Source organism: Pseudomonas congelans (genome assembly GCF_900103225.1).
In the GTDB taxonomy this organism is placed as follows: Bacteria; Pseudomonadota; Gammaproteobacteria; order Pseudomonadales; family Pseudomonadaceae; genus Aquipseudomonas; species Aquipseudomonas congelans.
The window spans coordinates 1-48,964 of the sequence record NZ_FNJH01000012.1 but is presented as its reverse complement, the minus strand read 5'-3'; the positions used below and the strand labels follow the sequence as shown (position 1 = coordinate 48,964).

Here is a 48,964-nt window from a genome sequence, read left to right as displayed (position 1 = left end):
TGCCTTCGTGAGCAAGCTCACTCCCACAGGGAGTACACATTGCCCCCCGTGGGAGCGAGCTTGCTCGCGAAGGCAGACTGACTGCTTAGTAAATAATATTCAGCTGCTGCACCTACCTCTTCGTGAGCAAGCATACACACACGCCTGTTTCAAGACCGGACGCAGAGCGTCCAGAACGGCGCTACCACGCGGAGCGTGGGAACGATAACCATACCCAGGCCTTACGGCTGGACACATCAGGCGCATCTTTTTTCACTTCGTTCAGGCGGCTTCCATCGGTCGCCGCTAGAGCATCCTGCCGGGCTCCGGTAACATGCGCGCCTGATTCAGTCGCTCGCAAGGGCGTTCCAATTGAGGAGTCGCAATGCTGCCTTACCCGCAGATTGACCCGGTAGCCGTCGCTATCGGCCCGCTGCAAATTCACTGGTACGGTTTGATGTACCTGGTCGGTATCGGTGGTGCCTGGCTGCTTGCGTCGCGTCGCCTGAACAAGTTCGACCCGACCTGGACCAAGGAAAAACTCTCCGACCTGATTTTCTGGCTGGCCATGGGCGTGATTGTCGGTGGGCGACTGGGCTACGTGCTGTTCTACGACCTGTCGGCCTACATCGCCAATCCGTTGCTGATCTTCGAGGTCTGGAAGGGTGGCATGGCGTTCCACGGCGGCTTTGTCGGCGTGATGATCGCGGCCTGGTGGTTTGGCAAGCGCAACGGCAAAAGCTTCTTCCAGCTGATGGACTTCGTTGCCCCGCTGGTGCCGATCGGCCTGGGTGCCGGGCGTATCGGCAACTTCATCAATGCCGAGCTGTGGGGCAAGCCGACCGATGTGCCGTGGGCCATGGTCTTCCCGCCGTTCAGCGACCCTGCGCAACTGGCGCGCCACCCTTCGCAGCTGTATCAGTTCGCGCTGGAAGGCGTTGCGCTGTTCATCATCCTCAATCTGTACGCCCGCAAGCCGCGTCCGACCATGGCCGTTTCCGGCATGTTTGCGCTGTTCTACGGGATCTTCCGCTTTGTGGTCGAGTTCGTCCGCGTCCCTGACGCCCAGTTGGGTTATCTGGCGTGGGGCTGGGTGACCATGGGTCAGATCCTCAGCCTGCCGATGATCATCGCCGGCCTGTTCCTGATCTGGCTGGCCTACAAGCGCGACCCGTCCGCCAGTAAAGCAGCGGCTTAATACCGAAACGCCGGGTGACAGCGCCCGGCGCGTTCAACAATGCAGGTGATTTATGAAGCAATATCTGGAACTGGTCGCTCATGTGATCAAGCACGGGACCTTGCAAGCCAACCGTACCGGCGTGAACACCATCAGCTTTCCGGGTGCGATGCTGCGTTATGACTTGCAGGAAGGTTTTCCGGCTATCACCACACGGCGCATGGCCTTCAAATCGGCTATCGGCGAGATGGTCGGCTTTCTGCGTGGCGTAAACAACGCCGCCGAATTCCGCGAACTGGGCTGCAAGGTCTGGGACCAGAACGCCAATGAAAACGCTCAGTGGCTGAACAACCCGTTCCGCAAGGGCGAGGACGACCTGGGCGAAATCTACGGCGTGCAATGGCGCAAGTGGCCTGCCTACAAGCGTATCGATGCCGGCAATGTCGCGGCCATCGAGCTGGCGCTGGGCCAGGGGTATCGTCAGATTGCCGAATCCGAAGAAGACGGCCAGTCTTTCGTAGTCCTGTACAAGGCCATCGACCAGATTCGCCAGTGCGTCGACACCATCATCAACGACCCGGGCAGCCGCCGGATCCTGTTCCACGGCTGGAACTGCGCACAGCTCGATGAAATGGCCCTGCCGCCGTGCCACCTGCTGTACCAGCTGCACCCGAACCCGCAGACCCGCGAAATCTCGCTGACGCTGTACATCCGCTCCAACGATCTGGGCCTCGGCACGCCGTTCAACCTGACCGAAGGCGCCGCGCTGCTGAGCCTCATCGGCCGCCTGACCGGCTACACGCCGCGCTGGTTCACCTACTTCATCGGCGATGCCCACGTGTACGAAAACCACCTGGGCATGCTCAACGAACAGATGACCCGCGAGCCGTACCCGATGCCGAAACTGGTGATCTCCGACCGCGTGCCGGAATTCGCCAAGACCGGTGTGTACCAGCCTGAATGGCTGGAGCTGATCGAGCCTTCGGACTTCTCACTGGAAGGCTATCAGCACCATCCGGCGATGACGGCACCGATGGCGGTTTGAGTCCGTAAGAGAGCGAATTGAGCGTTGTGCTATAGTTTTGGCGTAAGCCCCCTGACTCTGTTCAATGGAATCGACTATGTTTTTCAATCGGATTGGACATCGTAGCGATACGAAGAAGGCTGAAGATGAAGCCTTCATGCAGGCAATCAAGAGCATCGACACTCTTGTGGTGAGGGGTGGTCGCATGTCCATGGACGCCAAAGAAATCGAAGGCTTGGTTCGCTCCTCCCGCGATAAGGCTAAAAAACTGGTCACTCCGCAAGCCGAATCCTGATAAATGGCTTTTTTACTTCTGCTGCCACTACTCGTCAGTGGCTTTTTGGTGTGCCTGAAAGATCCCACCATTTACTGCAGGTTGCATCGCTATGAAGGCCAGATGCTGTACTTGCAGGTGGGGCGGTATGGTATCTACTGCTTTCTAGCGGCCATGTTTGTCACCGCAGCCCTTGCAGGTCTGTTCTCGCATGACTGGGGTGTGTTTTGCCCCAAGTGGGCCCAAACCAATGACGCGGCCTCGCCAGTCTGTTTTGCCGTGAACACCGATTTCGTGGGCGCTTTAGGTCAAATGGGGCAGGATTTCGACATCTCTGGCAAAAATTTCAGTCAGGTGGGCGTGTTCCTTGCCCTTTCGGGATTACTGACATTGGCGATGCCAGGCTTGGGCGCTTTTTTTACTGTCAAGATTCTCAAGTGGCAACTGAAGGCCACTAAAGAAGAAGAAATTGCGGCCTATCTGTTGGGCGAGTCTGTAGAGCATAGTCCTATCTGCTCGACGCTTTTCGATGCATTTGTCGACAAGGAAGAAGTGATGATCACGATGGTGGATCGAAAGGTCTACGTCGGTTACATCATGGACGTCGGAGCCCCCACCGAAGTGACGGGTGTCAATCAGGAAATTTTGCTCATCCCGACCGTCAGTGGCTATCGGGACAAGGACACCCTTAAAGTGGTCTATACGACCGATTACCCGAGTGATACACCGCTCAGGCCTATTGGTTTTCGGCAGGAAAATATCGTCTCGATCAGCATCTTCAGTGATGAGGTGCGTGAAGCATTCAAGCGCGCTGATTATGAGCGGGCGGGTGAAGAGACAGCGAAAGAGAAAGCCGCCAAAGATCAGCTAGTCAAGGCGATCACTGAGCTTGTGGCGGTGGTGCAGGCTGCGCAGCGCTGAACCGGGAATTTCAAACCCGTCTCAATGCCCATGACTCCTCCCCACATGTGAAGGCTCGCCCTCGGGCGCTGCCACAGCCCCCGTCACTTCCAGCCTTTCCAGTATCGCGCAATGTTCTGTGGTGCCATCGCTGCAGCGGCGGCGCAGGTCGAGCAGTTGTTCCTGGAGCGCCTGCAGGCTCGCGACGCGGGCATTGACGTGTTCGATGTGCTCGTCGATCAGGGCGTTGACGTTTTCGCACTGGTCCTGGGGGCTGTCGCGCAGATTCAGCAGGTTGCGGATTTCCTCGAGGGTCATGTCCAGGCTGCGGCAATTGCGGATGAACGACAGGCGCTCCATGTGCGCCTGGGTATACAGCCGGTAATTGCCGTCACTGCGCGCGGGGGCGGGCAGCAGGCCTTCGCGTTCGTAATAGCGGATGGTTTCGACCTGGGTGTCGGTCAGCTTTGCCAGTTCGCCGATTTTCATTTGGACTCATCTCGTTTGAGTGCTTGACCCTATAGTGGCTACAGGGTGTTCACTTGGCAACAAGCAGAATCCTGGAGCCACAACGAATGGGCACGACGATCAAGAATTCCCCCGCACATGACCGCGATCATGACCATGATCACGGCGAGCACGCACACGAGCAAAAGCCCGTGGAGCATGCGCATTCGTGCTGCTCCAGCGATGCGCAGCCTGCTGTAGTGACCTTCAGCGAAGCGCCTGCAGCAGGTGGTCGTCTGAGCAGCTTCCGTATCGAAGCGATGGATTGCCCCACCGAGCAGACGCTGATCCAGAACAAGCTGGGCAAGCTGGCCGGTGTGCAGAAGCTGGAATTCAACCTGATCAACCGCATGCTGGGCGTCTGGCACGACCTGCCGTCCACCGACCCGATTCGTGATGCCATCAGTTCGTTGGGCATGCAGGCCGAGCCGGTCGAGGAAGGTGCAGCGTCTGCCGAGCCTGCGCCGGTGGTGAAGAAACACTGGTGGCCGCTGGCGTTGTCCGGCGTTGCGGCGCTTGGCGCAGAGGTGGTCCATTTTGCCTCGCTCGGCCCGACCTGGGTGGTTGCCTTGCTGGCACTGGTGTCGATCTTCAGTTGCGGGCTGACGACCTACAAGAAGGGCTGGATTGCACTCAAGAACTTCAACCTGAACATCAATGCGCTGATGAGCATCGCGGTGACCGGCGCGATTCTGATCGGTCAGTGGCCGGAAGCGGCGATGGTGATGTTCCTGTTTACCATTGCCGAGTTGATCGAAGCCAAGTCCCTGGATCGCGCGCGCAATGCGATCAGTGGCCTGATGCAACTGACGCCAGAGCTTGCCACCGTCAAACAGGAGGATGGCAGCTGGCAGGAAGTCGAAGCCAAAAACGTCGAACTGGAGGCTATCGTCCGGATCAAGCCCGGCGAGCGTGTCGGGCTTGATGGTGAAGTGGTGTCCGGCAGCTCAACGATTGATCAGGCATCGATCACCGGTGAAAGCCTGCCGGTGGAGAAGACTGTCGGCGACAAGGTTTTCGCGGGCACCATCAACCAGGCCGGTTCGCTGGAGTATCGAGTCACCGCCGCCGCGAACAACTCGACGCTGGCGCGCATCATTCATGCGGTGGAAGCGGCTCAGGGTTCGCGTGCGCCGACCCAGCGCTTTGTCGACAGCTTTTCCCGTATCTACACGCCGGTGGTGTTCGTCGTTGCGTTGGCACTGGCGTTGGTCGCGCCGCTGTTCTTCGGTGGCGAATGGTATGACTGGATCTACCGGGCGCTGGTGCTGCTGGTGGTGGCCTGCCCATGTGCGCTGGTAATTTCCACGCCGGTGACTATTGTCAGCGGTCTGGCTGCGGCGGCGCGTAAAGGTATTTTGATCAAGGGTGGCGTTTATCTGGAAATGGGCGAAAAGCTCGATTACCTGGCGCTGGATAAAACCGGCACGCTGACCCATGGCAAGCCGGTGCAGACTGATTATGTGCCTTTGAACCCTGCTGTCTCCGATAGCGCGTCGGCGATTGCCGCGAGTCTCGCCGGGCGTTCAGATCACCCGGTTTCCCAGGCGATTGCCAAGGCCGCCGATGGCAGCCTGACGCTGCATGAAGTCAGTGCGTTCGAGGCGTTGGGTGGGCGCGGAGTGAAGGGCGAGATCAACGGCCAGATGTATCACCTGGGCAACCATCGTCTGGTGGAAGAACTGGGCCTGTGTTCGCCAGAGCTGGAAGCCAGGCTTGATGCGCTGGAGATGCAGGGCAAGACCGTGGTGCTGTTGCTTGATGCGTCTGGCCCGATTGCGCTGTTTGCCGTCGCCGATACAGTGAAGGAGACCAGCCGCGAAGCCATTGCTCAGTTGCATGAGCTGGGCATCAAAACGGTCATGCTGACCGGTGATAACCCGCACACGGCCAAGGCGATTGCCGATCAGGTCGGCATCGACGAAGCGCAGGGTAATCTGCTGCCTGCTGACAAACTCAGTGCTATCGAGGCGCTTTACAGCCGCAATCACCGGGTGGGCATGGTGGGCGACGGTATCAACGATGCCCCGGCGCTGGCCCGTGCGGAGATCGGTTTCGCGATGGCCGCTGCAGGCACCGATACTGCCATCGAGACAGCAGATGTCGCCCTGATGGACGATGATCTACGCAAGATACCAACGTTCATTGCGCTTTCACGCCGGACATCTGCAGTGTTGAAACAGAACATCGTGTTGGCCATCGTGACCAAGGTGCTGTTCATCGGCATCACCTTCGCAGGCCTGGCGACCATGTGGATGGCAGTGTTTGCCGACATGGGCGTGAGCTTGCTGGTGGTGTTCAACGGCTTGCGGTTGCTCAAGAAGTGATCAGGCGGGAACCTTGAAGGGCGGACGCGGAGCGTCCGGAACGGCATTCCCACGCTCCGCGTGGTAGCGCCTTTCTGGACGCTCTGCGTCCGCCTTCATCAGCCAAAGCGCTCCTGCCCCCAGGCAATGAAGGTTTCCAGCAGTGGCTTGAGCACGGCGCGGGTCGGCTCGGCCAGGTTCGGGCGGTAGTGGAAGGGCACGAACTCATCCATGTAGGTGCTTTGCGCCAGCTCTAGCTGTACGGCATGGATGTTGTTGGCGGGGTTGCCATAATGGCGGGTGATGTGGCCGCCTTTGAAGCGCCCGTTCAATACATGGCTGTAGTCTTTCGCCGCTGCGCAGACCTGCTCCATTCGGCTGGCCAGCTCCGGGTCGCAGCTCGCGCCATTGAAGGTGCCCAGGTTGAAGTCCGGCAGGCGACCGTCGAACAGGTGCGGGATGTGACCGCGAATCGAGTGGGCGTCGAACAGCAGCGCATAGCCGAACTCGTCACGCATGCGCTGCAGTTCTTGCTCCAGTGTCTGGTGGTAGGGCGTCCAGATCTGCTCCAGATACCGCGCTCGTTCCTCGGCACTCGGCGTCTGGCCGTCCTTGAACAGTGGCACGCCATCGAACAGGATCGACGGAAACAGCCCGGTGGTTGCGCCGACGTACATCGGCTTATCGTCGGAGGGTCGATTGAGGTCGATGACAAAACGCGAGTACTCGGCGGCCAGGGTGCTGGCGCCCAATTCAGCGGCGAAGTCATACAGACGCGGAATATGCCAGTCGGTGTCCGGCAGGCTCAACGCTTCGTCCACCAGCGCGGCTTCGACCACCGGCGTCAGTTTCAGACCGGCATGCGGCATGCTGATCAGCAGCGGAATGCGGCCACGTTTGAATGTCAGAACGTTATCCACAGGGCTCTCCTTCAGATCGATGATTCGACGCCGTGGCGCACGATACGTTTGTCCAGATCGCCGCCCAGCCAGTACGCCAGATCAGCCGGTCGTTCGATGTTCCAGGCGACGAAATCCGCGACCTTGCCGGCCTCCAGCGAGCCGTGGGTCGCGCTCATGCCCAGTGCCCTGGCGGCATTGAACGTTACCCCCGCCAGTGCTTCTTCGGGCGTCATGCGAAACAGCGTGCAGGCCATATTCAGCATCAGGCGCAATGACAGGCCCGGCGAGGTGCCAGGGTTGAGGTCGGTGGAAATCGCAATCGGCACGCCGTGCTTGCGCAGCGCGTCCATCGGCGGCAATTGTGTTTCACGCAGGAAGTAAAATGCGCCCGGCAGCAGCACCGCGACGGTTCCGGCAGCCGCCATGGCGATGGCGTCGTCTTCGGTCATGAATTCCAGATGATCCGCAGACAGCGCCTTGTAGCGCGCTGCCAGGCTCGATCCGCCCAATGACGACAGCTGCTCGGCATGCAGTTTGACCGGCAATGCCAACTGCCCTGCGGTGATGAACACCTGCTCGACCTGCGCGGGCGAAAACGCCAGGTATTCACAGAAAGCATCCACCGCATCGACCAGCCCTTCGGCTGCCAGCGCCGGGAGCATGTCGTTGCAGATATGGTTGATGTAATCGTCGGCGCGATCGGTGTATTCCGGTGGCAGTGCATGGGCGGCCAGGCAGGTGGCACGCACGGTGACTGGCTGGGTGTTGCCAAGGCGACGAATCACCCGCAGGATCTTGCGCTCGTTTTCCAGGTCCAGCCCGTAGCCCGACTTCATCTCGACGGTCGTGACGCCGTCCTTGAGCAAGTGCCGCAAGCGACGCTCGGCACTGGCGTACAGCTCATCCTCACTGGCGGCGCGAGTCGCACGCACCGTGCTGGCAATACCACCGCCCGCTGCGGCGATCTCGGCGTAGCTCACACCCTGCAAACGCTGTTCGAACTCGCCGCTGCGGTTGCCGCCGAACACGGTATGGGTGTGACAGTCGATAAGGCCGGGCGTGACCCAGGCACCGTTCAGATCGATGCAGTTGTCATGTTCCGGCTCGGCCAGCTCGGCCTGAGGCCCGATCCACTCGATGAGCGCTCCGGAGGTCACGATGGCGGCATCCTCGATGATCGAGTATTTGCCGTGTGCCATGCTTGCGATGTGACAGTTTTTCCAGAGCGTTTTCATTCCAGACCTCGTTGATCAGTGAGTGTGGTTGAGCGCCTTTGGCTTGACCCACACACCGTAGGCGATGAGCAGCAGCACGATCCAGATTGCGCCGACGATCAAGGCTGCACGGTTGTCCGGGAAGTAGCCCAGCACGCCGAAGATGAACAGCATGAAGGCGATGGCGGCCGCAGGCCCGTAAGGCCAGAACGGCACGGCGAATTTCAGCTGTGCCGCTTCCTCGCGGTTCATCGAGCGGCGCATGGCGACCTGCGTCAGCAGAATCATCAGCCAGACCCACACGGTGGCGAAGGTGGCCAGCGAAGCGATCAGCAGAAACACATCCTTGGGGATCAGGTAGTTGAGCAGCACGCCGCCCAGCAGCGCGATGCCCATGACCAGCACGGTCATCCACGGCACGCCATGGCGTGACACGCGGGCAAAACTGGCGGGCGCCTGACCTTCACGGGCCAGGCCATACATCATGCGGCCTGCGCCGAAGATGTCGCTGTTGATCGCCGACACCGCCGCCGAGATCACCACGATGTTGAGGATGGTCGCCGCCGAAGCGATACCCAGGTTGTCGAAAATCTGCACGAACGGGCTGCCCTGTGTGCCGATCTGCGGCCAGGGGTAAATGCACATCAGCACAAACAGTGTCAGCACGTAGAACAGCAGAATGCGCAGCGGTACGGCATTGATCGCCTGCGGCAGGCTGCGTTGCGGGTCCTTCGCTTCGCCTGCGGTAATGCCGATGATTTCGATGCCGCCGAAGGCAAACATCACTACCGCGAACGAGGCGATCAGGCCGGTGACGCCGTTGGGCATGAAGCCGCCATGCGCCCACAGGTTGCTGATGCCGATTTCGGTGCCGCTGGTCGCGCTGCCGATACCAAAGATCATGATGCCAAAGCCTGCGACGATCATCGCCACGATGGCGCTGACCTTGAGGATCGACAGCCAGAACTCGGTTTCACCAAAGACTTTCACATTGCACAGGTTGAGCGCGCCGATCAGAAAGACGATGCCCAGCACCCAGATCCAGCGTGGCACTTCCGGAAACCAGAAGCCCATGTAGATGCCGAATGCAGTCACGTCGGCCAGGCAGACGATGATCATCTCGAACGCGTAGGTCCAGCCGAGCACGAAGCCGGCCAGCGGGCCCATGTAACGCGTGGCGTAATGGCTGAACGAACCGGACACCGGGTCGTGAACGGCCATCTCGCCAAGTGCGCGCATCACCATGTACACCGCCGCGCCGCCGATCAGGTACGCCAGCAGTACGGCGGGACCGGCCTGTTGAATCGCCGAGGCCGAGCCGTAGAACAACCCTGTGCCGATGGCAGAGCCCAGGGCCATGAAGCGGATGTGGCGGGCGGATAACCCGCGTTTCAAACCATCTTGTGACGTCATTTCAGGTCCATTTCATTACAGGTATGGCAATAGCTGCGAGAACGCCTGCATCCGGCTTCCCGCAGCAATGACCAAAGCGAGCCCTGCCAGGCTCGCGGTGCATCACAGACTGGGTAGCAGACGTGCAGGAACCAGCGGGTTCAGGCAAGTGGAGGACAACAGCTGACTGGCAGCTTCGATGTCCGGTGCAAAAAAGCGGTCCTTTTCATAGAACGGGACCTTGCTGCGCAACAGGCTGCGGGCTTGCTCCAGCTTCGGAGAGGTTTTCAGACCCTCACGCAAGTCCAGACCCTGGCAGGCAGCCAACCATTCTACGGCAAGAATCCCGCGAACGTTTTCTGCCATTTCCCATAAGCGCTTGCCGGCGGCCGGGGCCATCGACACATGGTCTTCCTGATTGGCCGACGTCGGCAGGCTGTCGACACTGTGCGGATGGGCCAATGCCTTGTTTTCACTGGCCAGTGCGGCGGCAGTCACCTGCGCGATCATGAACCCGGAATTGACGCCGCCGTTGGCCACCAGGAAGGGCGGCAACTGCGACATGTGCTTGTCCATCATCAGCGAAATGCGCCGTTCGCTGAGCGAGCCGATCTCGGCGATGGCCAGCGCGAGGTTGTCCGCTGCCATGGCGACCGGCTCGGCGTGAAAATTGCCACCGGATATGACGTCGTTCTCGGCGGCGAACACCAGCGGGTTGTCGGACACCGCGTTGGCTTCGATTTCCAGCACCTCGGCGGCCTGGCGCAACTGGGTCAGGCATGCGCCCATGACCTGTGGCTGGCAGCGCAACGAGTAGGGGTCCTGAACCTTGTCGCAGTTGCGGTGCGACTCGGACACGCCGCTGCTTTCGCCCAGCAGGTCACGGTAGCAGGCTGCGGCGTCGATTTGCCCGCGCTGACCGCGTGCAGCATGAATGCGCGCGTCGAAGGGCGAGCGCGAGCCGAGTACCGCCTCAACCGTCAGCGAGCCGCAGGTCAGGGCCGCGGCGAACAGGTCTTCGCCCTCGAACAGGCCGCGCAATGCGTACGCGGTAGACACTTGCGTGCCGTTGAGCAGTGCCAGCCCTTCCTTGGCCGCCAGGGTCAGCGGTTGCAGCCCCGCAGCCGCCAGCGCATCGACGCCGTTGAGCCATTCGCCCTTGTAGCGCGCCTTGCCTTCGCCCAGCAGCACCAGCGACATGTGCGCCAGCGGCGCCAGGTCGCCGGAAGCGCCGACCGAGCCCTTGAGCGGAATATGCGGGTAGACCTCAGCGTTGATCAGCGCAATCAGGGCGTCGATGACCACTCGCCGAATGCCCGAGAAGCCACGGCTCAGACTGTTGACCTTGAGCACCATGATCAGACGCACCAGATCATCACTGATCGGCTGACCGACACCGGCCGCATGCGACAGCACCAGCGAACGCTGCAGGTTTTCCAGGTCTTCGCTGGCAATCCGCGTCGAAGCGAGCAGGCCGAAGCCGGTGTTGATGCCGTAGGCGGTGCGGTTCTCGGCCAGAATGCGTTCGACACAGGCGACGCTGTCGTCGATCTGACGGTCTGCGCTGCTGTCCAGCGTCAGGCTGACCGGTTGCAGATAAATGCCGCGCAGTTGCGCCAGGGTCAGTTGGCCGGGGATCAGGTTCAGCGTCTTGGCAGATAAGGTGGTCACGATGCTGCTACTCCTTGATGGATGTCAGCGACGGCTTGTGGCCGTGCACTGTTTTTATAAGTCTGCCGAGTTGTCACGGCAGTGCTGGAAAACCCTTTCCAGCGACGTTTCGTCTTTGATCAGGGCCGCGCTGCTGGCGATGTCCGGGGCCAGCCAGCGATCTTCGTCATAGGCCGGAATGCGCTCACGCAGCAGTCGCCACGCGGCACCGGTGCCCACGCCAAAACCCTGTGTCTTGAGAAATTCGAATGCCTGGGCCGCAAGCAAATACTCGATGGCCAGAATCTGCGTGGTATTGCCCAGCACCTTGTGCAGCTTGAGCGCAGCGCTGGTGCCCAGGCTCAGGTGATCTTCCTGCAGACCGGAGGTCACGTAATTGTCGACCACGGCCGGTTGCGCCATCTGGCGGTTTTCCGCGCACAGCGAAGCGGCGACGTACTGGACGATCATCATTCCCGAGTTGACGCCCGGCTGGGTGACCAGAAACGCCGGCAGGCCGCTGACCATCGGGTTGATCAGGCGATCCAGGCGTCGTTCGGCAATCGAGCCCAGCTCGGCCATCGCCATGCACAGCAGGTCTGCCGCCATGGCCACCGACTGGCCGTGTGGATTGGCTTGGGACACCACTCGGAAAGCCTCGGGCGTACCGAGCAGCAGCGGATTATCGGTGACTGAATTGAGTTCGATCTCGACCTGGCGAGTGGCGTGAGCCAGTTGGTCGCGGGTGGCGCCATGCACCTGGGGAATCGAGCGAATACTCAGCGCATCCTGGGTACGAATGCCTTCGCTGCTGGCGAGCACGTCGCTGCCCGCCAACAACATGCGCAGGTTCTTGCCCACCTGCTGCATGCCCGGATGTGGCTTGAGGGCGAGAATGCTTGCATCGAACGCGTCCAGTTGGCCGCGCAGGGCTTCGAAGCTCATCGCGCCGATCACGTCGGCCCATTGGCTCAGGCGCTCGGCATCGGCAATGGCCAGACAGCTCAGGCCGGTCATGCACGGTGTACCGTTGACCAGACACAAACCGTCCTTGGCACCGAGGACTACCGGAACCAGACCTTCTTCGTTCAAGGCCTGCTCAGCCGGGACGATCTGCCCGCGATAGCTGACCTGGCCGATACCCAGCAACGCAATACCGACGTGCGCCATGTGCGTCAGGTAACCCACCGAGCCCTGCGCCGGTACTTGCGGTGTGATGCCCCGGTTGAGCAGGGCCAGCAGCGCTTCGACCACTTGCCGGTGAATGCCCGACTTGCCCTGGCTGTAGTTGAGAATCGCGGCACAGATGATTGCCCGGGTCTGCTCGTCGGCCAGTGGCGCACCGACGCCGCAGGCATGGCTGAGCAGGGTATTGCGCGACAGGCGACTGAGCTGCTCGCCTTGCAGTGACACATTGCACAGCGCGCCGAGCCCGGTGTTCACGCCATAGGCGCGCTCGCCGCTGACGACGATGCGCTGCACGATGGCTTGAGCGTTGTCGATCCGTGCCCAGGCGGCGTCCGACAGGGCCAGGCTTGCGCCATGTCGGGCCACGGCGACCACGTCCTGCCAGCCCGCAGGTGCTTCACCGATGACGATCTGTTCTGCTCGCGACATCTGCAACGGTCCTTAAAGGGTGGCTACGCGGCGCTGAACGAAACGATCCACGTAATCGTCGGCGGGCGAGTGGAGGATTTCTTTCGGCGTGCCGACCTGAATCAATTGCCCGTCCTTGAGGATCGCGATGCGATTGCCGATGCGCACGGCCTCGTCCAGATCGTGGGTAATGAACACGATGGTCTTGTGCAGGCTGGCCTGCAGCTCCAGCAACTGGTCCTGCATCTCGGCGCGGATCAGCGGGTCGAGGGCGCTGAATGCTTCGTCCATGAGAATGATGTCGGTGTCGGCCGCCAGTGCGCGGGCCAGACCTACACGCTGACGCATGCCGCCGGAAAGCTGGTGCGGGTATTTGTTTTCGTAGCCCTTGAGGCCTACGGTGGTGATCCAGTGCTGCGCGCGTTCCTGACACAGCGCCTTGCTCTCGCCACGCACGGTCAGGCCGTAGGCCACGTTGGCGAGCACGGTCTTGTGCGGCAGCAGGCCGAAACTCTGGAATACCATGCTGATCTTGTGCCGGCGGAATTGGCGCAAGGCTTCCATGTCATAACGCAGGATGTCTTCGCCATCGACCAGGATCTCGCCGCTGGTGGGGTCGATCAGCCGGTTGAAGTGACGCACCAGCGTCGATTTTCCCGAGCCGGACAGACCCATGATGACGAAGATTTCGCCGCTGCCGATCGACAGCGACAAGTCGTTGACCCCGACCACGCAGCCGGTCTGGGCCAGCACCTGATCCTTGCTCTGGTTTTGCCTGATCAGCTGCAGTGCTTCCTTCGAGCGGTTGCCGAAGATCTTGAATACGTTTTTGACGACGATTTTGTTCGGTTCCACGCTGCTCATTTGTGCGCCTCATGCCGTGGGCGGCCATAGGCCTGCGTGATACGGTCGATGACGACCGCCAGAATGACAATGGCCAGGCCCGCTTCCAGCCCGCGTCCGACGTTGAGGGTCTGAATGCCCACCAGTACGTCTTCGCCAAGCCCGCGTGCGCCGATCATCGAGGCAATCACCACCATCGACAGCGCCATCATGGTGGTCTGGTTGATCCCGGCCATGATGCTCGGCATCGCCAGCGGCAGTTGCACGCCGAACAGTTGCTGCCAGCGGTTGGCGCCGAACGCGTTGATGGCTTCCATCACCTCACCATCCACCTGACGGATGCCCAGATCGGTCAGACGAATCAGCGGCGGCGCGGCGTAAATCACCGTGGCGAAGATCGCCGGAACCTTGCCCAGACCGAACAGCATCAGCACCGGGATCAGGTACACGAAGCTGGGCATGGTCTGCATGATGTCGAGCAGCGGCATCAGCACCGAGCGCAGACGATTGCTGCGTGCCGAGAGGATGCCCAGCGGAATGCCGATCAGCACCGCAATGATCGTTGCGACCAGCATCAGCGCCAGGGTCTGCATCAGCTTGTCCCACAACCCGACCGCACCGACCAGAAACAGCAGGCCGACGATGACCAGCGTCGTGACGATCTTGCGTGTCGCGTGCCAGGCAATACCGCCGACGATCATCAGCATCAGCCACCACGGCGCCATGCGCAGCAGGCCTTCGAGATTGACGATGGCCCATAGCAGGGTGTCGGAGATGTGCCGGAACACATCGCCGTACTGCGTGACCAGTGAGTCGACGCCATCGTTGACCCAGTTGGCGATCGAGAAAGTGAAGCTTTCAGGAAACATAAGCGGCTCTCAAATGAGGTGTGTCGGGTCAACGACAGGGCTGTCGAACCGTTCAGTCCGACAGCCCGGTCGTTTACAACGAAGCGTCCACCTTCTTCGCGGCGTCTTCGCTGACCCATTTGTGCCAGACTTCGGGGTGCTCTTTCAGGAAAATCTTCGCCAGCTTCGGCGATTCGATGCGTTCCTTGGCCATGCGCCCCAGGTTCTGGTTGAGCAGGTCGATCGGCAGGTTGACCTTTTCCAGGATGGCGACCAGTTCAGGGGCCTCATCGTGGAACACTTTGGACACGCCGACCTTGATATCGATCGTCTTGTTGACCCCGGCTTTCTCTTCCAGACGCACCAGGTCTACCTGACCCATGAGCGGCGTGGGTGACCAATAGTAGGTCAGGATCGGCTCGCCACGTTTGTAGCTGGAGAGAATCGCCGCATCCAGCGCCGGGCCGGTGCCCGGGCGGAAGTTGGTGTATTTGCTTTCCAGGCCGTAGCTCTTGAGCATTTCGCTGTTTTCCAGCTCACAGGTCCAGCCGGCCGGGCAGTTGTAGAAACGGCCCTTGCCAGGCTCTTCCTGATCCTTGAACACGGCTGAATACTGGGCCAGATCGCTGATGGATTTCAGGTTGGGTGCCTTGGCTTCCAGCTTGCGTTTGGGATCGCCTTCGATCACGTAGCGGGGCACGTACCAGCCTTCCACAGCGCCGACGATCGGTGCGCCGACACCGACCACCTTGCCGGCAGCGGCCGCCTTGTTCCAGACCTCGCTGCGACCGACCCATTCTTCGGCAAAGATCTGGATATCGTTGGTGCCCAAGGCGTTTTCCATGGCGATGGAATTGCCGGGCAGGGCGTCAACGGTGCAGCCGTAACCCTTGTCCAGAACCACCTGCAGGATGTCGGTCAGCAGCATCGCGCTTTCCCAGTTAAGACCGGCGAATTTCACCGGCTTGCCTGATTCGCACCAGCCGGCAGCCTGACTTGCGCCTGCGCTGGCGAGCAGGCCAGCGGATACCAGAGTGGTCAACAGGGCCTTTTTCATATTCATTGTCGATGCTCCTAAGCCTTAGAGGGATGACGGCAGCTTCAAGTAGGCATCCGGCCCGTGGGCATGCTCATGCCCGTCCCCGACGTGTGCCGGCCTGATGGCCGACAACGTTGTTAACGTCCGATCATTGGCAGGTTCAAGCCCTGCTCTCTGGCACAGTCGATAGCGATCTCGTAACCGGCATCGGCATGACGCATCACCCCGGTGGCCGGGTCATTGTGCAGCACGCGGGCGATACGCTCGGCGGCCTCATCGGTACCGTCGCAGACGATCACCATGCCGGAATGCTGCGAGAAGCCCATGCCGACGCCGCCACCGTGGTGCAGCGAGACCCAGGTCGCACCGCTGGCGGTATTGAGCAGGGCATTGAGCAGCGGCCAGTCGGAGACGGCATCGGAGCCGTCGCGCATGGATTCGGTTTCGCGGTTGGGGCTGGCGACCGAGCCGGAGTCCAGGTGGTCGCGACCGATCACAACCGGTGCCGACAACTCGCCACTGCGGACCATTTCATTGAAGGCCAGACCCAGTTTGGCGCGTTGACCCAGCCCGACCCAGCAGATACGAGCCGGCAGGCCCTGGAAGCTGATGCGCTCGCGGGCCATGTCCAGCCAGTTGTGCAGGTGCTCGTCGTCCGGAATCAGCTCTTTGACCTTGGCGTCGGTCTTGTAGATGTCCTGCGGATCACCCGACAGCGCGGCCCAGCGGAACGGCCCGATGCCACGGCAGAACAGCGGACGGATGTAGGCGGGCACGAAACCCGGAAAATCGAAGGCATTGGTGACGCCGACTTCCTTGGCCATCTGGCGAATATTGTTACCGTAGTCGAAGGTCGGAATGCCGGCTTGCTGGAAGGCGAGCATGGCTTCGACGTGCTCGGCCATCGACTGCTTGGCCGCCTTGACCACACTGGCCGGCTCGCTCACCGAACGGGCACGGTACTCGTCCCAGGTCCAGCCTTTGGGCAGGTAGCCATTGAGCGGGTCGTGGGCGCTGGTCTGGTCGGTGACCATGTCCGGGCGCACACCGCGACGGACCATTTCCGGCAGGATTTCCGCTGCGTTGCCACACAGGGCGATGGAGATGGCTTTGCCTTCGGCCGTGTATTTGGCGATACGCGCCAGTGCGTCATCGAGATCAGCAGCCTGTTCGTCGACGTAGCGAGTCTTGATGCGGAAATCGATGCGGCTCTGCTGGCATTCGATGTTCAGCGAGCAGGCCCCGGCCAATGTCGCAGCCAGCGGCTGTGCGCCACCCATGCCACCCAGGCCTGCGGTCAGCACCCAGCGGCCCTTGAGGTTGCCGTCATAGTGCTGGCGACCGGCTTCGACGAAGGTTTCGTAGGTGCCTTGCACAATGCCCTGGCTGCCGATGTAGATCCAGCTGCCTGCAGTCATCTGGCCATACATGGCCAGGCCCTTGGCATCCAGTTCGTTGAAGTGCTCCCAACTGGCCCAGTGCGGCACCAGGTTGGAGTTGGCGATCAGGACGCGCGGGGCATTGCTGTGGGTCTTGAACACGCCGACCGGCTTGCCGGACTGCACCAGCAGGGTTTCATCATCGTTGAGCTGAGTCAGGCTCTCGACGATCTTGTCGTAGCACTCCCAGTTGCGCGCGGCACGGCCGATGCCACCGTAAACCACCAGCTCATTGGGGTTTTCGGCGACTTCAGGGTCGAGGTTGTTCATCAACATGCGTAGCGGCGCTTCGGTCAGCCAGCTCTTGGCGGTCAATTGAGTACCGCGTGCAGCCCGAACGACACCTTCGCGATGGCGGGTCCAGTCCTGCTTCAGGTCTTGATTATTCTCGGTCACAAAAAAATCCTCGGCGATCAATTCGAACCAGCCCGGTGAAGGGCGAGCAAAGCCTGGCGAAGCAGGCCGATTCAGTTGGGTAGAAGGCAGAGTGTTCAGCCTGTATCTACTTGTACATACAAGCATATGCAATCAGAAGACCAACTTTGCGCCTTTGCTGTTTTTTGATCATCGAATTGGCCTGCAGGGCTTTATTTACGCGGCCTGACGGTTTTTATCAGCAAGCAGGCATTTTCCCGATAAGGGCAGGACATTGTTACCGGAATGACTTTTTGCGCAGTTTTGGGGCGGCCGGTAACAGGTTGGTGCGGGAAATGTGTACGCAACGTCCGGAGTGGATTGAAGCCTCGTGAGTGTTCGCAAAGAGCGCATTTTGGCGGGCTGCAAATGGCCTCTTTGGCGTGGGAACGAACCCGCTCAAGCACGCGTCATACCCAGGCCTGAGCCAGCATTCACCGGCCTGCGATTAGGTCTCGCGGGTGTTTTCATGTTTAAATTGAACGCTCGTTCAAGTTAAACCGGTGGTTCGCTGCCCGCTCATAACAGGAGGCTTACCCTTGCCGTATCCGCTTTTTGCAGTTGGTTTTATCAGTCCGGAGGCACTCAACCGATGAGTTCTGCGAGTTCCTCTTCAAGCGGCATGGTTCGCATGAATGCTCCAGTGTTCTATTTCGCTGCGAGTTTTATTCTGATTTTCGGCATCGTCGTGATCGCCTTCCCGCAAGCCAGCGGCGAATGGCTGCTGGCGGCGCAAAACTGGGCGGCCAACACGGTCGGCTGGTACTACATGATGGTCATGACCCTGTACCTGGTCTTCGTGGTGGTCACCGCCTTGTCGGGCTTCGGCAAGATCAAGCTCGGTGCCGACCACGACGAACCCGAGTTCAGTTACCTGTCATGGGCCGGGATGCTGTTCGCCGCCGGCATCAGCATCACGCTGTTCTTTTTCTGCGTGTCAGAGCCCCTGACACACCTGCTGCAACCGCCGCAGGGCGAGGGCGGCACCGCTGAAGCAGCACGCCAGGGCATGCAGTTGCTGTTTCTGCACTGGGGTCTGCATGGCTGGGGCGTGTTCGCGTTCGTCGGTATGGCGCTGGCCTATTTCGCTTATCGCCATAACCTGCCACTGGCCCTGCGCTCGGCGCTGTATCCGCTGATCGGCAAACGCATCAATGGCCCTATCGGCTATGCCGTCGATGGCTTCGGTATTATTGCGACCATCTTCGGTCTCGGTGCAGACATGGGCTTCGGGGTGCTGCACCTCAATTCCGGTCTGGATTACCTGTTCGGTGTAGCGCACACCCACTGGATTCAGGTCGGTCTGATCACCCTGATGATGGGCGCGGCGATTCTGGTGGCGATCGCCGGTGTCGACAAGGGCGTGCGCGTCATGTCCGACATCAACATGCTGCTGGCCTGTGCGCTGCTGCTGTTCGTACTGTTTGCCGGCCCGACTCAGCATTTGCTCAATACGCTGGTGCAGAACATCGGTGACTACCTGGGCGCACTGCCGAGCAAGAGTTTCGACGTGTATGCCTACAACGAGCCGAGTGACTGGCTGGGTGGCTGGACGGTGTTCTATTGGGCCTGGTGGATTGCCTGGGCGCCGTTCGTAGGCCTGTTCATTGCACGCATCTCCCGTGGCCGGACCATCCGCGAGTTCGTCTTCGGTGTGTTGCTGATCCCGCTGGGTTTCACTCTGGCCTGGATGTCGATCTTCGGTAACAGCGCCATCGATCAAGTGCTCAACCACGGCATGACTGCGCTGGGCCAGTCGGCTATCGACGATCCGTCGATGACCCTGTACCTGCTGCTGGAAACCTATCCGTGGAGCAAGACGGTCATTGCGGTCACGGTGTTCATCAGCTTTGTGTTCTTCGTCACCTCGGCCGATTCGGGCACTGTGGTGCTGTCGACACTGTCAGCCAAAGGCGGCAACCCTGACGAAGACGGTCCGAAATGGCTGCGGGTGTTCTGGGGGGTAGCCACGGCGCTGATCACCAGTGGCCTGCTGTTCTCGGGCAGTATCGATGCGCTGAAATCGGCTGTAGTGCTGACGTCGCTGCCGTTCTCGCTGATTCTGCTGCTGATGATGTGGGGGCTGCACAAGGCGTTCGTCATGGAGTCGCAGCGCAAGATCGCGCAGCTGTACTCGCTGGCGCCAGTGTCCGGTTCACGACGCGGCGGCTGGCGTCAGCGTCTGAGCCAGGCGGTGCATTACCCGTCGCGAGACGAGGTGTACCGTTTCCTCGATCAGACCGTGCGTCCGGCGATTGAAGAAGTGACGGCAGTGTTCGTCGAGAAGGGCTTGAGCGTGGTCAACGTCCCCGACCCGTCCAACGACTCGGTGACCCTGGAAATCGGCCATGGTGAAGAACGTCCGTTCATTTACCAGGTGCAGATGAAAGGTTTTTTCACCCCTTCGTTCGCCCGTGGCGGCATGGGCTCCAAGCAATTGAACAACCGCCGCTACTACCGCGCAGAGGTTCACTTGAGCGAGGGCAGTCAGGACTACGACCTGGTGGGTTACACCAAGGAACAAGTCATCAACGACGTGCTCGATCAGTACGAACGGCATATGCAGTTCCTGCACCTGGTGCGTTGATCGGAGCTTTGGGGGGGGGCGGTAACCACTATCGTTCCTCACGCTCCAGCGGGGCACGAGATTGCGTCGGGCTCAAGTACTTTCCCGCTCCACCAGGCTGCACTCCAGCAGATTCAGCCGCTGTATTTCTCCCTCTACCGGTAACACGCCGAGGCTTTCAAGCACCCGTGTGGCGGCCATCACGCCGATCTGCAGGGCGGGCGGTTTGATGGTGGTCAGGCTGGGCAGCATCATTTCTGCGAAGGCGTAATCGCCAAAGCCCATGATGGCACAATCCTGTGGAATGCTCAGGCCTGCGCGCTGGCTGGCGAGCAGGGCGCCGGCTGCCAGGTTGTCATTGGCGAAGAAGATCGCGTCAGGGCGCGGGTTGTGGTCCATCAGGGTTTCCATCGCCTGTTTGCCGGCCTCGAATGGCGCTCGATCCGCGTTCGGAACGAAGACCCACGGCCTGATACCGAGCTCTTCCGCGGTTGCGGCATAGCCGTCGCGACGCTCCAGTGCGCTGAAGTCGGCCGCGATGCTGTTCTGCACGAAGGCAATGCGCCGGTAACCTTTGTCATGCAGATAACGGGCTGCCATCACGCCGACGTCATAGTGCGAAAAGCCGATCTGGATCGGGCTGCGTTCGGGTTGGTAGTCCCAGGTTTCGATCACCGGGACATCGGTCTGCTCGATCATTTTCTCGGTAGCTGAGCTGTGAAAGCGACTGGTCAGCACCAGTGCCGCCGGCGACCAGCCCAGGAACGCCCGTACCGCGCTTTCCTCCTGCTCGGCGGAAAAGTAGCTGGAGGCCAGCAGCAACTGGAAACCGTGCTGGCTCAGTGTGTCGCTGAAGCCCTGAATGGTATTGGCAAAGATCGGCCCGGAGATGTTGGGAATCACCATCGCCACCACCCGGCTGCGCGCTGATGCCAGGCCGCCAGCAACCAGATTGGGTACGTAGCCCAGCGCATTGACTGTGTTCGCAATTCGCTCGCGCAGTTCGGGCGAAACCTGTTCCGGCTGATTGAAATAGCGCGACACGGTAATGGCCGACACCCCCGCCTGACGCGCCACGGCGGTGATCGTCACCCGGCCTGCGCCTCGGCGTTTGCGTATCAGGGGCTTCTCGTCGGCCATGCTCGATCACTTCGCATAAAAGTAAAAAGAATATAAAGCTAATTTTTCAGTATTGGACGATCTATAGGTCGCTTCCTGATACTGGCGATGTTAGCGCTAACAAAGATGGTTGTCTGCTACTCGCCACCGCGAATGCCCGGACCCGGTTTATTCAGCACGCATAGGCGCCAGTGCGCATCGCACTGTCGGATCAGGGCATATTTCAGGTAGGCACGCAGATGCACACAACAGGTGGGGATGGCGTCGGACACACGCTTCTGGCGCAGGCGATCGATCAGGCTCATGCGGCGCGGGGGCGTCGTTGTGGGTGGTTGCTGATGGGGCTGACGGCATTGCCGTGTGTTCCGGCCATGGCAGAGACAGCGGCAGGGCAGAACACAGAAACGGTAGAGCTGGAATCGGTGACCGTGACCGCCACACGCCGCGAAGAATCACTGCAAAAAGTACCGGTCGCCGTTTCCGTGATCGAGGGCGAACAACTGGAGCGCGATAACCGTAATGGTGTGGCCAGCATCGTGCAGCAGGTGCCGTCGTTGAATTTCCGCACCGGGGCTTCCAACAAGGACACATCGCTGTTCGTTCGCGGTGTCGGCACCATTTCCACTTCGCCAGGCGTCGAACCGACCGTGGCGACCGTGATCGATGGCGTGGTGTATGCCCGTCCGGGTCAGGCCACGCTGGACTTGCTCGACCTGGAACGCATCGAAGTGCTGCGCGGCCCGCAAGGCACGCTGTTCGGCAAGAACGCCTCGGCGGGTGTGCTCAACGTCACCACCAAGGCGCCGACCGAAGAGACTCACGGTTACATCGATCAGTCGTATTACAGCGGCAATGAAAGCCGCACCCGTTTCGGCATTGGCGGCAGCCTGATTCCGCAGACCCTCAAAGGCTCGATCACGACGTTGTTCGGCAGCTATGACGGCAATGTCGACAACAGGCTCAATGGTCAGGAAGTCAACGGTTACAACCGCAAGGGCGCACGCGGCAAGCTGGAATTCACGCCCAGTGACGACATCACCTTCACCCTCGCAGCGGACTACATGCAGTCCCATGACGATGCGCCCAACGGTGTGGTAACCAAGGCGCTGACCCCGTCCTTCGCCAGTGCCCTGGCGCCGGTACGTGCCGACAGCGATAACCGCAATGTAGTCAGCGATTACCGCAGCCATGTCGAGGACGTCAACAAGGGCCTGTCCGGCCAGCTCGACTGGCAACTGGGTGACTACACCCTGACGTCCATCACCGCCTGGCGCGGCTGGGACAACACCCAGTATCAGGATGGCGACCGGCTTGGCACCATCACCGCCGCGTTCCCCGGCACCGAAGACCAGGGCGATCTTGAGTTCAACCAGTATTCCCAAGAGCTGCGTCTGGCGTCGCCGAAGGGCCATTTTGTCGAATACGTGGGCGGTCTGTTTTACATGCACGGCAAGAGCGACGAGACCTATCAGCGCACGCTGATCACGCCGACGACTCAGGATCGCGGCGTCGCCGACTACAGCACCACCGCCGACAGCTATTCGGTGTTCGGCGAAACCACGTTCAACTTCACACCGGACTTGCGGGCGATTGTCGGGGCACGCTGGACCCATGACGATCTGGAATACGATCATCGCCGCGTGTCGACATCGGCTACGACCGTCAGCGGCATTCAGCCAGCGACCAGCAGTTCCGGCTCGGTGGATGAAGACGGCAAGTCCGGGCGTCTCGGTTTGCAGTACGACCTGAGCGACAGTGTGATGACCTACATTACCTACTCGCGCGGTTACAAAGGCCCGGCCTACAACGTGTTCTTCAACATGCAGCCGCGTGACACCGAGGCCCTCAAGCCGGAAACCTCGAACACCTGGGAAGTCGGCCTCAAGGCCACCACCTGGAATAATCGCCTGACCACCAATCTGGCGGTATTCCACAGCGAGTACGACAACTATCAGGCGAACTTCTTCGACAGCGTGGCCGGACAGGTCGTGACGCGCCTGATCAACGCAGGCAGTGTCAGTACCGAAGGTGTCGAGCTGGATTACGCCCTGCAAGCCACCCGAAACCTGAAACTCTCTGGTGCGCTGTCCTACACCAGAGCACGCATCGACAGCTTTGCCTGCCCGGCCGGCGCGGCGGCGTCCTGCAACGTCGACGGCAAGACCCTGCCGTACAGCCCGGACTGGAAAAGCTACGTTCGTGCCGATTACACCATCCCGCTGGACAACGGTCTGGATATCGAACTGGGCACCGATTACAGCTGGCAGAGCGAAGTGCAGTACGACATCAGTCAGAACCCGGACACCAAGCAGGGCGCTTATGGCATCTGGAACGCCAGCGTGGCACTGGCGGATTACAACAGCGGCTGGCGCGTTGCACTGCTGGGCAAGAACCTGGCCGACAAGTCCTATTCGCCAATGCTAGCCACCGGCGGGAATTACGTTTACCGATCCGTACCGCGTGATGACGAACGCTATTTCGGCGTGCAGTTACGCAAGGATTTTTGAGCCGAGACCCCAGGCAACACCTAAGGAGTGAGGTATGAGCACGACTGCTCGACAGATGAAACTGGGCGCTTTCCTGATGGCCACCGGGCACCATGTCGCTGCCTGGCGGCACCCGGATGTGCCGGCCGATGCAGGGCTGGATTTCAAGCATTACCGGCACCTGGCGAGGGTCGCGGAGGCGGCAAAATTCGATGCCTTGTTCGTTGCAGACAGCGTGGCTGCCGCGACCGGTGATATCGCCAGCCGCATGGCGCGCTCCGATCATTTCGAGCCGCTGACCCTGCTCTCGGCACTCAGCGCGGTGACCGAACACATCGGTCTGATCGCGACGGCAACCACCACCTACAACGAGCCGTATCACGTAGCCCGAAAGTTCGCCTCGCTGGATCATCTCTCAGGTGGGCGAGCGGGCTGGAATCTGGTGACCTCGGATGCCGCCGCCGAAGCGCAGAACTTCGGTCGCGCCGAGCATGTGGGGCACGCCGAGCGCTATAGCCGCGCACGAGAGTTTCATCAGGTGGTGACGGGTCTTTGGGACAGTTGGGCTGACGATGCTTTCACCCGCGACAAGGCCAGTGGCGAGTACTACGACCCGGCCAGACTGCATGTGCTCGATCATCAGGGCGAGCATTTCCGCGTCAAGGGTCCGCTGAACGTGGCGCGTTCGCCGCAGGGTCAGCCGGTGGTGGTGCAGGCCGGCTCCTCGGAAGTCGGGCGTGATCTGGCGGCGCAGACGGCGGAAGTGGTGTTCACCGCGCAGACCTCGCTGGCCAGTGCGCAGGCTTTTTATGCCGACCTCAAGGGCCGTCTGAGTGCTTACGGGCGGGCCGTCGACTCACTGAAAATCATGCCAGGCGTGTTCATCGTCGTGGCCGAAACCGAAGCATTGGCGAAAACTAAATTCGAGTCGTTTCAGGAGCTGGTCGAGCCTCGGGTCGGGGTCGCTCTGCTGGGCCGCATGCTGGGCAATTTCGACCTGTCGGGCTACCCGCTGGACGGCCCGTTGCCGGAACTGCCATTGACCGACAGCGGCCAGCGCAGCCGACAGAAACTGCTCACCGAACTGGCCGATCAGGAAAGCCTGACCCTGGCGCAACTGGGGCGGCGGATTGCCGGTGGGCGAGGGCACTACAGCCTGATCGGCACGCCAGAGCAGATCGCCGATGAGTTGCAACGCTGGTTCGAGCAGGGCGCGGCGGATGGCTTCAATGTGCTGGTGCCGCACCTGCCGGGCGGTCTGGAAGATGTCGCGCAGTTGCTGGTGCCGGAGTTGCAGCGGCGCGGGCTGTTTCGCACCGAGTATGAAGGCACGACCTTGCGCGAGAACCTGGGCTTGCAGCGGCCTGCTTACAGATTTTGATATTTCCCGTACCGGATACCGAGCCTGGCTGCAGAGAGGTGACGCGGAGCGTCACGGGATGCATGCCAACGCGGAGCATTGGCACGAGAGTCGACCGAGAAAGGATTACCCATGAAACCATTCACGTTTATCGCCGCCATTCTGGCTTTCAGTGGCCTGTTCGGTACGGTTGCTGCCGACGAGCCTGACACCCTTCGCATCGGCTATCAGAAGGGCTCGATCACGCTGGTGCTGGCCAAGGAACATGGCCTGCTGGAAAAGCGTTTTCCCGAGAAAAAAATCAAATGGATCGAGTTTCCGGCCGGGCCGCAGATGCTGGAGGCGCTGAACATTGGCAGCCTGGACATCGCCTCCACCGGCGACATCCCGCCGATCTTCGCCCAGGTCGCAGGTGCCGACCTGGTCTACATCGGTGCCGAGCCGCCCAAGCCGCAAGTGGAAACCCTGTTGGTGCGCAACGAAAGCCCGGTGCACAGCGTCGCTGACTTGAAAGGCCGCAAGGTCGCGCTGCAGAAAGGCTCCAGCTCGCATAACGTGGTGCTGCGTGTGCTGAACAAGGCCGGCCTGACCTTCAAGGATATTCAGCCGATTTACCTGACCCCCGCCGATGCCCGCGCTGCCTTTGAAAACGGCAGTGTGGATGCCTGGGCGATCTGGGACCCTTACTATTCCATCGCCATGAGCGAAGGCCATAGTCGCCTGCTGGCCAACGGCGAGGGGCTTGGATTGTCCGGGCCGTTCTATACCGCACGGCGTGCGTTTGCCGAGGAAAACGCGGTGCTCGTGCAGCAGGTGCTCGACGAACTGACGGTTGCCGACGGGTTGTCGCGCTCGCAGCGTGTCGAGAGTATTCAGATACTGGCGCGCAGCATGGGCTTGTCCGAAGCGGTCATGACTCAGTATCTTGACCATCGGCCTGTATCACCCAGCTTGCCGATCACGCCGGAGATCGTAAGCGCGCAGCAGGCGACCGCTGATCTGTTTTACGACAACCACTTGATACCCAAGCGGGTCGACATTCAGCAGGTTGTCTGGCAAAAGCCATGATTCCGGCGTTGCGAACAGGCCTCGCCTGTTGGCAAACGCAATCAAGACGCCTCGAATATCCCCCAGACAAGAGAGGATTCAATGACCTACATCGCTGCCGAAAATCGTTACGAAGACATGCCTTATCGCCGTACCGGCCGCAGCGGGCTGGTGCTTCCGGCACTGTCTTTGGGCTTGTGGCACAACTTCGGTGATAGCACGCCGATCGACACCCAGCGCGCCATGCTGCGCACGGCGTTCGATCTGGGCATCAATCATTTCGACCTGGCCAACAACTATGGCCCGCCGTACGGCAGCGCCGAGATCAACTTCGGCCGGCTGCTGCGCGAAGACTTCAAGCACTACCGTGATGAACTGATCATTTCCAGCAAGGCTGGCTGGGACATGTGGCCAGGGCCGTACGGACAGGGCGGTGGTTCACGCAAATACGTGCTCGCCAGCCTTGATCAGAGCCTGCAACGCATGGGCCTCGATTACGTCGACATTTTCTATTCCCACCGTTTCGACCCGGACACTCCGCTGGAAGAAACCGCCAGCGCGCTGGCCACCGCGGTTCAGCAAGGCAAGGCCTTGTATATCGGTATCTCGTCGTATTCCGGGGCCAAGACCCGCGAAATCGCCGCGCTGCTCAAAGAGTGGAAAGTACCGCTGCTGATTCACCAGCCGGCCTACAACCTGCTTAACCGCTGGGTCGAGAAAGACTTGCTCGACGCTACCGAAGAGCTGGGTGCTGGCGTGATCGCGTTTACTGCACTTGCCCAGGGGCTGCTGTCGGACAAGTACCTGAACGGCGTGCCCAAGGATGCACGGGTCAATCGTCCGGGTGGCGGCTCGCTGCAGGCTTCGCACCTGTCCGAGCAGAACATCGCCCACGTGCGTGCGCTCAATGAAATCGCCCAGCGTCGCGGTCAGAGCCTGGCACAAATGGCCCTGGCCTGGACGTTGCGCGATCCGCGCGTGACCTCAGCGTTGATCGGTGCGAGCCGTCCCGAGCAGATCGTCGAAAACGTCGGCGCGCTGAAGAACCTGGCGTTCAGCAGCGAAGAACTGACCGAGATCGACAGCTTTGCGGTGGAAGGCGGTATCAACCTGTGGGAAAAACCTTCTCTGGCAGAGTAAGCACAGCCGTTTCCGGGTAATAAGTCAGGCCCTGGGTGGGCCGCCATCGCACGTTGAAAAATGCGTCTGGCGGCTCACTCGCCTGCGCCGGCAGCAATGCCGGGTTGTTCAGAGGCTTCCACTGGATAACAAAGAAGGAGGTCGGGCTCATGATTTTTTCCGCCTGCCTTCGGCAATGACCAGCGGATCCGCTGAGTACTGCCAAGGAATCTCGTCCAGTGTCCAGAGATGAAACGCCAGAGGTGAGGCGAAGTCCGGGTCTGGCGGGGCCTTGGTGTGATACTCGGGATAATGGGTCTGAAAGTCGATGGCGGCCTGCACCAGCAAAGGCTCGCTGAAGCGCCTTCCCCAAAAGGCCGCAGTAATGGGCAATTGCTGTGGAATGCCGGTCGCGCCATAGCCGATGGGCAGTGTCAGCATGGGCCATGCCAGCGCGTTGGGCATATCGAAATACTTACGTTGTACCGGAAGCGTCTTCGTCAGTGTGCCTGCCCGCTCGCCGACGTGAGCACCGAGCGGCAGCACCATCATGAAGTCAATCTGATAGTCATTCAGGGCCTTTTCAAAAAGCCCCTGCTGTTGACGGCGTCTGTTCTCTGCTTCGAGTCTGATCCCCACTGGAATGAGTGAGGCAACCTGATCGAAGAACTCCGGATATCTTCTTAGCAAATAGTCTCTGTCATCTTGATTCTCCAACACGTCTGCGAAGTCACGCACGGCTGACCAGTGCCGGGTTTCCAGTTGGTTGGCGTAACTGGTAACGGCCTGGGCGTTGACTCTCATCAGAATGCTGCCATCACTGTTCAGCACGTCGTGAATGGGTTCGGGCGCGGTGTAAGGGCTGTTTTCAGGGGTTCCGGCATCCAGCCAAGGGAAGTCGACGACCTTTGCGCCCAGCGCTGCAAGCTGATCCTTGAACCTGACGAAGGCTGCGCTGTAGTCCTCGTCGTAAGACTGCGCGGGAGGGTGACCGGGCGAAGACATCCAGTCTGTCTGCGGAATCCCTATGGTCAGCCCCTCCAGAGGAAGAGAGCCGGGGGTCGGGGTAATGCAAAGCTGCTCGCCTATCGACGGGGCCGACAGGCTTTGTGGGTCGTTTTCTCCATCAGGGCCGGCAATTATCGACAGTATCAGCGACGCATCGCGAATCGAACGGGCCATGGGGCCGACCACGTCCCAGCCGCTTCGCAGGGGCATCACGCCGGCACCGGACACCAGCCCCAATGACGGTTTTATTGCGCTGGCGCCATTGGCTGCCGCCGGGATGATAATCGAGCCCGCAGTTTCTTCGCCCAGCGCTGCGGCGCACAGACGCGCCACCGGAGCGACCCCCGAGCCCTGACTGGACCCGCCCGGCGTGCGCGTCGGGTCCCACGCATTCCCGGCAAACTGGCCGACGGTGTGGGTCGAGAGTTCGGAGCAGATGGTATGACCGATAATCAGTGCGCCCTGAGCCCTCAGCCGGGCGACGCATGTCGCATCACGTAATGCCAGGTTGCCGGAAAAGGCCTGAGTGCCGTTTTTGCTTTCAAGGCCCTGGATGGCGAAAGAGTCTTTTATGCCGAAGGGAATTCCGCACAACGGAGGGGCCGGGCCGCGTTGATCGTCTGGAGTCGTCAGCCATTGATCGGCGAGTCTTGCCTGCTCTAACAGTGTCGAGAAATCTTCCAGCCGCACAAAAGCGTTGTATTTACCGTTATCGCCGTAGGTTTCTTGCGGGCCGTTGAACCGCGTGATGCGGCTCCAGTACTCGACGAACACCTGTTCGGCGGTCAGTCTTTGCGGGTTATCTTCGCGCAGCAGTGCGGCGAGTTCGACAATATCGTAGTCAACAATCCGCTCGCGTCTTTCAATGCTGGCACCACGCGGCAGTGCCGCAAGCAAACGTAAATTATTGGCGTGCTGTCGGGCGTCAGATTCATCGAGTAGTGCACTTTCCATAATGATTAGCTCCTTATGCCCCTTGAGTGGGGGCAGAAGAAGCTAATCATTAAAGGACGTGGCGAGTAACTGTCAGAAATGCCAGTGTTCGGTCTTGAAGACGGCTCAGCCTTCGTCAGCCTCGTCGTCATCCCCGCCATCGATCTTCATGCCCAGTTCCTTGATCTTGCGGGTCAGGGTGTTACGACCCCAGCCCAGCAGCACGGCGGCATCGCGGCGGCGGCCGGCGGTGTGCTTGAGGGCGGTTTCGATCATGATCCGCTCGAAGGTCGGCACGGCGCTGTCCAGCAGGCTGGACTGACCGCGGGACAAGGCCTGATCGGCCCACTGGCGCAGCGCCTGTTCCCAGTTGGTGACCGGGGCGGCGTCCTGTGGCAGGCTCAGCAGCTCCGGCGGCAGGTCGCTGATGTGCACTTCACGACCCGAAGCCATCACCGTGATCCAGCGGCAGGTGTTTTCCAGCTGGCGCACGTTGCCTGGCCACGGCAGATGCTTGAGGTATTCCTCGGTCTCGGCCTTGAGCAGCTTGGGTTCGACCGCCAGCTCCTGAGCCGCGCGGCTGAGGAAGTGCTTGGCCAGGGTCGGGATGTCTTCGCGACGGTCCGACATGCGCGGGATGTGGATACGGATCACGTTCAGGCGGTGGAACAAGTCCTCGCGGAACTTGCCGGCCTGCACCAGGGTTTCCAGATTCTGGTGGGTGGCGGCAATGATGCGCACATCGACCTTGACCGGCGTGTGACCGCCGACCCGGTAGAACTCGCCGTCCGCCAGTACACGCAACAGGCGGGTCTGGGTGTCGGCGGGCATGTCACCGATTTCATCGAGAAACAGCGTGCCGCCGTCGGCCTGTTCGAAGCGCCCGCGGCGCAGGTTGGCCGCACCGGTGAACGCACCTTTTTCATGTCCGAACAGCTCGGACTCCATCAGGTCCTTGGGGATCGCCGCCATGTTCAGTGCAATGAACGGCGAGGCCGAACGCGGGCTGTGGCGATGCAATGCGTGAGCGACCAATTCCTTGCCGGTACCCGACTCACCGTTGATCAACACCGTGATGTTGGAGTGACTCAGACGGCCGATGGCGCGAAACACTTCCTGCATCGCTGGCGCTTCGCCAATGATTTCAGGGGTGCGGGTCAGCGTCGGTGCAACGTCCAGGCCCTGTTGTTCCTGAGCGTGCTGATTGGCGCGCTTGACCAGCGAGACGGCTTCATCGACGTCGAACGGCTTGGGCAGGTACTCGAACGCGCCGCCCTGATAAGACGCCACGGCGCTGTCCAGGTCCGAGTGGGCGGTCATGATGATCACCGGCAGACGTGGATGCTGCTCGCGAATCCGCGCCAGTAGGTCCAGGCCACTGGCACCCGGCATGCGGATGTCGGAAATGATCACGTCCGGTTGCTGACGGGCCAGACGGCTCATCACCCCGTCGGCGCTGTCGAAGCTCTGCGTGGTCATGCCTTCCTGTTGCAAGGCCTTTTCCAGTACCCAGCGGATAGAACGATCGTCGTCTACGATCCAGACAGTTTCACTACGGCTCATGTCGAAGCTGCTCCTTGTTCCAGCGGCAGGAAGATCGAGAATGTGGTGTGGCCGGGATGGCTGTCACACTCGATCAGGCCCTGGTGCTGGCTGATGATGTTCTGGGTAATGGCAAGACCTAATCCCGTACCGTCCGGGCGGCCACTGACCATGGGGTAGAAAATGGTTTCCTGAAGTTCGGCCGGAATACCGGGGCCGTTGTCGATGATTTCGATCTTGCTCACAAGTCGATGGCGAACGTGGCCGATGGTGAACTGGCGCATGGCGCGGGTACGCAGGGTGATCCGGCCAAGGCGCAATTCGTTCTGCCCGCTGATGGCCTGCATGGCGTTGCGCACGATATTGAGCACGGCCTGGATCATTTGCTCGCGGTCGATCAACACGTCGGGAATGCTTGGGTCGTAGTCGCGCACCAAGGTGATGCAGCCCTGGCTTTCGGCCTCGACCAGGCTGCACACGCGCTCCAGTACTTCGTGCACATTGGTCATCGCCAGCGATGGCAGCTTGTTGGAGCCGAGCATGCGGTCGACCAGATTACGCAGGCGGTCGGCCTCTTCGATAATGACGTTGGTGTAGTCCTTGAGGCTTTCTTCAGGCAGCTCGCGGGCCAGCAGCTGTGCGGCCCCGCGAATGCCGCCCAGTGGGTTCTTGATTTCGTGAGCCAGACCACGCACCAGCATCTTGGTGGTTTCCTGCTTGGACAGCTGGGCCTCTTCCTTGGTGATGCGCAACAGCCGGTCACGCGGGTGTACTTCAAGCAGCAGCAGGGTATCTCCCTTGCTGAGGATAGGCGTCACCGCATAGTCGACAGTCAGGGTCTGACCGGTCAGTGCAGTGAGCATCGCTTCGCGCTTGGTGAAAGGATGAGCCTGTTCGACTGCCTGACGCAGCGAACTCAATGCTTCGGCCGACTCGGTGAACAGCTCGCTGATGAATTGCCCATGGCTGCGCTGCCCGCTGATGGCCAGCAGCATCTCCGCCGCCGGGTTCATGTACTCAAGTCGCAGGTCAGCGTTGAGCAGAATGGTGGCAGTGGTCAGGTTATCCAGTAACAGTCTGTGCAGCGCGTCGCTGATAGTCATGAATCGTGTTGACCTCTTTTGGCACATTGCAGTTGCGCAATGCTGGTGCTGGTTGGTCTGCACCAGCAGGAGCAAGGCCACCAATACGGTGCTGTGTCAGTGAAGTTGCAAAAAACAAACCAAGGCTCCGAAAAGAAGCGCTTTATCTGCAAAATCGGGCCATTTTTGGAAACAGTGCCCGCATACGGCGCTACCCGGCCAGGCTTCCTGAACCAGATTGGGCTGTATTGTTGCGCAGGCAGAGATTGAGTGCACCAAAAAGGTGCTGGTGCTTTGGCGAGATCAGAAGAAGGGCAGAATGCTGCTTTTTGGCTCAGGCTTGTCCTTGAGCGGACACTCCGGACGCACGCCATAGTCATCATCCTTGCACGGATGAGTCGCGCGCTTTTGCGCCAGGGAAATACGCTGGACGTGCAGCGGCTGGTTCGGTGTTTTTTCCAGAACACGGCCGAGCTCGTCGAAAATCTCTACCGACAGTTGATGCGTGCCGCGATCCACGTTGCTCAGCGGGAACACCGGGCTGCGGCCGGCCTGGCCGACGGCAACACCGTCCAGCAGCAACCGGTAGCTGTGCCCCGCCTGTAATACCGGTTCGCTGGTGACGGTAACGATCAGGTCGCCACTGGGATTGACCAGGGTAGCGTCCGGTTCCGGCACCAGGATTCTCAGCAACTGGTAATGAAACATCGGTTGTACTGCTGGTTTGGCAGGGTGGGCCTTCAAGGTCCGGGTCGGTGGTGTGCCGGTCATGTTGTTGCTGGGCGCAATGTCGACGCGGGTGGCGTTCTTGCGCGGCTGGTCGGTAAACACCCGATTACCCTGCGCGTCGATATAGGTGTAGACGTCGGCCGCTGCGGGCAGCGTCAAGAGCAGCAACAGGCAGGTCAGCAGGCGGCGCATCGTGTGTCTGCTCATGGCTTGCCAAGGTGTACGCGCTGAACGGTCAGGGTGATGGTTTCACTCTGCTGAATGATCCGCTCGCCGTCTTTCACGACTACCGCAAAACTGTGCTCGCCGCGATCTATGTTGACCACCTGAAAGCGTGGCAGGTTGGAGGGCTGTCCGTACAGGTTGCCGTCCAGCAGCAGTTGCAGGCTGTGATTGGGTTGCAGGCGTGGCTGGATCTTCACACCGATGATGAACGTGCCATTGTTGGCGCGTAACGCTTCGTCAGCGGGCAAGTCGGTGAGTGCCAGCACGTCATAGGCCGTCTGCGGCTGCGAGGGTGGTGCGACGGGGGCCGTTTGTTGCGGCTCGCGGTTGAGGGCTGGCCTGGAAGGCGTCTGCGTTTCGATGCTGTTGAGTGGCGGCAACTCGACCACTTCGGTCTTGGCCCCGTTGGGCGGCTGGTTGCTGAACGCGGTGTTCCCGTTCGCATCGGTGTACTTATAGATCTGCGCCAGCGCAGGCAGGCTGATCAACAGCAGCAGGCAAATCAGACTTTGACGCATGAGACTCTCGACAGCAGGGGCAAGATTGGCCGTCAGCATAGAACACATCGCCCTATGCTGCGCTATCCGCCTGATGTGTCAGAGTTTCGCAGGGCAAAGGTCGGCAGTGGCCAGTATCAGCGCCTGATCGTGAATCGGGTCGGTCTGATAACGCTTCAGCGCCGCATCCAGTTGCATCCGGCAGGTTTCCGCCTTGCGCAGTGGCTGGAAGTCCGCGTATGCCTGAAGCAATTGGGTTTGCAGGCGATCCAGCTTCGGGCGGATGTCATCGACCAGGCTGAGCCTGACCGTGTCGGGCGCCTTGCCTGCTGCGTGCCATTGGGCGAGCAGGGCGTTCTGCACCTGTTTATTGGCTTCGATCTGGGCGCGGAACAGGCGTTGAACGTCATCGGGGTTGAGCTTGAACTCGGCAGCACGGGCCTGGGCTGCGCTGATCACTTGCAGCTCGCGCGGCGGGTCCTCGACGGCCTTGCCGCTGTCCCACTTGCTCAGGGCAACCTGATCGGCGATGGTCAGGCGCTCGCTGATCGCTTGCAGCAGGGGTTCAAGTGCAGAAGGCTTTTGCTCGGCAGTGAAAGCGAAACAGGAAGACATGAACGTCATTGTCAGCAGGGAAGTGGCCAGAATAAGGCGCATGGCAGTTCCATCTCGGTTCGGTTGGGAGATGCAGATTTAACTCCAGGCGACCGGACAGAGCCAGTGTTGCGGGGTGAACAAAAGTTCACGCGGTAAAATCCGGGCAAAAAAAAGACCTCCCGAAGGAGGTCTCCTGTTACGCCATCAACGCTGGCGCAGCTGGATCAGCAGCTGTAGTACAGCTCGTATTCCAGTGGGTGTACGAAGGTGCGAACCTTGATTTCTTCTTCGCTTTTCAGCTCGATGTAGGCATCGATGAAGTCGTCGCTGAAGACGCCGCCCTTGGTCAGGAACGCGCGGCCCTTGTCCAGTTCTTCCAGGGCTTCTTTCAGGCTGCCGCAAACTTGTGGGATCTCTTTGGCCTCTTCAGGCGGCAGGTCATACAGGTTTTTGTCAGCTGCGTCGCCAGGGTGGATCTTGTTCTGGATGCCGTCCAGGCCAGCCATCAACAGGGCAGCGAATGCCAGGTACGGGTTGGCCGCTGGATCCGGGAAGCGTGCTTCGATACGACGGCCGCGCGGGCTGTTGACGTACGGAATACGGATCGACGCGGAGCGGTTACGCGCCGAGTAGGCCAGCATCACCGGTGCTTCGAAACCTGGGACCAGACGCTTGTAGGAGTTGGTCGACGGGTTGGTGAAGCCGTTCAGGGCCTTGCCATGCTTGATGATGCCGCCGATGAAGTACAGGGCGGTATCGGACAGACCGGCATAGCCTTCGCCTGCGAAGGTGTTCTTGCCATCCTTGGAGATGGACATGTGTACGTGCATACCCGAGCCGTTGTCACCGTACAGTGGCTTGGGCATGAAAGTAGCGGTACGGCCGTAAGCGTCGGCAACGTTGTGTACGCAGTACTTGAGGGTCTGAACTTCGTCAGCCTTCTTGACCAGCGTGTTGAATTTCACGCCGATTTCGTTCTGGCCGGCAGTCGCCACCTCGTGGTGGTGAACTTCCACGACCTGGCCCATTTCTTCCAGGGCGTTGCACATTGCGGTACGGATTTCGTGGTCGTGGTCGACTGGTGGCAGAGGGAAGTAGCCGCCTTTGACGCCCGGACGGTGGCCCTTGTTGCCGCCATCAACGTCGCCGTCGGTCATCCAGGAAGCCTGTTCGGAGAAGATCTTGAACATGGAACCGGAGATGTCGGACTTGAACTTCACTTCGTCGAAGATGAAGAACTCTGGCTCCGGACCTACGAATACGGTGTCGCCGATACCGGTCGACTTCAGGTATTCCTCGGCACGGTGGGCAATGGCGCGCGGGTCGCGGTCGTAGCCTTGCATGGTCGAAGGTTCGATGACGTCGCACACCAGAACCAGGGTCGGCTCTTCGGTGAACGGGTCGAGCAGAGCGGTTTCGTCATCCGGCAGGAGAATCATGTCGGACGCTTCGATGCCTTTCCAGCCAGCGATGGAGGAACCGTCGAACATTTTGCCGACTTCGAAGAAATCGTCTTCCAGTGCATCGCGCGCAGGCATGGTGACGTGCTGCTGCTTGCCCTTGGTGTCTGTGAAGCGCAGATCAATCCATTTAACGTCATGATCTTTGATGAGTTGAACCGACTTCGACATGGTGTCCTCCGGGTGGCTAGAGACCGACTTGATAGAGTTGTGGTCCCTTGAATTTGGGTGATGCCGGCGCAAATACTCTGCCAAGGCAACCTGCCTCACAAGGGAGCAATTTGCATGCCAGTGCCCCGTGTTGGGTTTTTTGCCTCAAACGCAGGTTTTCAGGGGGTGAAAACGCACCACACGTGAAAAACACGCACCTTTATGGCGCTGCAATTTGGTGCGCCGACTCTTTTTGGTGCGCCGATGATTGCGTGTACGATAACTGGTTAAACCTTGAGCAATTTCCGCTATAATCCGCGCCCCCCTTTTTTGGTCGGCACCTCACGCTCCGTTTCCATGAAACTAATCGTTAAAGTTTTCCCAGAAATCACCATCAAAAGCCCGCCGGTGCGCAAGAAGTTCATCCGGCAACTGGGCAAGAACATTCGTACCGTGCTCCGTGAACTGGACGCGGACATTGTCGTGGGTGGCGTATGGGACAACCTTGAGGTCGAAACCCGCCTGACCGACCCCAAAGTGCTGCAGGGCATCAGGGAACGGCTCAGTTGCATGCCGGGCATCGCCAACTTTCTGCAGGTCGCCGAGTACCCGCTGGGCGATCTCGACGACGTGGTTGCCAAGTGCAAACTGCACTACGCCGATCTGTTGCCTGGCAAGATGTTTTCAGTGCGTTGCAAGCGCGCCGGCCGACACGACTTCAGCTCCATGGACGTCGAGAAATACGTCGGCAGCAAGCTGCGCGTGCAGTGCGGCGCCGCCGGAATCGAGCTGAAAAAGCCCGATCTGGTCGTGCGCATGGAAATTCGCGACCAACGGTTGTTTGTGGTTCATGACCAACATCAGGGCATGGGTGGTTACCCGCTGGGCGCGCTGGAGCAGACCCTGGTATTGATGTCCGGCGGGTTCGATTCGACCGTTGCGGCCTACCAGATCATGCGCCGCGGCCTGATGGCGCACTTCTGCTTCTTCAATCTGGGCGGACGAGCCCATGAGCTGGGCGTGATGGAAGTCGCGCACTTCATCTGGAAGAAGTACGGCAGTTCACAGCGCGTGCTGTTCGTCAGCGTACCGTTCGAGGAAGTTCTCGGAGAAATTCTGCAGAAAGTCGATAACAGTCATATGGGTGTAGTTTTGAAGCGTATGATGTTACGCGCTGCATCTGCGGTGGCTGATCGTCTTGAAATCGATGTGCTGGTCACCGGCGAAGCGATTTCACAGGTTGCCAGCCAGACGCTGCCCAACCTGTCGCTGATTGACGCGGCGACCGACAAGCTGGTCCTGCGGCCGCTGGTTGCCACCCACAAGCAGGACATCGTGGACCTGGCGACTGAAATCGGCACCGCTGATTTTGCCCGGCACATGCCTGAGTATTGCGGGGTGATTTCGGTCAACCCGAAGACCAACGCCAAGCGAAATCGCGTTGAGTACGAAGAAAAACAGTTCGACATGGCGATTCTCGAGCAGGCGCTCGAACGCGCGAAGCTGGTTTCGATCGATCGGGTCATCGACGATCTGAGCCGCAATGTCGATATAGAAGAAGTCAGCCAGGCGCTGGCCGGTCAGGTGATCCTCGACATCCGTCACCCGGATGCCCAGGAAGACCAGCCGCTGCAAGTCCCTGGCGTGGAGATACAGACGTTGCCGTTCTACGCATTGAACAGCCGTTTCAAGGCACTGGATGACACGCGCCAGTACCTGCTGTATTGCGACAAAGGCGTCATGAGTCGCCTGCATGCCCACCATTTGCTCAGTGAGGGACATGCCAATGTGCGCGTATATCGACCGAGCTAAGTGCCCGGGGCTGTTTGCCTGTGGCTTGCGTCACCGGCCCCCCGACACCTGTCGTCATGCCGTTACGGCTTTTGCCGACTCAAAATAGTAATCGCTGTCCTTAACCAGTCAGCAGACCGAATCCTCTGATCGAGATACACAAGTGATCGAAAATCTACGTAACATCGCCATCATTGCTCACGTTGACCATGGTAAGACCACCCTGGTAGACAAACTCCTGCGTCAATCCGGCACTCTGGAGCGCGGCGAGCTCAACGATGAGCGCGTGATGGACTCCAACGACCAGGAAAAAGAGCGCGGTATTACCATTCTCGCGAAGAACACCGCGATCAACTGGAATGGCTACCACATCAACATCGTGGACACCCCGGGCCACGCCGACTTCGGTGGTGAAGTAGAGCGCGTGATGTCGATGGTCGACTCCGTACTGCTGCTGGTCGATGCCCAGGACGGCCCTATGCCGCAAACCCGTTTCGTGACCAAGAAGGCTTTCGAAGCCGGCCTGCGTCCAATCGTGGTCATCAACAAGGTTGACCGTCCAGGCGCGCGTCCGGACTGGGTTCTGGACCAGATCTTCGACCTGTTCGACAACCTGGGTGCCACCGAAGAACAGCTGGACTTCAAAGTCGTCTACGCCTCGGCCCTGAACGGCATTGCCGGTCTGGAACACACCGCCATGGCTGAAGACATGACCCCGCTGTACCAGGCGATTGTCGATCACGTCCCTGCGCCAAAGGTTGACCGTGACGGTCCGTTCCAGATGCAGATTTCCGCACTGGACTACAACAGCTTCCTGGGCGTCATCGGTGTTGGCCGTATCGCTCGTGGTCGCGTCAAGCCGAACACTCCGGTTGTTGCCATCGACGTCAACGGCAAGAAGCGTAACGGCCGTATCCTGAAGCTGATGGGTCACCACGGTCTGCACCGTATCGACGTTGAAGAAGCAGCTGCCGGCGACATCGTCTGCATCAGCGGCTTCGACCAGCTGTTCATCTCCGACACCCTGTGCGACCCACTGAATGTCGAAGCGATGAAGCCGCTGACCGTTGACGAACCTACCGTTTCGATGACCTTCCAGGTTAACGATTCGCCGTTCTGCGGTAAGGAAGGCAAGTTCGTCACCAGCCGTAACATCAAGGAACGTCTGGACAAGGAACTGCTGTACAACGTTGCCCTGCGCGTTGAAGAAGGCGACACCGCCGACAAGTTCAAGGTCTCCGGCCGTGGTGAGCTGCACCTCTCGGTACTGATCGAAACCATGCGTCGCGAAGGCTTCGAAATGGGTGTTGGTCGTCCTGAAGTGATCATCCGCATGGTTGACGGCGTCAAGCACGAACCGTACGAAAACGTCACCATCGACCTGCCTGAAGAAGCGCAGGGCGCGATCATGGAGCAAATGGGTAACCGTAAAGGCGACCTGACCAACATGGTTCCGGATGGCAAGGGCCGTGTGCGCCTTGAGTACAACATCCCGGCACGTGGCCTGATCGGTTTCCGTAACGAGTTCCTGACCCTGACTTCCGGCGCAGGCATCCTGACCAGCATCTTCGACCGTTACGACGTGATGAAGTCCGGCGACATGTCCGGCCGTCAGAACGGCGTTCTGGTTTCGGTTGCTACCGGCAAGGCGCTGACCTACTCCCTGGAAACACTGCAAGCCCGTGGCAAGCTGTTCCTGGGTCATGGCGAAGACGTGTACGAAGGTCAGATCGTCGGCATCAACAGCCGCGACAACGACCTGGGTGTAAACCCAACCAAAGGCAAGAAGCTCGACAACATGCGTGCTTCCGGTAAAGACGAAACCATCGCTCTGGTTCCGCCTATCCGTTTCACTCTGGAACAAGCGCTGGAATTCGTACAAGAAGACGAACTCTGCGAAGTGACTCCAAAGTCGATCCGCCTGCGTAAGAAAATCCTTGGCGAAAGCGAGCGTACTCGTGCTGCCAAGAAGTCGGGCAACTGAGTAATCAGTTAGTCGGCTAGACACAGAAAACCCGGTCGCGAGACCGGGTTTTTTTATGCCCGCCATTTATGGCCTATGGCACAGCTCGCTCGGCGGCAAGCTACTTTGAACGGCCGCCCACTGGCGCCAGCAGCAACTCGATACGCTGCTTGCGGATCCCGTCGGCAGCCGCTTCGGCCAGGGCTGCGTCGGTGATGATGGTGTCGAACTGCTCGAGCCCGGCAACCTTGTACATACCGAAGGTGCCATATTTGGAGCTGGTAGCGATCAGCACGGTTTGCGAGGCCGACTGCATGGCGGCCTGCTTGACCTCGACCTTCAGCGCTGACGGTGTGGTGGTGCCACGTTGCAGGTCCCACGAGCTGGTGGACATGAAGGCCACATCGGTCGCCAGCTGGCGTAGGGTTGCCGCTGCCAGGCCGCCGACGCTGGAGCGGTTCGGATGATCGAGCAGCCCGCCGGTGTGAATCACATCCACATGCGCAGCATCGGCCAGTGCGTTGACCACGCCGAAATCATTGGTGACCACGGTCATGCCCGACAGCGCGATGATGTGCGGGACGATTTCGAGTGTGCTGGTGCCTGCGTCCAGATAGATCGTCATGTCCGGGTGCAGCAAACCCGCTGCGAGCCGCGCCATGCCCTGCTTGTGCGGCAACTCCACCACCGCCTTGGACTGGTGGCTGGGTTCGCTGTGGACCTGGCTGGCGATACGCACGCCCCCGGTGACCGAGTAGGCGCGACCTTCCTGTTCCAGCTGGGCGATGTCGCGGCGGATGGTCATGTGCGAGCAATCGAACATCTCCATCAACTGATGCACGCTGAGCACCTGATGCTTGCGCAACTGACGCAGCATCAGCTCCCGGCGCTGATCAGGGATCATAGGTGTACCGCCGGAAATGGCGATCTCCTCTTCAGTGGACATTCGTACTCCTGTACATCAATGAGCCGCCTCAGGCAGCAGACGGTCCGCGCATCTTAGCCAATCGCTTCGGCAATGGAAGCGGTTGCAGGCTTTTTTGCGCGGTTCGGCTCATCTTACCTCTGTCGCACTTCAACTCATCCAGTTGCCACCGTCGACGTTATAGGTCTGGGCGACCACGTACTCGCTGTCCGCCGAAGCCAGGAAAATGGCCATGCCGGTCAAATCGTCCGCCGTGCCCATGCGCCCGAAAGGCACTTGTTCGCCCACCAGCCTTTTCTTCTCGCCCAATGGCCGGTTTTCGTGGCGGGCGAACAATGCATCGACGCCGTCCCAGTGTTCGCCATCGACCACACCCGGCGCGATGGCGTTGACATTGATGCCATGCCGGATGAGGTCCAGCCCGGCCGATTGGGTTAGGCTGATCACTGCAGCCTTGGTCGCGCAATACACAGCCACCAGCGCTTCGCCACGGCGACCCGCCTGGCTGGCCATGTTGATGATCCTGCCGCCTTGCCCCTGGGCAATCATTTGCTTCGCCGCGGCCTGCAAGGTGAACAGCGTGCCACCGACATTGATCGAAAACAGCCGCTCGTAGCTTTCGCGGGTGATGTCGACGATCGGTGCCAGGTCGAACAGTGCGGCATTGTTGATCAGGATATCCAGCTTGCCGGTTTGGGCGACCACTGCGGCGATGGCCTGATCGATGGACGACTGATCCGTGACGTCCATCCGCACCGCATAAGCGTGGGGTCCCAGTTCGGTCGCTGTCGCCTGTGCGCGTTGCAGATCGATATCGGCAATCGCCACGCGCGCGCCTTCGTTAATGTACGCCTGCGCAAACGCCCGCCCGATACCTCGCGCCGATCCGGTGATCAGCGCGCTTTTACCTTCAAGTCTTTTCATGAGTTCATCATCCGTTCAATACAGTTGAGGGCTGGCGCTCTACTTCGGGTAGCCGGCACGTTTCATCTCGCGCTCGGTCACCGCCTGCGCGGCTGTGAGCGCCTGTTCAGTGGTGGTTTGCCCGGTCACGGCGGCAGAGAACAGCTTGCCGACCGAGGTGCCGATGGCCTGAAACTCGGGGATGGTCACGTACTGGATACCCACGTAGGGCACGGGCTGGGCCGACGGGTGCGCCGGGTCGGCGTGTTGCATCATCTGCAGCGTGACTTTGGCGAACGGCGCAGCTTTCAGATAAGCCTCGCTGTAGGTGGAGGTGCGGGTGCCAGGCGGCACGTTGCTGATGCCGTCTGTCTCGGCGACAAGCTGGATATACGCCTTGGACGTCGCCCAGGTTATGAACGCCTTGGCCGCATCCTTGTGTTTCGACGTGGTCGGTATCGCCAGCGACCAGGCGTAAAGCCATGACGAGCCCTTGTCGGTCACTTCAACCGGCGCAGGTGCGAAGCCGACGCTGTCGACGACCTTGCTCTGCGCCTTGTCGGTGGTGAACGAGCCGGCCACGCTGGCATCCACCCACAACGCGCATTTGCCGCTGTTGAACAGCGCGAGGGTTTCGTTGAAACCGTTGCTCGACACGCCCGGCGGGCCATAGTTTTTCAGGGTGTTGACGTAGAAATTCGCGGCCTTGCTCCATTCCGGGCTGGTCAATTGCGGTTTCCATTGCTCATCGAACCAGCGCGCGCCGAATGCGTTGGCCATGGTGCTGAGCAGGGCGATGTTCTCACCCCAACCGGCCTTGCCGCGCAGGCACATGCCGTAAACGCCCTTGTCGGGCTGATGCAGCTTTGCAGCGAATTCGCCCAGCTGCGTCCAGGTCGGGTGTTCGGGCATGCTCAAGCCTGCTTGCTTGAACAAGTCGGTACGGTAATAAGTGATGGTGCTTTCGCCGTAAAAGGGCAGGGCATAGAGCGTGTCCTTGACTGACAAGCCTTGGCGCACCGAGGGAAAGATATCCTCCAGATCGTAGTCCGGCGCAAGATCGGTGATTGGCTCCAGCCATTGTTTGGCGCCCCATAGCGGGGTCTCGTAGGTGCCGATGGTCAACACGTCGAACTGGCCACCCTGCGTGGCGATGTCGGTGGTCAGGCGCTGGCGCAGGACGTTTTCTTCGAGCACTACCCAGTTGAGCTTGATGTCGGGATGCTGCTGCTCAAAGGTTTTCGACAGGCGCTGCATGCGGATCATGTCGCCGTTGTTGACGGTGGCAATGGTCACGGTTTCGGCGGCCTGAGCCGTCAGGTTGAGCAGGGCGGCGGACACGCCTGCGGACAGGAAAAGCGTTTTCCGAATGTTCATCGTAGTGCTCTCCACCCCGCGCCTGGTCTGGCGGGAGTCATTGTTTTTGTTGTTGGCCACGGTTGAGTCACCCTGGTGGACGGCTCGATTACAGCAGCCCTCAGGGGGCTGAACAAACGCAGCGCGGATCATCGACTGATACTTTTTTAACCGAGTGCGCTCCGGCTGTCCGAAAGCAAAAAAGTATCAGTGCCGGTTTGAACGCGAGCTAGCGCTGGCTGGACGCGAGGGGGTATGTTCAAGCGTCTACAGCGCATTCATAACGATAAAAAGGGGCATCCCGTGCCTGACAGCCGTGCCGCCTTGCTCGAGCAGCGCCCTGCCGAGCTTGAGGTTATTCTCCCGCAGCCCGACCACTGCTTTCGCTGGTACGAGCATGACTATCCCTATGCGCTGGCGCGCTGGAACCATCATCCGGAATTCGAAATTCACCTGATCCGCCAGGGCAGCGGCAAGCTGGTGGCCGGTGATTACATCGGTGAGTTCGCGGCAGGGCATGTGGCCCTGATCGGTCCGGATCTGCCGCATGACTGGATCGGTGATCTGGCCCCCGGTGAGCATCTGCCCGGGCGCGACGTGGTGTTGCAGTTCGATGGTGCAGCGTTGCTCGCCTTGCGCGGCACGCTGCCGGAAATGGGTGACTTGCAGCGTCTGTTCGAGCAGGCGCGACGCGGCTTGGAGTTCACCGGTGCGACAGCGGTGCAGGCTGCACGCCTGCTTGAAGAGATCGGCCCGGCTCAGGGGCTGGAGCGGCTGATTCTGTTCCTGCAACTGGTCAACACGCTGATGAAAGCGCCTGCACAGGAGGTTCGCCTGCTGGCCAGCACCTGGTATGCACCGACCCTGGATGCGCGCAGCTCCGAACGGATCAACAAGGCGTTCGATTATCTGCTGACCGAATTGACCAGCGATATTCGCCTGTCCGTCATCGCGCAGCGGCTGGACATGAGCGATCCGGGTTTTTCACGCTTCTTCAAGCGCACCACAGGCCATTGTTTTATCGATCTGATGCGCAAGCTACGCGTCCAGCGGGCTTGCCGGTTGCTGCTGCACAGCGAGATGTCGGTGTCCGACATCTGCTTTGAAGTCGGCTATGCCAACCTGTCCAACTTCAACCGGCACTTCCGCGTGGAGATGCAGCAGACGCCCAGTGAATACCGGCGCGCCGCTGCGTCTGTCTGATCAATGTTCTGCCGGCTCTTTCGCCTGCGGGGCACGGGTAACGGCATTCACCAGCTTGCCGATGGTCAGGCCCTGCAGAAGGATCGACAGCAGCACCACGATGTAGGTGATGCTCAGCAGCAGATCGCGTTCCGGCCCGGTCGGCAGCGCCAGCGCCAAGGCAACCGAGACACCGCCGCGCAGACCACCCCAGGTGAGGATGCGGATCGTGCCGTGCGGCACCTTGCGCCAGCGACGCAGCAACAGAATGGCCGGGGCCACGGTGACAAAGCGCGACAGCAGAATCGCTGCCGCCAGCAGGCTGGCCGCAATCAAGTGCTGCCACGAGAAGGGCAGTAGCAACAGCTCCATACCTATCAGCGCGAACAGCAGCGCGTTGAGCATGTCATCCAGCAATTCCCAGAAACCGTCCATGTAACGACGGGTCATGTCGTTCATCGCCAGATTGCGTCCCAGGTTGCCGATGATCAGGCCGGCCACGACCATCGCGATAGGACCGGACACATGCAGTTCAGACGCCATCGCCGAGCCGCCGATCACCAGCGCGAGCGTGAGCATGACCTCGATCTGATACTGCTCGATGCTCTTGATCATCAGGTACACGGCGTAACCGATCAGGCCGCCGAACAGCACGCCGCCTACCGCTTCGTGGACGAACAGCAGAGCGGTTTCGCCTACTGTCGGTGTCTCGCCCAACTGCGCGATACCCAGCAGAACGGTGAACACCACCACCGCGGTGCCGTCGTTGAACAGGCTTTCGCCGACGATTGTGGTCTTCAGCGGTTTAGAGGCGTTGGCCGTACGCAACACACCGAGTACCGCAATCGGGTCGGTGGGCGAGATCAGCGCACCGAACAGCAGGCAGTACAACGGGCTGACGTGCCAGCCGAACAGGGCAAAGATCCAGTAGGCCAGTGCACCGATCACGGTGGTGGCAATCAGCACCCCGAAAGTCGCCAGCAGGCCGATGGGCCAGCGGTAACTCCTCAAATCGCCAAGGTTGACGTGCAGCGCCCCGGCGAACAGCAGGAAGGACAGCATCCAGTTCATCAGCAGGTCGCCGAAGTCGATCTGGCCGATCAATTGTTGAACGCGATCTTCCAGACCGGGATAGCCCAGAAAGCTCAGGCCCTGCAGCAGCAACGAGAACATCAGCGCGGTGACCATCACACCAATGGTGGGGGGCAGACCGATGAAACGGTAATTCACGTAGGTCAGCAGCGCAGTGAGGCAGATAAAACCAGCAGCAAGTTCAAGCATCCGTCATTCCAGAATCCGTAAGTGCAGTGTCTCGATCACCGTAACCGAGCCTGTGTTTGATGGACCGGATCTACGTCCAGACACATCTCGACACGCCACAGTGGGGTTTGCGTTGACCACGCACATGCAGTGATGTTGCAAAAAATGCCGGAATCACCCAGCGAAGCTGGATTCGAGACGGGAGGGGAAGGGGATTGCAGACGCAAAAAAGTCAGCCCGAATGACGGTTCGGGCTGACGGGGGTGTAACGCTGAGTGGCCTTCCTGGCAGGTTCAGAATCATTGGCTGTTTCTGCACCCGCCGAGGACCTGGTACTGAACCGTGTTCAGCTTGCCCTTGGAGTCTTCGTAAGTCATCAGTTTGGGCATCACGCTACAGGTTTGCAGATCCGGGGACTTGCGGACCAGCTTGGCAACGTCCAGCTTCATTCCGTAGGTGTACTCCTTGATCTCCGGCATCGGCTTGTTATGGATGGCAGCATACTTCTGCACGCTGGCCTGGTGTTCCTTGATCACTGTGGTGGCCTTGACCTCATCAGAGGTGTAGGCGAAAGCACTGACTGGCGAAAGGATGACCAGAGCGAGTAACAACGATTTGGCTGTGCGCATTTTCTTTTGTCTCCGTTTGAATGTGGCTTAACCCTAACCAGTGCGCACTAACCGGAAGGTTGCTGAAACATTACAAATCGGTCATCTCGAAGATGTCAGCTTCCTAACAGTATTGTCATTGTTCGCTCACCTTCCTGTTAGCTCCCCCTCCGTAAGCTTGTTTCATCCCTGACGAGCGCCAAGCGCTGCGCAGGTCCGACATTCAACCGATAAAGGTAATGATGATGAAACTGGTCAAATCGATGGTCTTCGCCGTAGCTGCCTTGTCCGCCACTGCAGCCTTTGCCGACGACGGTAACGAGTACGCAAGCCCTGCTGCCGACAAGATGCGCCAGGCGCAAGAGATGCGTTTCAAGGAACAGAACAGCAGCAAAGCCGAGCGGTACGTCAATGCCGACGAGAAAGCCGAGGCTGAACGGTCGACCAAGTCCGAAGGCTGATGCCTTTGCTGCCCGACCCGCTGCACCCCTATTCGCCCTTTGTAGCAGCTCCCTGCTCCTTTGGTCGGGGCGAATCTTTAAGCGTCCTTCGGGGCGCTTTTTTTATTCCTGTATCTACACAAATCGTTATCACGCCCATGCTCCAGCGCCCAGCGTTATAAATGAGTCCCGTGGGAGCGAGCTTGCTCGCGAAGAGGCCGGTACAGCCGCCAGAAGTAGTGTGCTTGAGCCAGGGAATGCAGTTCTGGATGCTCTGCGTTCTATCCTGAGTGTCTGATTGCATCGGTCAAAGCGTGTTTATTTGTATTGAGCAAAGACGACGCTTCAGTGCACTTCCTTTCATATTTGTAATCCCGCCGTCACCCCGCCGTTATCTTCGCCACTTCAAGATTGTGCCCCACTGGCAGCTCTCGAAATTATAAAAAAGCCAGATCGACGCTTACATCCATCTGCCGATCAATCGGAGCACACATGACCCAACTCAGAACCCTTTCACTGGCCCTGTGTTCGACCTTCGCAGGTATGACGCCTGTTGCGACATTCGCCGAAGAACAGAAAGAAGGCTTCATCGAAGGCAGCACGCTGACGGTGCTCAACCGTAACTTCTACATGAACCGCGACCACCGCAACGGCGAGTCCAGCCCGACCGGCAATGGCTATTCCGAAGCATGGGCGCAGGGCATCATCGGGCGATTCCAGTCAGGTTTCACTCAAGGCACATTCGGTGTCGGCGTCGATGCATTTGCCATGATCGGCATCAAGCTCGACACGGGGGATGGCAGAAACGGTGGGCGCAGCGCTTTCGATGTACTGCCGGTCGATGAGCAAGGCAACGCCCGTGACGAGTACACCAAAGTTGGCGGCTCGCTGAAGGCCAGGGCTTTCGACACCGTCGTGAATGTCGGCGATGTCTTCCCGTCGACGCCGGTGGTTGCCTTCGGCGACTCCCGCCTGCTGCCGGAGAGCTTCCGCGGCGTTACCGCCGTCAACAACAGCATCAGCGGCTTGACCGTGCAGGGCGGTCGCCTGCATTCCATGAGCCAGCCCGTCTCCAGCAACCTGCGCGACGGTTTCGTCACCTTCTACGGCGGCGCGGTCGACGCTCCGTGGGTCGCCTACTTCGGCGGCGACTACCAGGCCACCGATGCGCTGAGCCTTGGCCTTTACACCAGCCGACTCAAAGATGTCTGGGATCAGAAATACGCCTCGGCGTCTTATGTGCTGCCACTTTCCGATGACCTCGCACTGACCGGCAGCCTTAACTACTACAACGCCACCGATGAAGGCAAAAAGCTGCTCGGCGAATTCGACAACGACATCTGGAGCGCAAAAGTCGCCCTGCAATACGGCGCACATACCCTGTCGCTTTCGCAACAGCGCAACGAAGGTGATGACGATTTCGACTACCTCAGGCAGTCCGACTCCATCTACCTGGCCAACTCCATCCAGTACAGCGACTTCAACTCACCCAAGGAGCGCTCCTGGATGGTCACCTACAACCTCGACATGTCCACCTTCGGCGTGCGCGGCCTGTCGTTCATGACCCGCTACGGCAAAGGCACCGACGCCGACTACTCCAACGCCAACAGCACCTACATGCGCCGCGACGCACAAGGCAACCCGCTGACCGATCAAAAACGCTGGGAGCGCGATATCGAAGCGAAATACATTGTGCAGACCGGATCACTCAAAGACCTGTCGCTGCGCGTGCGCCAGGCGACGACCCGGGCCACGGCGTTCGAATCGGATCTGGATGAGGTGAGGGTGATTGTGGAGTATCCGTTGAGTGTGCTTTGAGGGGGATGATTGAGTGAGGCGTCCTTTGGGGCGCTTTATTCTGATAGTTCCGGTCTTATACGCCATATAGGAAGGGCATGTGTTGCGGAATTACGTCGTCCATCCTTGGCTAATGTTTTTGCACATGATAATGCGCACGTTTGAAAAGTTTGATTTTTTGGTTGTTGTAGGTATTCTGATTTTCAGGTTCTGTTATAAGGACTGGTTGTGTCGAGGTCAGGTTCATTATATTAATGACATGCAGCCATCAATTTCGAAGCTCTCAGAGTTTATTATAAAAATTACGAGATGATTTTCTACTTCCAAGGGGACCCAGCTTCGGAACGCCTCATCCGTTGAACCTTCAAGCGATGCTGCGCATAGTTCTGCGCCATTAAGCTGGCGCCCTTGAGCTGCCAGGTTGTTGGCTCTGAATTCTATAATGAATTTCAGCGTGTTTTTGTTTTGATCATCATAGACAGATACTTCTGGAGGTAGCAGAAAGGAAATGTCAGATATCTTTAGTTTTTTAATTAATTTGCGTGTGATGGGATCGCATAGATTCGAAGAAACATACGATTCGAAGTCGACTTTTTCTATGATGTCTTTAGCGTTCATTTGGATTGAATGCCTTAATTCACGATTGATTTGCTTTAAGTAGTAATCTACTTGCTCTCTAATCCTAGCCGCAAAAAAACTCCTGCGGCCAATTTTTCAAAGCTTGGGTGCGCATTTATGTGCGCTAGAAAACATACCGAATGGACTACTCTTATTTAACCAGCATTTCCATATACTGCCCCTGAAATCTCAGGTTCTGCTCGACCTCGTTCACCACCAGCTTCTCAATCGCCCCCCACGGCCGATATTTGGCCTGCCAGACGATCTGCCCTTCGGCGTCGGTCATCTCCAGCGGCGTACCAATCTGGTCGGTGTGGAAGTAGTAGACCTTGTTCTCTACCTCGCCCTCTTTCTCATCAACACGGGCCAAAGGCGCATAGCTGCCGGGCTCGTAGAGGTAGAGGCTGCTCTGCCCAGGACTTTCTTCACGCAACATCCGCAATCCCTGCCAGAGAAAGCGTTTCTGGTCGGTCTGGCCCTTTATGTCCCACTGTTTGCCAACGCGCCTGCCCAGGCTGTCGTACTGGTAGCTGCTGGTGCTTTCCACCTGACTGTTGGCCATGGTCTCGGTTTTGACCAGGCGGTTTTCGCAGTCGTAGGTGAAGGTTTGCCAACGCACGATGCCGACGATTTTCTCGACCAGGTTGCCCCACGCGTCGTACTTGTATTCGTGGTTGCTCCACTTTTTGAGGCGGTT

General features: G+C 59.6%; 40 protein-coding genes. 15 read left to right on the top strand and 25 right to left on the bottom strand.

The window, feature by feature from the left end; genetic code table 11:
- Nucleotides 1-364 precede the first annotated feature (364 nt).
- From lgt to BLR20_RS27925, 4 genes are all read left to right on the top strand, one after another.
- Nucleotides 365-1,177 (top strand): prolipoprotein diacylglyceryl transferase, encoded by an 813-nt coding sequence (gene lgt, locus BLR20_RS25370; protein WP_010434503.1) that lies wholly within the window; start codon nucleotides 365-367, stop codon nucleotides 1,175-1,177.
- Between the two features lie 52 nt (nucleotides 1,178-1,229).
- The gene (locus BLR20_RS25365; protein WP_054994405.1) at nucleotides 1,230-2,201 is read left to right on the top strand and encodes a thymidylate synthase; all 972 of its coding nucleotides are present in this window, start codon (nucleotides 1,230-1,232) and stop codon (nucleotides 2,199-2,201) included.
- Nucleotides 2,202-2,277: 76 nt separating this feature from the next.
- Nucleotides 2,278-2,475 (top strand): hypothetical protein, encoded by a 198-nt coding sequence (locus BLR20_RS25360; protein WP_032614303.1) that lies wholly within the window; start codon nucleotides 2,278-2,280, stop codon nucleotides 2,473-2,475.
- 3 nt (nucleotides 2,476-2,478) lie between these two features.
- On the top strand, nucleotides 2,479-3,375 hold the full coding sequence (locus BLR20_RS27925; protein ID WP_054994406.1) for a hypothetical protein: 897 nt from the start codon (nucleotides 2,479-2,481) through the stop codon (nucleotides 3,373-3,375).
- Between the two features lie 21 nt (nucleotides 3,376-3,396).
- Here BLR20_RS27925 and cadR read toward each other — a convergent pair whose 3' ends face one another.
- Complete coding sequence (gene cadR / locus BLR20_RS25350) at nucleotides 3,397-3,843, bottom strand: Cd(II)/Pb(II)-responsive transcriptional regulator (protein ID WP_010434512.1); 447 nt, start codon at nucleotides 3,841-3,843, stop codon at nucleotides 3,397-3,399.
- 86 nt (nucleotides 3,844-3,929) lie between these two features.
- Here cadR and BLR20_RS25345 point away from each other — a divergent pair, with 86 nt between their 5' ends.
- Complete coding sequence (locus tag BLR20_RS25345; protein ID WP_054994407.1) at nucleotides 3,930-6,188, top strand: heavy metal translocating P-type ATPase; 2,259 nt, start codon at nucleotides 3,930-3,932, stop codon at nucleotides 6,186-6,188.
- 98 nt (nucleotides 6,189-6,286) lie between these two features.
- Here BLR20_RS25345 and hutG read toward each other — a convergent pair whose 3' ends face one another.
- The 9 genes from hutG to hutU all read right to left on the bottom strand — a co-directional run bounded on the left by hutG (nucleotide 6,287) and on the right by hutU (nucleotide 17,486).
- Nucleotides 6,287-7,087 (bottom strand): N-formylglutamate deformylase, encoded by an 801-nt coding sequence (hutG, locus tag BLR20_RS25340; RefSeq protein ID WP_054994408.1) that lies wholly within the window; start codon nucleotides 7,085-7,087, stop codon nucleotides 6,287-6,289.
- Between the two features lie 11 nt (nucleotides 7,088-7,098).
- A complete protein-coding gene (gene hutI, locus BLR20_RS25335) occupies nucleotides 7,099-8,304 on the bottom strand; it encodes an imidazolonepropionase (protein WP_010435935.1) in 1,206 nt (401 codons plus the stop codon).
- A gap of 15 nt (nucleotides 8,305-8,319) precedes the next feature.
- Entirely contained in the window at nucleotides 8,320-9,696 is a 1,377-nt protein-coding gene (locus tag BLR20_RS25330) for an amino acid permease (protein WP_054994409.1), read from the bottom strand.
- Nucleotides 9,697-9,798: 102 nt separating this feature from the next.
- On the bottom strand, nucleotides 9,799-11,346 hold the full coding sequence (gene hutH, locus BLR20_RS25325; protein ID WP_054994410.1) for a histidine ammonia-lyase: 1,548 nt from the start codon (nucleotides 11,344-11,346) through the stop codon (nucleotides 9,799-9,801).
- A 54-nt stretch (nucleotides 11,347-11,400) separates the two neighbouring features.
- Complete coding sequence (locus BLR20_RS25320; protein ID WP_054994411.1) at nucleotides 11,401-12,942, bottom strand: HAL/PAL/TAL family ammonia-lyase; 1,542 nt, start codon at nucleotides 12,940-12,942, stop codon at nucleotides 11,401-11,403.
- Between the two features lie 12 nt (nucleotides 12,943-12,954).
- Nucleotides 12,955-13,785, bottom strand: a complete 831-nt coding sequence (locus BLR20_RS25315) for a quaternary amine ABC transporter ATP-binding protein (RefSeq protein WP_010435925.1) — start codon at nucleotides 13,783-13,785, stop codon at nucleotides 12,955-12,957.
- Nucleotides 13,782-14,633: an ABC transporter permease gene (locus BLR20_RS25310; RefSeq protein ID WP_003343849.1), complete on the bottom strand. Its 852-nt coding sequence runs from the start codon at nucleotides 14,631-14,633 to the stop codon at nucleotides 13,782-13,784. The genes BLR20_RS25315 and BLR20_RS25310 overlap by 4 nt, the downstream gene beginning before the upstream one ends.
- Before the next feature lie 73 nt (nucleotides 14,634-14,706).
- The gene (locus BLR20_RS25305; RefSeq protein WP_010435922.1) at nucleotides 14,707-15,675 is read right to left on the bottom strand and encodes an ABC transporter substrate-binding protein; all 969 of its coding nucleotides are present in this window, start codon (nucleotides 15,673-15,675) and stop codon (nucleotides 14,707-14,709) included.
- Between the two features lie 113 nt (nucleotides 15,676-15,788).
- Nucleotides 15,789-17,486, bottom strand: a complete 1,698-nt coding sequence (gene hutU, locus BLR20_RS25300) for a urocanate hydratase (RefSeq protein ID WP_032614315.1) — start codon at nucleotides 17,484-17,486, stop codon at nucleotides 15,789-15,791.
- A 649-nt stretch (nucleotides 17,487-18,135) separates the two neighbouring features.
- On the opposite strand from hutU, the gene betT reads away from it, so the two are divergent.
- A complete protein-coding gene (gene betT, locus BLR20_RS25295) occupies nucleotides 18,136-20,091 on the top strand; it encodes a choline BCCT transporter BetT (protein ID WP_206429961.1) in 1,956 nt (651 codons plus the stop codon).
- 72 nt (nucleotides 20,092-20,163) lie between these two features.
- On the opposite strand, the gene BLR20_RS25290 is transcribed toward betT, so the two are convergent.
- A complete protein-coding gene (locus tag BLR20_RS25290) occupies nucleotides 20,164-21,210 on the bottom strand; it encodes a LacI family DNA-binding transcriptional regulator (RefSeq protein ID WP_054994412.1) in 1,047 nt (348 codons plus the stop codon).
- A gap of 170 nt (nucleotides 21,211-21,380) precedes the next feature.
- Here BLR20_RS25290 and BLR20_RS25285 point away from each other — a divergent pair, with 170 nt between their 5' ends.
- The 4 genes from BLR20_RS25285 to mgrA all read left to right on the top strand — a co-directional run bounded on the left by BLR20_RS25285 (nucleotide 21,381) and on the right by mgrA (nucleotide 27,222).
- Nucleotides 21,381-23,696 (top strand): TonB-dependent receptor, encoded by a 2,316-nt coding sequence (locus tag BLR20_RS25285; RefSeq protein ID WP_143010031.1) that lies wholly within the window; start codon nucleotides 21,381-21,383, stop codon nucleotides 23,694-23,696.
- A gap of 34 nt (nucleotides 23,697-23,730) precedes the next feature.
- Nucleotides 23,731-25,056, top strand: a complete 1,326-nt coding sequence (locus BLR20_RS25280; protein WP_054994413.1) for an LLM class flavin-dependent oxidoreductase — start codon at nucleotides 23,731-23,733, stop codon at nucleotides 25,054-25,056.
- Nucleotides 25,057-25,167: 111 nt separating this feature from the next.
- Nucleotides 25,168-26,103: a sulfonate ABC transporter substrate-binding protein gene (locus BLR20_RS25275; RefSeq protein WP_010438446.1), complete on the top strand. Its 936-nt coding sequence runs from the start codon at nucleotides 25,168-25,170 to the stop codon at nucleotides 26,101-26,103.
- 81 nt (nucleotides 26,104-26,184) lie between these two features.
- The gene (gene mgrA / locus BLR20_RS25270) at nucleotides 26,185-27,222 is read left to right on the top strand and encodes an L-glyceraldehyde 3-phosphate reductase (protein WP_010438449.1); all 1,038 of its coding nucleotides are present in this window, start codon (nucleotides 26,185-26,187) and stop codon (nucleotides 27,220-27,222) included.
- Between the two features lie 147 nt (nucleotides 27,223-27,369).
- On the opposite strand, the gene BLR20_RS25265 is transcribed toward mgrA, so the two are convergent.
- The 7 genes from BLR20_RS25265 to glnA form a co-directional block, all read right to left on the bottom strand.
- On the bottom strand, nucleotides 27,370-29,163 hold the full coding sequence (locus tag BLR20_RS25265) for an amidase (RefSeq protein WP_054994414.1): 1,794 nt from the start codon (nucleotides 29,161-29,163) through the stop codon (nucleotides 27,370-27,372).
- Nucleotides 29,164-29,268: 105 nt separating this feature from the next.
- Nucleotides 29,269-30,705 carry a nitrogen regulation protein NR(I) gene (ntrC, locus tag BLR20_RS25260; protein ID WP_003413458.1) on the bottom strand — a complete coding sequence of 479 codons (1,437 nt, stop codon included), beginning with the start codon at nucleotides 30,703-30,705 and terminating at the stop codon, nucleotides 29,269-29,271.
- Entirely contained in the window at nucleotides 30,702-31,787 is a 1,086-nt protein-coding gene (gene glnL / locus BLR20_RS25255) for a nitrogen regulation protein NR(II) (protein ID WP_002555720.1), read from the bottom strand. Before glnL ends, ntrC begins: the two co-directional genes overlap by 4 nt.
- A gap of 282 nt (nucleotides 31,788-32,069) precedes the next feature.
- Nucleotides 32,070-32,687: a DUF4124 domain-containing protein gene (locus BLR20_RS25245; RefSeq protein ID WP_054994415.1), complete on the bottom strand. Its 618-nt coding sequence runs from the start codon at nucleotides 32,685-32,687 to the stop codon at nucleotides 32,070-32,072.
- 11 nt (nucleotides 32,688-32,698) lie between these two features.
- Nucleotides 32,699-33,238 carry a DUF4124 domain-containing protein gene (locus BLR20_RS25240; RefSeq protein WP_074595087.1) on the bottom strand — a complete coding sequence of 180 codons (540 nt, stop codon included), beginning with the start codon at nucleotides 33,236-33,238 and terminating at the stop codon, nucleotides 32,699-32,701.
- Nucleotides 33,239-33,316: 78 nt separating this feature from the next.
- A complete protein-coding gene (locus BLR20_RS25235; protein WP_054994417.1) occupies nucleotides 33,317-33,874 on the bottom strand; it encodes a chorismate mutase in 558 nt (185 codons plus the stop codon).
- A gap of 164 nt (nucleotides 33,875-34,038) precedes the next feature.
- Nucleotides 34,039-35,445, bottom strand: coding sequence for a glutamate--ammonia ligase (glnA, locus tag BLR20_RS25230; RefSeq protein WP_032614280.1), 1,407 nt, complete (start codon nucleotides 35,443-35,445; stop codon nucleotides 34,039-34,041).
- 336 nt (nucleotides 35,446-35,781) lie between these two features.
- On the opposite strand from glnA, the gene thiI reads away from it, so the two are divergent.
- The gene (gene thiI, locus BLR20_RS25220; RefSeq protein ID WP_054994418.1) at nucleotides 35,782-37,236 is read left to right on the top strand and encodes a tRNA uracil 4-sulfurtransferase ThiI; all 1,455 of its coding nucleotides are present in this window, start codon (nucleotides 35,782-35,784) and stop codon (nucleotides 37,234-37,236) included.
- Nucleotides 37,237-37,378: 142 nt separating this feature from the next.
- The gene (gene typA / locus BLR20_RS25215; protein ID WP_003405222.1) at nucleotides 37,379-39,199 is read left to right on the top strand and encodes a translational GTPase TypA; all 1,821 of its coding nucleotides are present in this window, start codon (nucleotides 37,379-37,381) and stop codon (nucleotides 39,197-39,199) included.
- 100 nt (nucleotides 39,200-39,299) lie between these two features.
- Here typA and BLR20_RS25210 read toward each other — a convergent pair whose 3' ends face one another.
- The 3 genes from BLR20_RS25210 to BLR20_RS25200 form a co-directional block, all read right to left on the bottom strand.
- Nucleotides 39,300-40,124 carry a DeoR/GlpR family DNA-binding transcription regulator gene (locus tag BLR20_RS25210; RefSeq protein ID WP_003413442.1) on the bottom strand — a complete coding sequence of 275 codons (825 nt, stop codon included), beginning with the start codon at nucleotides 40,122-40,124 and terminating at the stop codon, nucleotides 39,300-39,302.
- A gap of 129 nt (nucleotides 40,125-40,253) precedes the next feature.
- Entirely contained in the window at nucleotides 40,254-41,027 is a 774-nt protein-coding gene (locus BLR20_RS25205; protein ID WP_054994419.1) for an L-iditol 2-dehydrogenase, read from the bottom strand.
- 39 nt (nucleotides 41,028-41,066) lie between these two features.
- The gene (locus BLR20_RS25200) at nucleotides 41,067-42,383 is read right to left on the bottom strand and encodes an ABC transporter substrate-binding protein (protein WP_054994420.1); all 1,317 of its coding nucleotides are present in this window, start codon (nucleotides 42,381-42,383) and stop codon (nucleotides 41,067-41,069) included.
- A gap of 282 nt (nucleotides 42,384-42,665) precedes the next feature.
- Between BLR20_RS25200 and BLR20_RS25195 the strand changes: the two genes are divergently transcribed.
- Complete coding sequence (locus BLR20_RS25195) at nucleotides 42,666-43,565, top strand: AraC family transcriptional regulator (protein ID WP_024640422.1); 900 nt, start codon at nucleotides 42,666-42,668, stop codon at nucleotides 43,563-43,565.
- Here BLR20_RS25195 and BLR20_RS25190 read toward each other — a convergent pair whose 3' ends face one another.
- On the bottom strand, nucleotides 43,566-44,825 hold the full coding sequence (locus tag BLR20_RS25190; RefSeq protein WP_003343805.1) for a cation:proton antiporter: 1,260 nt from the start codon (nucleotides 44,823-44,825) through the stop codon (nucleotides 43,566-43,568).
- A 278-nt stretch (nucleotides 44,826-45,103) separates the two neighbouring features.
- Nucleotides 45,104-45,433: a DUF2790 domain-containing protein gene (locus BLR20_RS25185; RefSeq protein ID WP_010438490.1), complete on the bottom strand. Its 330-nt coding sequence runs from the start codon at nucleotides 45,431-45,433 to the stop codon at nucleotides 45,104-45,106.
- Between the two features lie 218 nt (nucleotides 45,434-45,651).
- Here BLR20_RS25185 and BLR20_RS27920 point away from each other — a divergent pair, with 218 nt between their 5' ends.
- Together BLR20_RS27920 and BLR20_RS25175 are read left to right on the top strand one after the other, a co-directional pair.
- Nucleotides 45,652-45,873, top strand: a complete 222-nt coding sequence (locus BLR20_RS27920; RefSeq protein WP_025991136.1) for a hypothetical protein — start codon at nucleotides 45,652-45,654, stop codon at nucleotides 45,871-45,873.
- A gap of 471 nt (nucleotides 45,874-46,344) precedes the next feature.
- The gene (locus BLR20_RS25175) at nucleotides 46,345-47,670 is read left to right on the top strand and encodes an OprD family porin (RefSeq protein ID WP_054994421.1); all 1,326 of its coding nucleotides are present in this window, start codon (nucleotides 46,345-46,347) and stop codon (nucleotides 47,668-47,670) included.
- 225 nt (nucleotides 47,671-47,895) lie between these two features.
- Here the strand turns inward: BLR20_RS25175 and BLR20_RS25170 are convergent, their stop codons facing one another.
- Complete coding sequence (locus BLR20_RS25170; protein ID WP_054994422.1) at nucleotides 47,896-48,267, bottom strand: hypothetical protein; 372 nt, start codon at nucleotides 48,265-48,267, stop codon at nucleotides 47,896-47,898.
- A gap of 151 nt (nucleotides 48,268-48,418) precedes the next feature.
- A partial coding sequence (locus BLR20_RS27915) for an RHS repeat domain-containing protein (protein WP_244158751.1) occupies nucleotides 48,419-48,964 on the bottom strand: 546 nt, incomplete at its 5' end.

What these genes read in the sequence shown, in the direction of transcription:
- lgt (WP_010434503.1), top strand. Translation starts at nt 365, where the DNA reads ATGCTGCCTTACCCGCAGATTGACCCGGTAGCCGTCGCTATCGGCCCG.
- BLR20_RS25365 (WP_054994405.1), top strand. Translation starts at nt 1,230, where the DNA reads ATGAAGCAATATCTGGAACTGGTCGCTCATGTGATCAAGCACGGGACC.
- BLR20_RS25360 (WP_032614303.1), top strand. Translation starts at nt 2,278, where the DNA reads ATGTTTTTCAATCGGATTGGACATCGTAGCGATACGAAGAAGGCTGAA.
- BLR20_RS27925 (WP_054994406.1), top strand. Translation starts at nt 2,479, where the DNA reads ATGGCTTTTTTACTTCTGCTGCCACTACTCGTCAGTGGCTTTTTGGTG.
- cadR (WP_010434512.1), bottom strand. Translation starts at nt 3,843, where the DNA reads ATGAAAATCGGCGAACTGGCAAAGCTGACCGACACCCAGGTCGAAACC.
- BLR20_RS25345 (WP_054994407.1), top strand. Translation starts at nt 3,930, where the DNA reads ATGGGCACGACGATCAAGAATTCCCCCGCACATGACCGCGATCATGAC.
- hutI (WP_010435935.1), bottom strand. Translation starts at nt 8,304, where the DNA reads ATGAAAACGCTCTGGAAAAACTGTCACATCGCAAGCATGGCACACGGC.
- BLR20_RS25330 (WP_054994409.1), bottom strand. Translation starts at nt 9,696, where the DNA reads ATGACGTCACAAGATGGTTTGAAACGCGGGTTATCCGCCCGCCACATC.
- BLR20_RS25320 (WP_054994411.1), bottom strand. Translation starts at nt 12,942, where the DNA reads ATGTCGCGAGCAGAACAGATCGTCATCGGTGAAGCACCTGCGGGCTGG.
- BLR20_RS25315 (WP_010435925.1), bottom strand. Translation starts at nt 13,785, where the DNA reads ATGAGCAGCGTGGAACCGAACAAAATCGTCGTCAAAAACGTATTCAAG.
- BLR20_RS25310 (WP_003343849.1), bottom strand. Translation starts at nt 14,633, where the DNA reads ATGTTTCCTGAAAGCTTCACTTTCTCGATCGCCAACTGGGTCAACGAT.
- BLR20_RS25305 (WP_010435922.1), bottom strand. Translation starts at nt 15,675, where the DNA reads ATGAATATGAAAAAGGCCCTGTTGACCACTCTGGTATCCGCTGGCCTG.
- betT (WP_206429961.1), top strand. Translation starts at nt 18,136, where the DNA reads ATGAATGCTCCAGTGTTCTATTTCGCTGCGAGTTTTATTCTGATTTTC.
- BLR20_RS25290 (WP_054994412.1), bottom strand. Translation starts at nt 21,210, where the DNA reads ATGGCCGACGAGAAGCCCCTGATACGCAAACGCCGAGGCGCAGGCCGG.
- BLR20_RS25280 (WP_054994413.1), top strand. Translation starts at nt 23,731, where the DNA reads ATGAGCACGACTGCTCGACAGATGAAACTGGGCGCTTTCCTGATGGCC.
- BLR20_RS25275 (WP_010438446.1), top strand. Translation starts at nt 25,168, where the DNA reads ATGAAACCATTCACGTTTATCGCCGCCATTCTGGCTTTCAGTGGCCTG.
- mgrA (WP_010438449.1), top strand. Translation starts at nt 26,185, where the DNA reads ATGACCTACATCGCTGCCGAAAATCGTTACGAAGACATGCCTTATCGC.
- BLR20_RS25265 (WP_054994414.1), bottom strand. Translation starts at nt 29,163, where the DNA reads ATGGAAAGTGCACTACTCGATGAATCTGACGCCCGACAGCACGCCAAT.
- ntrC (WP_003413458.1), bottom strand. Translation starts at nt 30,705, where the DNA reads ATGAGCCGTAGTGAAACTGTCTGGATCGTAGACGACGATCGTTCTATC.
- glnL (WP_002555720.1), bottom strand. Translation starts at nt 31,787, where the DNA reads ATGACTATCAGCGACGCGCTGCACAGACTGTTACTGGATAACCTGACC.
- BLR20_RS25245 (WP_054994415.1), bottom strand. Translation starts at nt 32,687, where the DNA reads ATGCGCCGCCTGCTGACCTGCCTGTTGCTGCTCTTGACGCTGCCCGCA.
- BLR20_RS25240 (WP_074595087.1), bottom strand. Translation starts at nt 33,238, where the DNA reads ATGCGTCAAAGTCTGATTTGCCTGCTGCTGTTGATCAGCCTGCCTGCG.
- BLR20_RS25235 (WP_054994417.1), bottom strand. Translation starts at nt 33,874, where the DNA reads ATGCGCCTTATTCTGGCCACTTCCCTGCTGACAATGACGTTCATGTCT.
- glnA (WP_032614280.1), bottom strand. Translation starts at nt 35,445, where the DNA reads ATGTCGAAGTCGGTTCAACTCATCAAAGATCATGACGTTAAATGGATT.
- thiI (WP_054994418.1), top strand. Translation starts at nt 35,782, where the DNA reads ATGAAACTAATCGTTAAAGTTTTCCCAGAAATCACCATCAAAAGCCCG.
- BLR20_RS25210 (WP_003413442.1), bottom strand. Translation starts at nt 40,124, where the DNA reads ATGTCCACTGAAGAGGAGATCGCCATTTCCGGCGGTACACCTATGATC.
- BLR20_RS25205 (WP_054994419.1), bottom strand. Translation starts at nt 41,027, where the DNA reads ATGAAAAGACTTGAAGGTAAAAGCGCGCTGATCACCGGATCGGCGCGA.
- BLR20_RS25200 (WP_054994420.1), bottom strand. Translation starts at nt 42,383, where the DNA reads ATGAACATTCGGAAAACGCTTTTCCTGTCCGCAGGCGTGTCCGCCGCC.
- BLR20_RS25190 (WP_003343805.1), bottom strand. Translation starts at nt 44,825, where the DNA reads ATGCTTGAACTTGCTGCTGGTTTTATCTGCCTCACTGCGCTGCTGACC.
- BLR20_RS25185 (WP_010438490.1), bottom strand. Translation starts at nt 45,433, where the DNA reads ATGCGCACAGCCAAATCGTTGTTACTCGCTCTGGTCATCCTTTCGCCA.
- BLR20_RS27920 (WP_025991136.1), top strand. Translation starts at nt 45,652, where the DNA reads ATGATGATGAAACTGGTCAAATCGATGGTCTTCGCCGTAGCTGCCTTG.
- BLR20_RS25175 (WP_054994421.1), top strand. Translation starts at nt 46,345, where the DNA reads ATGACCCAACTCAGAACCCTTTCACTGGCCCTGTGTTCGACCTTCGCA.
- BLR20_RS25170 (WP_054994422.1), bottom strand. Translation starts at nt 48,267, where the DNA reads ATGAACGCTAAAGACATCATAGAAAAAGTCGACTTCGAATCGTATGTT.